The organism is Pseudomonas sp. PDM02 (genome assembly GCF_014852285.1).
Classification (GTDB): Bacteria; Pseudomonadota; Gammaproteobacteria; order Pseudomonadales; family Pseudomonadaceae; genus Aquipseudomonas; species Aquipseudomonas migulae.
Genome location: NZ_JACVBL010000002.1, coordinates 341485 through 399155 on the forward strand (window position 1 = coordinate 341485; position 57671 = coordinate 399155).

Consider the following 57671-nt stretch of genomic DNA (forward strand, 5'->3'; position numbering starts at 1 on the left):
CCGCCGAGCCGCAGCGTACGCGCGTCGCCGAGCTGGTGACGCTGGTCGAGCAGGTGATCGGCGCAAGCAATGTCGAGGTCCGGCGTATTGAGTTTCGTGCCGGCGATGGCTGGAAAATCCAGCTGAGCGCCAACAGCTTTGCCGAGCTGGAACAACTGCGCGAGCGCGGGCGACAACAAGGCGTGCCACTGCGGCTCGACAGTGCGAGCAAAGAGCGCGACCGCGTGCAGGCGACCCTTACAGTGGAGGACCGCGCATGAAAGCGGCCTGGCAACGGCTGTCCCTTCGCGAGCAACGACTGTTGCTGGCCATGGGCGCATTTTTATTGGCTGTCGTGGCGTTCAGCCTGATCTGGCAACCGACACGTCAACGCCTGGAAACCATGGAACGCCAGCACCAACAGCAACTGGCCGTGTCTGCGCAACTGCAACGGGCACAACCGCGAAGCACCCCGCCCGTCGTCAGCCATCAGTCGTTGTCGCTGCGTGTCAGCGAAAGCGCCACAGCGGCGGGGCTTGAGATCCATCAGATGGACACCGACAACGACGTGTTGCGCCTGACCCTCAGCGGCGATGCGCAGGCGTTGTTGCAATGGCTGGACCGCACCGAACGTGACGGCGTCGCCTTGCAATCGCTGACCCTGGAAAAGCGTGACGCGGTGCTTGAGGCGCGGGTGGTGCTCAGGTAGTCGAGCCATTCCCCGGCAGCAGCGGCAGGCGGGCCAGTTTCAACGCAACCAGCAACGCCACCACCAGCAGCGCACCGATGAACACACCAATCCCGTTCCACCCGCCGAGGTGCCAGAACACACCGCCTGCCGTACCGGCAATGCTCGACCCGGCGTAGTAACTGAACAAGTACAACGACGATGCCTGACCCTTGGCCTTTGTGGCGCGACGGCCGATCCAGCTGCTGGCCACCGAGTGCGCGCCGAAGAAACCGAAGGTGAAAATCAGCATGCCGATGATCACCACGGGCAGCGGCGTGAGCATGGTCAGGGCGAGACCGGCGAGCATCAGCACGATGGTCGACCAGAGCATTTTGCGGCGTCCGAGTTTGTCGGCCAGCGAACCGATTTTCGCCGAGCTGTAGATGCCCGACAGGTACACCACCGACAGCAGCCCGACAAAGGCCTGGTCCATGTGGTACGGCTCGGCCAGCAGGCGATAGCCGATGTAGTTGAAGAGCGTGACGAACGCGCCCATCAGCACAAACGCTTCTAGGAACAACAGCGGCAAACCGGCGTCGCGAAAGTGCATGGTGAAACCGTCGAGCAGGCTGCGCGGGTGCAGCGAACGGGCGCGGAAGTTGCGCGATTCGGGAAGAATTTTCCAGAACACCGCCGCCGCGATCAGCGCCAGGCCGCCGATCACCAGCATCGCCGTGTGCCAGCTGACGAAGTCGATCAACACCCCGGTAATCAAGCGCCCGCACATCCCGCCAATCGCGTTGCCACCGATGTACAGGCCCATCGCCAGGCCGATGTGTTGCGGGTGGATCTCTTCGCTCAGGTAGGTCATCGCGACCGCCGCCAGGCCGCTCAACGACAACCCGATCAACGCACGCATCACCAGCACGCCGTGCCAGCTCGGCATCATGGAACTGGCGATGGTGCACAGCGCCGCGGCAAACAGCGCCGCCACCATCACCGGTTTGCGCCCGACCCGGTCGGAGATCGGCCCGGTGATCAGCAGGCCGATAGCGAGCATGGCCGTGGCCACCGACAGAATCAGGCTGCTCTGCGCCGCGTTGATCGAATATTCGTGGGACAGCAGCGGCATCATCGGTTGCACGCAATACAGCAGCGCGAAGGTCGCAAAGCCGCCGGAGAACAGCGCCAGTACCGTGCGCATGAACATCGGCGTGCCCTTTTCGATGTAGATCTCCTTCAGTTCAGAGACGGCATCGTCCAGCGCGGCGGGCGGAACTTCATGGGCGAGTGGGGCGACAGCAGTTTTCACTTCAGACCTCGGGGGAGCGCAGCCGGTCAGGCAATGAAAAAAGCATATAGCTGCCTAATGATTCAATCCAATATATTGTTCGACCTGTTTGAGAGGTTTTACGACCTAATGGAGTTTTCATGGAATTGCGTCACCTGCGCTACTTCATTGCTGTCGCCGAAGAACTGCACTTCGGCCGCGCCGCTCAGGTGCTGGGCATCTCGCAACCGCCGCTGAGCCAGCAGATTCAGGCGCTGGAACAGGAAGTCGGTGCGCGATTGTTCGAGCGTACCAATCGTCGGGTCGAGCTCAGTGAGGCCGGGCGATTGTTTCTGGAAGAAGCTCGATTGGTGCTGGCGCAGGTCGACAAGGCGGCGGATGTGGCGCGGCGGGCGCAGCTCGGTGAGTTGGGCGAACTCAAAATCGGTTTCACCTCGTCGGCACCGTTCAACTCGACCATTCCCCAGGCGATTTTTTCATTCCGCCAGCGGTTCCCGGCGGTGCACCTGAACCTGCGGGAAATGAGCAGCACCCAGGTGGCCGAAGCGCTGGTGGACGAGTCGATCGAAGTCGGAATCATGCGGCCGTTGGGTTTGCCGGATTCGCTCAGCGTGGTGGAGTTGATGCGCGAGCCGCTGGTGGCCGTGCTCAGTTCCAAGCATCCGCTGGTGCAGGACAGTGAAGAGGGAATATTCCTGTCAGCTCTGGCCCTGGAACCGTTCGTATTTTTCCCACGCAGTTACGGCAGTGGTCTGTACGCACAATTGCTCAGCCTGGCGCGGGATGCCGGTTTCAGCCCGCACTTCGCGCAAGAGGCGGGTGAGGCGATGACCATTATCGGGTTGGTGGCGGCGGGGCTCGGCGTGTCGGTGCTGCCGGCGTCTTATCAGCGGATGCGGATTGATGGCGTTGTGTACCGACCTCTGCTCGACCCTGCAGCGGTTTCGGCGGTGTGGCTGGTGCAGCGCAAGGATCAGAAATCCCCCATGGCCAAGGCGTTTGTGGACCTGCTGACGCGCAAGGTCGAACCCCTCAAGTCATGAACGACACAAACCTGTAGGAGCCGGCTTGCTGGCGATCGCGGATTGTCAGTTGGCATTGATGTTGACTGATCCACCGCTATCGCCAGCAAGCCGGCTCCTACAGGTTTTGCATTTTTTCAGTTGCAGTTGTGGGACGTTTCCTAAGACATCTCTAACGAGCTGAATGACCCCACAACATCGTCACACCCGCAAACCTGTAGGAGCCGGCTTGCCGGCGATAGCGGACTATCAGGCGACATCGATGTTGAATGATCCACCGCTATCGCCAGCAAGCCGGCTCCTACAGGTTTTGCATTTTTTCAGTAGTAGTTGTGGGACGTTTCCTAAGACATCTCTAACGAGCTGAATGACCCCACAACGTCGTCAACCCGTAAACCTGTAGGAGCCGGCAAGCCGGCTCCTACAAGGGATTGCGTTACGACCAGCGCTTGAAGATCAACGAGGTGTTGACGCCGCCAAACGCGAAGTTGTTGTTCATCACATACTGATTGCTCATCTGCCGAAACTCGCCGCGCAGGTAATCGAGCTTGCCGCAGTGCGGATCGACCTCATCGAGGTTGAAGGTGTGCGCGTACAAATCGCGGTTCATCATTTCGATGCTGAACCACGACTCCAATGCACCGCAGGCGCCGAGGGTGTGGCCGAGGAAGCTCTTCTGTGAACTGATCGGCATGTGTTCGCCGAACAGGCTGCTGGTCGCCAGTGTTTCGGCGATGTCGCCCTGTTCGGTCGCGGTGCCGTGACCGTTGACGTAGCCGATGTCCGATGGCTGCAAACCGGCGTCTTCCAGGGCCAGTTCCATCGCGCGGCGCATGGTGGCCTGCTCTGGACGGGTGGTGTGCTGGCCGTCGGCGTTGCTGCCGAAGCCGACGAGTTCGGCGTGAATGTGTGCGCCGCGTGCCAGCGCGTGTTCGAGCTCTTCCAGCACCAGCATGCCGCCGCCTTCACCGATCACCAGGCCATCGCGAGCGCTGTCGTAAGGGCGTGGTGACGTCTGCGGCGCGTCGTTTTTCAGGCTGGTGGCGTAGAGCGCGTCGAAGACCATGGCTTCGGTGGGGCACAGCTCTTCGGCGCCGCCGGCGAGCATCAATGGCAAGCGGCCGAACTTGATCGATTCGTAGGCATAACCGATGCCCTGACTGCCGCTGGTGCAAGCACTGGAAGTCGGGATCAATCGGCCGGTGAGGCCGAAGAAGATGCTGATGTTCGCCGCCGTGGTGTGCGGCATCATGCGCACGTAGGAGTTGGCGTTCAGGCCTTCGGCCACCGAGTTGAGCAGCATGTTGCCGAATGCCTTGATTTCGTCGGTGCTGCCGGTGGATGAGCCGCACGCGACGCCCATGCGCCCGTCCTTGATCGAAGGGTCACCGAGCAAACCGGCATCGGCCAACGCCTGTTCCGCCGCGCCGACGGCCAGGCGCGAGACGCGGCCCATGCTGCGCAGTTGTTTGCGGGTCCAGTGGCTCGGCACTTTGAAATCATCAATGGGACCAGCCAGGCGCGTGTTGAGCTCGGTGAAACGGTCCCACTCGTCCATGCGGCGGATGCCGCTGCGGTTGGCTGCGAAGTTGCCGGCGATGGTTTCCCAGTCGCTGCCCAGTGAGGTGATGCCGGCCATGCCGGTGACGACGACGCGCTTCATCAGCACAGGCCTCCGTTGACGGCCAGAACCTGCCGGGTGATGTACGACGCTTCCGCCGACATCAGGAAATTCACCGCGCCGGCCACCTCTTGCGGGGTGCCCATGCGCTGTGCGGGAATCATTTTCATCAGTTCTTCCACTGGCACGTTTTCGTCGAGCATGGCGGTGTCGATCAGGCCGGGTGCGACGCAATTGACGGTGATTTTGCGCTTGCCCAGTTCAATCGCCAACGCTTTTGCCGCGCCGATCAAACCGGCCTTGGAGGCACTGTAATTGACCTGCCCGCGATTGCCGATCAAACCGGAAACCGAAGTGATGCAGACAATTCGCCCGGCGGCGCGACGACGGATCATCGGCATCATCACAGGGTGCAGCACGTTGTAGAAACCGTCGAGGTTGGTGCGCATCACCACATCCCAATCATCCTCGCTCAGCGCCGGAAAAGCACCGTCACGCGTCAGGCCGGCGTTGAGCACCACGCCGTAATAGGCGCCATGGCTTTCCACGTCGGCTTCGAGAATGGCTTTGCAACTGGCGCGGTCGGACACGTCGAATTGCAGGATGCGTGCGTTGCGGCCCAAGGCTTCGATTTCGGCCTTCACCCCTTCGGCGTCAGCCAGGCCGCTGCGGCAATGCAGCACGATGTCATGCCCGGCCTGAGCCAGACGCAACGCGATAGCGCGGCCGATGCCACGGCTGGAACCGGTGACCAGTACGGATTCAGTCATGCCTGCGTTCCTTGTGAAAAGCCTTGTGAAGAGCTTTGTGGGGTTTCATGAAGATATTGAGCGGCCTGAGGCGGGCGGAACACGTTCAGACGGGCGGTAGCGTGAATGCCGGGGGCGTTGATGTGGCATTCGAACACGCCCATGCCGTTGTCGTCTTCCAGCGAACGCAGACCATGGATAGTCAGCTCGGTGCCGGCGGGAAAGTGGTCGACATTGCATTCGAATTTGCGGGTGCCGAGCAGGAAACCCAGCTCCACCGCATCGCCTCGCTGGCGCGCATGGCAGCCGGCGAAGGCGGCGACGCTCTGGGCCATCAGTTCGATGCCGACCCACGCCGGCAGGCTGCCGTCGGGACGGTTGAACAGGCCATCGGGCTTGACGGTGAGGCGGGTGTGGATCTGCTCGTCATCGAACGCGAGGATCTGATCGATGAGGATCATGTCGCCAGCGTGCGGCAGCAGTTCGGCGAGCGGCCAGTCAATCATGGGGCGTCTCCGATAATCAGGCTGACGTTATTGCCACCGAAGGCAAAGGAATTGCTCATCAGGTAGCGAGGTGCAATGGACGCCAGGCGATCGGCCGGGGTCACCCAATTCAGGGCTGGCAGTTGCGGGTCAGGCTGGCCGTCCCAGACATGTGGCGGCAACGTATGTGTTTGATTGTCAGCGCTCAGGCTTAGCCAGCAGAACGCCGCTTCCAGCGCGCCGGCCGCGCCGAGGGTATGACCGGTCATCGGTTTGGTCGAAGAACACGGCACGCCGGTCGGGAACAAGGCCGACACCGCGAGGCTTTCCATGGCGTCATTGTGTTGCGTGGCGGTGCCGTGCAGGTTCAGGTAACCGATCTGTTCGGGTTGCAGGTTCGCGCGGCCCAGGGCCTTGCGCATCGCTTGCAGGGCGCCACGGCCGGTCGGTTCCGGCGCGGAAATGTGGTGCGCATCTGAGCTGGCGCCACTGCCGAGCAGTGCAATCGATGGTTTATCGCCAGCCACTTTGGTCATCAGGAACAGCACCGCCGCTTCACCGATGTTGATGCCGTTGCGGTTGACCGAGAACGGGTTGCAACGTTGTTCGGACACCGCCTCCAGCGCCGAGAAGCCGTTGAGGGTCAATTTGCACAAACTGTCGACGCCGCCGCACAACACTGCGTCGCACAGGCCCAGGTCCAACAGGCGCTGGGCACTCATCAGCGCACGGGCGCTGGAGGTGCAGGCGGTGGAAATCACATAGGCCGGGCCGCTGAGTTGCAGCCAGTCGGCAAGGAAATTCGCCGGCGCGCCGAGTTCCTGTTGCTGATAGTCGTAATAGTCCGGGAACTGATGTTCGCGGATGTAATGGGCCAGGCCGCGGCTGGCTTCATCGATGCCGGACGTGCTGGTGCCGAGGATCACGCCGATGCGGTCGCGGCCGTAGGTCTGGATCGCTTGATCAATGTCGTCGCGGATTTGCAGCGCCGCTTCCAGCAACAACTGATTGTTTCGGGTGCTTTGCTTCACCAGTTCCGCCGGGATCGGCGCCAGTGCACCGCGAACTGCGGCCACCGGCAACGAACGTTCCGGCACCCAGCCGGCCTCGCTGCGCATGCCGGAGCAATCGCCGGCAAACAGGTTGCGCGCGACTTCGTGCTTGTCGCGGCCCAGGGCGCAGATCACCCCGAGGGCGTTCAGGTAGGCGGTCATGGTGTCTCACCGGACAGGGGCGTGACTTGGTACGTCGGACCTTTGGGCAGGTTCAATTCAAAGCTCATCGGTTGTGAATAACGGACTTCCCAGTACTCGGGCAGGGAGCGTTGTGCGCCATGCTGCCAGGCCGTTGGGTAGTTGCCGCGCAATTCATCCTTGGGCGTCAGCGCAAACACCAACGCCGCGAACAGCTCACGGGCTTCCGGGTTGGGCGGCAACAGGCCGTCCGCTTGCCATTGACCGTCGATCAGTTTCTGACGTGCCTGTGGAATACCCAGCAGGTCCATCATCGACCAGCGAATGCCCGGGCCTTCACGCGCAATCACCAGCACCCAGTCCTGACGCTGGCCGTCCGCCAGACGCTGAATGTGCAATTGCTGCGGCAACGGCAGGCTCGGGGTTTGCTCGGGCAGCGGTGCCTTGCTGGCGCAGGCGCTGATCAGCAGGACCGCGCCAATGAGCAAAAATCTCAACACCGCCGCATACCCTGTGGGAGTGAGCCTGCTCGCGATGGCGGCCATACAGTCGACATTTATGCTGACTGACACACCGCTATCGCGAGCAGGCTCGCTCCCACAGGGTGCGCCGTTTAAGCCAATGACAGTGAACATCACACAGCACCTTCAAGCGGTTTGCGCGCCACCACATTGACCAGGGTTTCTTCCCGTTGGCCGAAGGGTTTTGGCTGGCGCAGACCCCAGCGTTCAAGCAGGCCGAAATCCTTGGCGCGACTCCACCACAAGTAGGGATACGACACGTTGTGCGGGGCAAATTCGAAACCCTGGCGACGAATCATTTCAAGGTACCCGGCGGCGCTCTTCTGCACGTGCATCGGATGGCGGAACAACCAGCGGATCACCCAGGTATCAATGTAAGCCTCGGTGGATTCGGCGAACAGCAGATAACCACCGGGCTTGAGCACACGGTAGAACTCGGCGAGCGCTTTGTCCTGTTCCACCAGATGATGGAAGGTCTGGTGGCAGAACAGCAGATCGACGCTGGCATCCGGCACGGCCAGCGTGGCGCAGTCGCTGCCGATCAACTCCACGTTCATGCCCTGACGGGTGGCTTCTGCGCCGCTCAGGTCGAGGCTGTGCGGGTCGGCGTCCACGCCGATCAGGCGCTGTGGCGCAAAGGTCTGGCGCAGGTACTGGAACGACTTGCCCTGGCCGCAACCGGCATCCAGCAACACTGGATGGACGGGCAACGGTTCGCTGAAGAGGCTGCGCAGGTCATTGATTGCCACACGCAGCACATGGTGCTGCCAGGTGTGGCTGCGCAGGAACCAGAACCCGAAGCGCGTCTCCTCGACGTAGTTGTCGCTCAAGTAGCTCATGTGGCATCCCTTGCACAGAGTTCCGACAGCATCCGCAGTCGGCGTTTCGGTTCGGCGACGAACGGATTGCGTTCATCCCAGGCATAACCGGCGAGGATCGAACTGATCATGCGGCGGATGTCCGGCGAGCTGTCCGGATGGAAAATCACGTCCTGGAACGTCCCGGCATACCAGCCTTCAACGTAGCAGCGGAAGGTGTCGACGCCGCGCTTGAGCGGTGTGGCGAACTCGGTTTGCCAGTCGACACGTTCACCTTGCAGCTGGCGATGCAAAACCCCGGCGGCCATGCTCGCCGAACGCATGGCGATGGTCACGCCGGAGGAGAACACCGGGTCGAGAAATTCTGCCGCGTTGCCCAGCAGCGCAAAGCCTGGTCCGTGCAAGGTTTTGACGTTGGCCGAGTAGCCGCCGATGGTGCGCGCCGGCGTATCCCACACCGCGTTGTTCAACACGCCGGAGAGGCTTGGCGTCTCGGCAATGAAACCGCGCAGGCAATCGTCCAGATTATCGGCACGACCGGCGAAATGCTCCGCCGCCGCGACCACGCCCACCGAGCAGCGGCCGTTGCTGAACGGGATGGTCCAGAACCAGACATCGCGTTTGGTTGGATGCGTGGTGACGAGGATTTTCGTGCGGTCGAAACCCGGGTGGTCAATGTGGTCTTCGACGTGGGTGAATACCGCCTGGCGCACCGGGAAATTCGAGGGTGCCTCAAGGTCGAGCAGGCGCGGCAGGACGCGGCCGTAGCCGCTGGCATCGAGCATGAAATCAGCCTCGACGCGGTACTCGCTGCCATCCTCGCGCTGCACGCCGAGCAGCGGTTTTTCCCGCTCGATATCGACGCTGACGATCGCTTCGCCATAGCGGATTTCCGCGCCTTGCAGCGCGGCCTGATCGGCCAGCAGTTTGTCGAAATCGGCGCGCTGGACTTGAAACGTGGTCGGCTTGCCGTTGCTGAAGGTGTCACCGAAATCGAAGGCGCTGTACTGCTCGCCCCAGGCGAACGCCGCACCGGTTTTCAGCTGGAAACCTGCAGCGTTAACCGCTTCGAGCATGCCGGCTTCTTCGACGAAATCCAGGCAGTGCGACAGCAGGCTTTCGCCGATGGAGAACCGTGGGAAATGCTGGCGTTCGATCACTAACACATCGTGGCCTTTGCGCTTGAGCAGCGCGGCGGCGATGGCGCCCGATGGACCGGCGCCGATGATCACTACCTGACGACGTTCCATTTCAACGATTGGCATGGGGGCTCCTTGCCGGGACGGCAGCTTTCAAAGGGATTCGGTGCATGCCGGCCAATGCCGGCAGCAATGTCGCGATAAGACCCATCAGCATCAGCGCAAAGTACAGCGGCGGGCTGATGAGCTGTTGTTGCAGCAGCAGGTTGAGAAAGACGATCTCGCTCAAGCCGCGAATATTGAGCAGCACACTTTCGCGCCAGCGGCTGGCGCCCGCAAACGAAGCGCCGGCCCAGCCAAGTCCCAGCCAGTTGCCCAGCAGTTTGCTGGCAATCGGGAACAGCAGCAGCGCAGCCAGTTGCGCCCAGCTCAGGCTGTCCATGGCGCTGTGGACGTTGATCTGCACGATGCCAAACGTCAGGATCAACGGGATCGCGATCCAGGTCTGCAGGCGATTCATCCACGCCGCCGGCATTGGCAGCACCAGCGGCACCTTCAGCGCGGCCATGCACAACAAATAACCGATGCCGACAATCAGCGCATTGAGCTTGTAGTGCTCGGCCACCACCAGCAACCCGAAGAAACAGCCGCTGTAGAGCCGTGGCTGGCGCAAGCCGAGCACCCGCAGCAGCAAGGGCACACATGCGCAGACCAAGGGCAGCAACAAACTGCTCAGGTGCAGGCTGCCTTGAGCGATGGCGAACACGGTCCAGCACGTGAGGTCGATGAGGATCGCGGTTTGTACCAGGCGCCGGGTCGCGGCGACCGGGTAGTCGATATGCCGAAGGTACAGGTACAACACCGGAATCGCGGTAATGGCGAACAGCAGCCCGACCGCCAAAGAGCTGATCCACGGCTGTGGCGGCAGCAGCCAGATCGCTGTCGCGAGCCCGCCGGCGAACGGAATGCAGAAACTCGGCAGGGCGATTTTCAGGCTCTGGCGGTCCAGGCGCAGGTCGATCACGTCGCTGAGGATGTAGCCCAGCAATAGCGCGAAACTCAGGCTGTAGAGGTTTTTCAGCCAGATCGGAGCGACCAGCGTTGCGCCGCTCAAGTGCCATTGAGGTTCGATCCAGAAGTACATCAGCAGCGGCAAACCGACGGTGGCCAGCAACAACTGGCTGACGATCGGGATCAAACCGAAGTGCTGCCCGACACGCGTGGCCACGGCGAACAGCGCCAGGGCCATTGCCCAGAACAACACGACCATCACGCTGCCGACTCCGCGACCGTGGCCGCTTGCACGTGCCGTCCGGCCCACGGCGCGAGGATGAAGCTGAACGCCAGGCCGAGGCTCACCGACAACCCGAAGTTGCTCACCGCCGGGGTGCTGGACACGGCCAGCAATCCGAACGACAGCCACGTGGTCAACGCCGCCAGCAGGGTGCCCAGCAGGCTGACGGCGGCACCGCCGACCTGTTCGCGCATGAGGATCGCGTAATCGACGCTGATTGCCGTCACCAGCAGCAGGCCGAACAGGCTGAACAACGTCAGCGGCTGTCCGAGCCAGCCGAGACTGGCGAGGCTGCACAGCGCCGCCAGCAACGGCAGGGCGACGATGCGCAACGCGCCGCCAAGGCCGAACGGCAGGATCAGCACCAGTACGATCAGCACGCAGGAGGCGAGTTTCAGTTCCGCAGCGCTGATCTGGGTTTTGGCGAACACGTTATTCAATTCGCCCAGACGATCCACCAGTTCCACCCCCGGCAAGTCCAGCGCTTGCACCCGCAGCAGTGCAGGGTTGTTCAGGCCTTGCAGGCTGACCATCGCCGCCACGCCGTCTTCGGTCGGGCCCAGCCATAGCGTGCGATAGGGTTCGGCCAGCGGACCAGTCAGTGCGCTGTCGATGTCTTCGACCGGCAGGGCCTGCAACTTCGCCAATTCGGTTTTCAGAGCTTCGACCGGCACGCCGACGTCGAGCAACGGTTGCCAGAACCCCGGCAACTTGTTCAGCGCTTCGCGCACTTGCCGTTGCTCGCTGGGCTGGCTGACCAGTTGATTCAGCGACAGATAGCCTTGAAGTTTGTTCAGATTGACCAGCTGATCCAGCCGCTCGCTCAACGCGGTTTGGCGTTCGAGCAATGCTTGTTGATTGGCCGCTCGCACCAGGAAGAACTGGCTGGTGGGTTGGTAGCCGGTGATGCGCGCAATGGTCTGGGCTTCGTCGGTCAATTGCTGCGGTGCGCCGACCCATTGGCGAATATCGTTTTTGGTATCGAGCTGCAACAGACCGCCCACGCAGAAGGCAATCAGCAGCACCAGCAGCACGGGCGTACGGGCGATTTTCAACAGCCTTTCGCGCAGCGCCAGCAAATACTCGGCGACGCGCAATGGCCATTGCGCCGGGCGCAAATCCGAACCCTTGAGCAGCGCAGGCAACAGGCACACCGCCGACAGGTAGGCGCCGAGCAGCCCGGCGGCGGAGAACACGGCGATCTGGGTCAGGGCCGGGAACGGGGTCCAGGCCAGCGCGAGGTAACCGATGCAACTGGTGATCAGGCTCAGCGTCAGCCCCGGCAAGGTCAGGCGCAACGCCGGCCAGCTGTGCCAGGGTTTCAGGCTCCAGCTCTTGGACAAATAGTGCAGCGGGTAATCGACTGCGACGCCGATCAGGCTGGAGCCGAGCACCAGCGTCATCACATGCATATGGCCGAACAGCGCCACGCACGCCACCGCGCCAAACAGCATGCCCACCAGCACCGGGACGAACGCCAGCAATACGCGCAAACGGCGGAAGGCCAGCAACAACAGCAACAGAATGCCGACAGTGGCACCGCCGCCGACCCAGGTTATCTCGCGTGAGGCTTGCCGCTGCCCGTTGGCCGCGTAGAGCAAGCCGCTGGCGGCCAGCAGTTGCACGTCAGCCTGGGCCGCTTCTTCACGGCTGTGCTTGAGCAGATCGGCCACTTGCAGCGGCAGGTTCATGTCGAAAGCGTTGCCGGTGGTGCGCGCCCGCAGCAACACCCAGCTCTTGCCGTCGGCATCGGCAACCAGTGCGCCGCTGCCGATGTCCAGTTGCACCGAACCGTGTTGCGGCTGGCTGTTCTGGATGCGCCCGGTCAGGCCCAGCCAGTCATCCTGGCTCGCCACCAGGCTGAAACCGGTGAATGGGTCGAACAATGCCTGCACCCGTTGCTGGATGAACGCGTCGGGATGCTCAATCAGTTGCTGGCGATCCGCTGCCGAGAGCATCGCCAACCGGCCTTGCAGCAGTTGCGTGCGCAGCGCCGGCAAGTCGGCTTGCAGGGTCCACTGGACCTTTTCGAACAAACCGCTGGCCTGCCATTGCTCGCCCAGTTTCTGCGCCATGGCGACGGCTTGCTGGCGATCTGTGTGACCGACCAGCACCAGCATTTCGCGGTTCAGCGGTTCTTGCATGCGTTGTTCGGCGCGCAGTTCCAGCGCGTCCGGCGCCGTGCCCGGCACCAGTTCCATCAGGTTGGCGGACAGCGGCGCGCCGTCCCGCCATTGCCAACCGGCGAGCGCGAGCACCGCCAGCAGCAGGATCAGAAACAGCCGTGGAAGCGTGCGTTCACTCGGCAAAGTCATGTTGCTCCGCGTCGCTCAACGGTTGGGTGCTGGTGCTGTCCTGCATCCGCAGCAAGGTGCTGTCACCCTGGGTTTCCAGCAGCTCGATGGTGTTCACCAATTCGCCGCCGGTGATGTTGATCTGATTGAACACCTGCTTGAGCAGCAGCGAACGCGGGGTCAGCGTCAGTTTCCAGTTCTGCGCCTCACCGCTCAGCGACAGTTCGAAGTCCCGTTGCAGTCCGCTGCTGTCGCCTTGCAGCACGGCGAGGAACAAGCGGTTCTGCTCGGCGCCGGCACTCTTGCCGGGCAGCATTTGCCAGCCGCTGGCGTCACGTCGCGCAATGCCTTTGCCGGTGATGCGGTAATCCTGTTGCAGCGGAGTTTTCAGCAACCACAGCAGGCCGTGGTTTTTCGCGAGGACGAACGTGCCTTTGCTGGTCAGCGGCTGGGGCAGGGCGCGCAGGTGTTTTTCCTGGATGAAGTGGCCGTGGATCACATCGGGTTTGGCCAGTTGATCGCTGAGCTGTTGCAGATCGAAGGCATGGGCCAGGCCTGGAATGCCCAGCAACAGGCACAACACTGTAGGAGCGAGCTTGCTCGCGAAAAACCTGAGAGCGCCGCGGAGTGTCACGTGTCCAGCGTCATCGTTAACGACCATCGCGAGCAGGCTCGCTCCCACAGGGGGAGGGCAGAAAATCATGGCAGGGCCCTCTCGACGGCGTCGGTGAAGATTTTGGGCGAGGCCAATTGCATCTCACGGCTGCTCATGTCGACTGCAACCTGCACGGAGACGGCGCGGGTCAAGCGTTCGCCGGTTTCCAGGTCGCTGATCAGGTAGTTGATCTTCAGCCGGTTCTCCCACTCCACCAGATTGGCGCGCACGTTCAGCTTTTGGCCGAACACGGCACCACGCACATAGCGCAATTGCAGGTCGATCACCGGCCAGGCGTAACCCGACTCGGACATGGCCGTGTAGTTGTGGCCGATTTTATCCAGCAGCGCACAACGGGCGATTTCCAGGTATTTGACGTAATGGCCGTGCCAGACCACGTTCATGCTGTCGACGTCAAAGAACGGCACGAGGATTTCCGTATCAGTGTGAAGCACTCCCTTGCTACGCATGCAGCCTCCAGTGTTGCTCGGCAATCCGTTTCAGGCACAGGCGCAATTCGCCTTCCAGCGCGCGGTCTTCGATGACCGGCGGGAAGTCCTTGGCCAGCTCTTCATGCATGGCAGCAAGGGCCGGCGGCAACGGGCGCGCGTCCTCGGCCTTGCTGCGCAGCCACACGCCTTGATTGGCGGCGAGCAGTGTGGCAGCGGCGACCTGTTCGGTCAGCTCCAGCACACGAATGGCATCGCGGGCAGCGATGGTGCCCATGCTCACCTTGTCCTGGTTGTGGCATTCGGTGGAGCGTGAAAACACGCTGGCCGGCATGGTGTTTTTCAGCGCCTCGGCGGTCCAGGCGCTGGTGCCGATCTGCACGGCTTTGAAGCCGTGGTTGAGCATCGCTCGATCTGCCGTGGCGCCGGACAAATTGCTCGGCAAGCCATGGTTGTAACGCTCGTCCACCAGCAACGCGAGTTGACGGTCGAGCAGGTCGGCCACGTTGGCCACCAGGTTTTTCAGGCTGTCCATGGCGAACGCGATGTGGCCGCCGTAGAAATGCCCGCCGTGCAGCACGCGCTCGGCTTCGGCGTCGATGATCGGGTTGTCGTTGGCGCTGTTGAGTTCGATCTCGATGAACGAACGCAGCCAGTTCAGGCTGTCGGCCAAGACGCCCAGTACGTGCGGCGCGCAGCGCAGGGAATAGCGGTCTTGCAGGCGATGCAGCGGTGCGGTCGGCGCGTCGATCGCCAGATCCTTGCGCAGCCACGCGGCGACTTGCATTTGCCCCGGATGCGGTTTGGTGGCGAACAGGTGCTCGTCGAAGTGCTCCGGATTGCCTTGCAACGCGACCACGTTCAGCGCGGTGATGCGCGTGGCAAGTTGCAGCAGGTAATCGGCGCGGGCATAGGCGAGGCAAGCGAGGCCGGTCATGACGGCGGTGCCGTTCATCAGCGCCAGCGCTTCTTTGGGGCGCAGCACCAGCGGCTCCCAACCGAGTTCGCGGTGCACATCGGCGGCCTGGCGGCGTTCGCCACGGAACATCACTTCGCGTTCGCCGGACAGGGTCGCCGCGACGTAGGACAGCGGCGTCAGATCACCGCTGGCGCCCACTGAACCTTCTTCCGGGATCAGCGGCAAGATGTCGTGTTCAAGGAATGCTTGCAGGCGTTCCAGCAGCTCGATGCGAACCCCCGACACGCCGTGGCACAGCGACTGCAAACGTGCAGCCAGCACCGCGCGGGTGGCTTGGGCGTCGAGCAGTTTGCCCAGGCCGCAACCGTGGAACGTGTACAGATGACGCGGCAACGCTTCGACGTGATGCAGCGGCACCGCGACCACGCAGGAATCGCCGTAACCGGTGGTCACGCCATAAATCACGCCTTCCTTGTCCAGCAGGGAATCGAGGAATCGTGCGCCCTTGGCGATGCGCTCGCGGTACGCAGGGTCAGCCTGCAACTGCGTCGGCACCTGACGGTTGGCCAGGGCCAGCACGTCTTCGATGCGCAAAGGGAGTTCGCCGAAGGTTACCGGCTCAAGCGTTGGCGTCGTCATCGGTCTTCCAGAAAGGGTAAAAGTTGAACCATTGTTGAGGTGCTTCGAGGCAATAGTGACCCAGGCGCTCGGCGTAGCGGGTCGCCCACTGATGAATGACCTGCTCGCGGTCGCTGCGCTTCCAGGTGATCGCATCGGCGAACGGTTCGAGGGTCAGTCGATAATCGCCGTCGGGTTTTTTCAGGCACAGCATCAGGTTGACCGGGCATTTCAACAGGCCGGCCAACAACCACGGGCCCTGCGGAAACTTTGCCGGATGGCCAAGGAAATCCACGGTCACGCTGCGACCGCCGTGCAACGGCACGCGATCACCGGCAATCGCCAGCCATTCGCCGCGCTCCAGGCGCTCGTGCAGTTGCAGCATGATCACCGGGTCCAGTTCGCTGACCTGGATCAGCCGCAGATTGGTGGCCCCGGCTTCGCCCAGCAGACGATTGAACTGCTCGGCGTGCTTGGTGTGCACCAGCACGTTCATCGTGACCTTTTCGCCGATCTCCGCCAGCGCGCGGCAGACTTCGAGATTGCCCAGGTGTGCGCCCACCAGCAGTTGCCCGCGGCTGCCACGCAACTGATTGCGCAGCAACGCCGGGTCGACGATTTCGATCTGCTCGATGCTCAGCTTGCCGTTCCACACGTCGAGTTTGTCGAGCATCGAATCTGCGAAGGCCATGAACTGACCGAATACCCGCCAATGGGTCGGGCGCAATTCAGTGCGGGCGCTCCAGTCTGCGAGGCGTTGCTGGTATTGCCAGGCACTGCGGCGGGCACTGCGACCGAACAGGAAAAAGTACAGAACGATGCCGTACAACAGCGGGCTCAACAGTCGGCGGCCAAGGACTTTGGCGCCGAACGCAGTGAGCTTCATCAGCCAGAAACTGCCGCGCTCCTCGCGGTCGGCCCAATGCTTTTTGTCGACGTTGCTGCTCATGCTCGCCACCGCCGCCAGAGAATCACCGGCGCCCGCAGCAACATGCCGAAGAACAACCGGGTATGCATGCTCGAAATCAGCACATTGTCGTGGAACATGCGGAAATGCGAGACGCCGTCCAGCGGGTAATGCACCTTGGTGGGCAACCACTGCATCGGCTGATTGCGCCAGGACAGGCGCACCAGAATGTCCGAGTCGAAGTCCATGCGCTTGCCGACTTTGGCCGATTCGATCACGGCGAGGGTCGGTGACAATGGATAGACGCGGAAACCGCACATGGAATCGCGAATCTGCAACGACAAGGTGTTGATCCACACCATCACGTGCGTCAGGTAACGAGCGTACAACCGACCTTTCGGCACACTGGCGTCGTATTGCGGATAGCCGCAGATCACTTCGCGCGGATGGGTGCGTGAGTGTTCGATGAACGTCGCGACGTCTTGCAGGTCGTGCTGGCCGTCGGCGTCCACCTGCAAGGCGTGGCTGAAGCCCAGGCGTGAGGCTTCGCGCAGACCGGTCATGACCGCGCCACCCTTGCCCTGGTTGGCGGCGAGGCGGATCAGGTAGACCATCTCGCGCTCCGCCAGGCGATCGAGCACCTTGGCGCAGGCCGGGCTGCTGGCATCGTCCACCAGAATGCACGGCAGGCCGCAGGTAATCAGGGCGTCGACCACCGTGGTGATGGCGGTTTCGTGGTTGTAGACGGGCACGACGGCGCAGGGGTTATGCATGTTGGCGTACACCTGGGAGACCGCGTTGATTCCATCGCGAGCAGGCTCGCTCCCACATTGGAATTGTGCAAAACGGCCCCTTGTGGGAGCGAGCCTGCTCGCGATTGAGTGCGTAGCACTCACCAAATTTATGCATCACTCGAAGCCTCCAGCAAAATCCGCCCGCTGGAACACGTGGCGGTCTCGTTGCGATAGGCGAAATACAACTTGCTGCGTACCGGATCGAAACGCAGGTGTAACTGGATTTCATCGCCGGGGCGCACCAGTTGCTGGAACTTCAGCACTTCCATGCCGGCGAATTTTTCTGGCAGGTTCATCAGTTGCTGGCCAAGGCTCAACGCCCAATCCACTTGCACCACGCCGGGCAATACCGGCGCCTGAGGGAAATGGCCGCTGAAGTAGGCGAGGTCCGGTGGCACCGCCAGTTGCAGGCTCCATTCGCCATCGGTTTCGACCTGCTCCAGCACTTGCGGCGCCTTTGGACGCGGCGCCAGCAACTGCGCCTCGACGTCGGCCTGAGGCAGTTTGCCCTGAGCGTTCAGCGGCAACTGCCGCAGTAAACGCCAACGTCGAGGCAAGGCAAGGGCTTCGCAATGCTGGCTCAGGTGTTGGCGCAATGCCTGAGTGAGGGTGCGTCGACCTTGATTGCGCAAGGCATGCAAACCTTGCTCGCTCAGCACCAGCAATGCACCCAGTGACGCGCGATTTTCCTGAACCACGCCCAGGCGCGCTTCGGCGACCCAGTCGTGGGCCATCAGCGCGTGTTCCAGCATCGGCAGGGAGATACGTTTTTCTTCCAGTTTGACGATCCGGTCCAGACGGCCCAGCAATTCGAAGCGGCCGTCGGCAGCGATTCGCGCGGCATCCGCGGTGTGTTCAATATGACCCGGTGGCAGGTACGGCGAGGCAATGAGCAGCGCGCCATCGCTGTCCTGGCTCAATTCGATGCCGGCAAACGGCTGCCACAAATCAAGTCCCTGGCGCCAGGCAATGCCGCCGGTTTCCGAGCTGCCGAAGATTTCCGTCGGCCACTGTTGCAGGCGTTGCTGCAGGCTTTGCGCCGCCTCGGCCGGCAATGCGCCGCCCGAGGAAAACACCCGACGAACTGCGCTCAAGGCCGGCCAGTCGAGGTTGTCGCCCATGCGCTTGAGCAGCGCCGGGCTGGCGACCCAGGCGAAGGCCGGGTGTTCGCGGCTGGCGCGCTGCAAATCTTCCGGAAAGGCCAGTTGCTTGCGCACGAACGAGCGCCCGGCACACAGCGGCCACAACACCCGAAACAGCAAACCGTAGATGTGTTGGGTGGCGACGCTGCCGATGATGCAGGCTTCAGCCAGATCGGCGCCCCAGAGTTGTTCCAGGGCTTCGACTTCATTGGCCAGTTGGCGCAGGTTTTTGTCGATGCGTTTGGGCGCGCCACTGGAGCCGGAGGTGCACAGGCTAAGCGTGCAGCGATCCAGGTCCAGCGCTGCTGCACTTAGCGGCGCATGGCGATAGTCGCTCAACTGAGCGTCATCGGCCTGATCCGTCAGCCACAGATCGACTTCGCTCGACCAGCGCTGGCGCGTCTGGGGTTGCAGGTCGGCAGGCAGCAACACGCTGACCCCGGCCCGCCAGGCGCCAAGCAGGGCAATCGCCAGGTCGGCGGCGTCTTCCAGATGCACGGCAATGCGCTGCACACCCTGCGCTTGCAGGCCGGCGGCCAGGCTCAGGGCCTGTTCGCACAATTGTGCGTGATTCAGCACCGGCCCGGCCGTTACGGCGCGTTCCGGCTGAGCCTTGAGCAACAGGTGCTCAAGTTTTATCCAATTCATGGGTGGCCTCGTACCCGTTGTCGTATAAGCCATTCAATGGCAAACATCAGGCCGATCAACCCATAGGAGATCAGGCCGGTGTACAACATCCACCAACTTAGCGGCGCCCAGAGGGTCAGGGCGGCGGCGCACAAACCGTTGCAAAGAAAAAACCAGCACCAGGCAATGGTGACCTGGCGGGTGTAACGAATGGCCTTGGCCGGCAAGCGTGGCTCACGCAGGCGGGCCAGGCGCTCGATCATCGGCGGGCCGAATTTCAGGCTCAACCCGAACAGCACCAGCATGAAGCCGCTGATCAGCACGGGGTACCAGCGCAGCATGGCGGGGCTGTCGAACAGTGCGAGCAACAGGCAAAACACGATGGCGACGATGGCCATCCACAGGCTCCCTGGTCGCCGCACGCCCGTCACCGCTCGCGCCAGCCACAGGCTGCCCAGCAGCAGGCCGAACTGCCACGGGGCGAAATGCTCCATGCCGAAATACACCGCGAAAGGGTACAGCAGCCCCGCGAGCAGCAGGCCGAGGCCGATCAGTCGACTCATGCGGCCGGCTGAACCAGACGGTAGACCGCCTCGACGACGTCGCTGACGGTACGCACCGATTTGAATTCTTCGGCGGCGATTTTCTTGCCGGTCTGGCGTTTGATGTGATCGATCAGGTCGACCGCGTCAATGCTGTCGATTTCCAGGTCCTGGTACAGGTTGGAGTCGAGGCTGACACGTTCTGGATCCAGCTCGAAGAGTTCGACCAAGGCATCGCGCAAGGTGTTGAAAATGTCGTCACGAGTTTGCATGGTCCGGTCTCAAGCTGCCTGTTTTGCAGTGACGAACGCCGCAAGGCTCGCCACGTTGCTGAAGTGATTGCGGGTGTCCTTGGCGTCGGCATCGATTTTGATGCCGTACTTTTTCTGGATCGCCAGGCCGAGTTCCAGGGCGTCGACGGAGTCCAGGCCCAGGCCTTCACCGAACAGCGTCTGGTCGTTGCCGATGTCTTCGACGCTGATGTCTTCGAGGCCAAGGGCGTCGATGATCAACAGTTTTATTTCACGGTGCAGATCGCTCATCTTCGGCGAGCTCCTTAATAAAGTAGTGATGCAGGTAATCATTGAGCTTGCGCGAGGCTTGAGGCGCCGGGCCTTGTGCAGCGAAGGCCTGTGGGTCTATATCGGCCCCGACACGGAAACTGAAGTGCACGCGACGTTTAGGGATCCGATACCAGGGTTCGGCCTTGGTCAAAGTGGTCGGGCTGACCTTGATGACCACCGGTGTGAGAATTTTCGCACCGCGCAGTGCGATCGACGCCGCACCCCGATGGAAGGCGGGTGCTTCGCCGGGTTGGGTGCGGGTGCCTTCGGGAAAAATGATCAGTGTCTGGCCGCTTTTCAGCGCGTCGGCCGCGGCGTCGAGCATGTCCATGCTGCCGTCGTTGCTGATGTATTCGGTGCAGCGTAACGGGCCACGGGTGAAAGGGTTTTCCCACAGGCTGCTTTTGACCACGCAGTTGGAATGGCGCACCAGGCCGATCAGGAACACCACGTCGATCAGCGATGGGTGATTGGCGATGATCATCTGCCCGGGGCGGCCGAGTTTTTCCGCGCCCTCGATGTCGTAGGTCAGCACGCCGGTGCGGGCCATGAACCGGACGAAAAACCAGAAACAGCGGCTGACGGTTTGCCGCGCGCGCAAGCGGTGCGTCTGGGCATCGCCGGGCAGACAGCTTAGCACCGGGAATACCACCAGGCGCAGGCAAAGCCCGCCCAATCCGAAGAGGGTGAAGCTTGCGGCGGTGGCCAGCAAACGCCAGTAATAGGCGTCGCGGTTTTTTTCGGTTACCGATTGCGTTGCCAGTTCCATACACGATTTTTCCAGGCATGTTGGCAGGTGGTCTGCTGGCCCAGCAGGGTACGCAAGAGATTCAGGGCATGGGGCCAGTGGGCTTTGGACAACTCATCCGAAGTGCTGTTCAAGGACAGTTGCCAGTCATTGCCCGGTGTGAGCAACAAAGCCACCGCGTAGGGAAACGGCACGTCGTCGATCCAGCTCGAATAGGCTTCGGGTGGCTGCTCTTCGGTGACCACCAGCAGGACGGCGGGCGCTCCTTCGCCAAGCAGCGCCGCAGCCTCTAGCATGCCGTGTTCAAGGCCATCGCCGGCCGCAGCCAGCGCGGTCATTTCGCTGGTTTCGCCGCGCATGATCGACCACAGGCCGATGACTGCGTTGTGCACAGACAGGCTGAACTGAGTCGGCGACAGGGGCTGATCGGCGGCCAGATCGCTGAGGATTTCGAAGGTGCGCGGGGTTTCGCCGTGGCGGGAAATAAAGACCAACGGTAGGTCAGGGCGACCATCGGCCAATGGCCAGCCGACACTGAACGCCATCCGCGCCAGGCGGCTGAGCCGCCGCCGTTGCATGGCCGGCAGAAACGAGACGTCGGGGGCGGCATCGCAGCTTGGCAGCACGACCGGTTGTCGGCTCCAGGCCTGCCAATCGTCCACGCTTTCGAGCCCAGGGGCCCACGCGCGCCATTGGGCGATGTTGAAGTTGATCACAGACATTCATCCCGCCCCTGCGGGCTTTCTTGACGCGGCAAGTCGCAAAATCGGCGATTCACCTGACGTGACGCTGAGCGTCGAGTGGCGCGCATTATCCCGTTGCGGCGAGCGCGTAGCAAATGCTGGTTACATTTTGCTCAACGAAATGTACCGATTGGTTCGTGAAAAGCTGTCGTTTGGCCATTATTCACATCGGTGGACGGATGTCTGTCGGCGCCGAGAGCATTTTTCCGGACGAGAAGGCGGCTTTTTCGGTGAGTGTTTGCACCTGACTGCGTAGTCCCTGTGCCGGCGAGGTAGCTAAGCGACGCCGTGGACTACTACACTCGGTCATTCTTTGATACACGGAGGTTTTGACATGCGGCGCGTGGTATTCAATCAGAAAGGCGGCGTAGGCAAATCCAGCATTGCCTGCAATCTGGCGGCGGTCAGTGCCAGCGAGGGCTATCGCACCCTGTTGGTGGATCTTGATGCTCAGGCCAATTCGACCCAGTACCTCACCGGGCTCACCGGTAATGACATTCCGATGGGGATTGCCGACTTCTTCAAGCAAACGCTGTCTTCAGGCCCGTTTTCGAAGAAAAACCAGGTCGATATCTACGAAACCCCGTTCGACAACCTCCACGTCATCACCGCCACCGCCGAACTGGCGGACTTGCAGCCCAAGCTTGAGGCGAAACACAAGATCAACAAGCTGCGCAAACTGCTCGACGAGTTGGCCGAAGATTACGACCGGATCTACCTCGATACGCCGCCAGCACTAAACTTTTATGCGGTTTCTGCCTTGATTGCCGCCGATCGTGTGCTGATCCCCTTCGACTGCGACAGTTTCTCGCGTCAGGCACTGTACGGTCTGCTGGCGGAAATCGAAGAATTGAAGGACGACCACAACGAAGGGCTGGAAGTGGAAGGCATCGTCGTCAACCAGTTCCAGGCCCGCGCCAGCCTGCCGCAGCAGATCCTCGACGAGCTGATTGCCGAAGGATTGCCCGTGCTGCCGGTGTACCTGGGCACTTCGGTGCGCATGCGCGAATCGCATCAGGCCAACACGCCGCTGATCCACCTCGACCCACGGCACAAGCTGACCCAGCAATTCGTCGAGCTGCATAGCCTGCTCGAAAACGCCTGATCTCGCGATGACACCGAACACCTGTGGGAGCGGGCTTGCTCGCGAATGCGGTGTGTCAGCCGACATCAACATTGGCTGACACTCCGCATTCGCGAGCAAGCCCGCTCCCACATTTGATTTGGGGTGGCTTCAGATCCCCTGGCTACGTAACCAGCTCATCAACTGCGGCAACGGAAACGCCCCGCTCTGGCGTGCCACTTCCCGGCCGTTCTTGAACAGAATCAGGCTCGGAATCGAGCGAATCCCCAACTGCGCCGACAACTGCTGATTCGCCTCGCTGTCCAGCTTGGCCAGCCTGCATTTGCCCGCCAACTGACTGGCTGCCTGCTCAAACACCGGCGCAAAAGACTTGCACGGCCCGCACCAGTCCGCCCACACGTCCACCAGCAACGGCAGATCGCCCTTGATCTGACTGGCGTAATCACCTTGTTTCAATTCGAAAGGCTTGCTCAGCAAGACCTCGGCTTTGCAGCGCCCGCATTTCGGCTGATCGCCGAGGCGCTCGGCGGGGATGCGGTTGAGGCCGTTGCAGTGGGGGCAGGGGATGAGGAGTGGTTCGGACATAATCGGGCTCTGAATAAATGGGCAATCCATGACGCTGATCTGGAGTCGAAGTCAGTGGTTATCAAGGTGGCATTCTGCAGACCACTCAAGACGAACAACTGATCTCCAAATGCTTCCCCCACTCCGGCGGCCGTTCGGCGTAACCCTCCATCCCCGGTTGCTCCTCGAACGGATTGCTCAGCACCGCATGCAGCCGGCGAACCTCTGAATAGTCGCCGCTTTCCGCCGCGTCGATGGCTTTCTGCGCCAGGTAGTTGCGCAGGATGTAGAGCGGATTGACCGCGTGCATCCGTTGGCGGCGTTTTTGCTGATCCACTTCACCTTCGCGGCCAACACGGGCGACATAGCGCTCGGCCCAGGCATCGAAGCCCTTGATGTCGACGAAGTCGTCGCGCAGGCGAGCAACGGCCTGTTCGGGTGATTCCTCGCCGAGGCGGCGGAAGAACAGGCTGTAATCGACGCCGCTGTTCTGCATCAGTTGCAGCAATTGCTCCAGCAGTTTCTGGTCATCGTCTTCGGCGGTGGTGAGGCCGAGGCGACGGCGCATCAGGTCCAGGTAATGGGCCTGGAACAGCGGCAGGTACAGCCCGAGGGTTTCGCGCAGGGCTTCGACGCTGATGAACGGCGTCAGTGCCTGGGCCAGGGCGCTGAGGTTCCACTGGCCGATCGGCACCTGGTTGCTGAAGGAATAACGGCCCTGATCATCGGAGTGGTTGCAGATGAAGTTGGCGTCGAAGTCATCGAGGAAGGCGAACGGGCCGAAGTCGAAGGTGATGCCGAGGATCGACATGTTGTCGGTGTTCATCACGCCGTGGCAGAAGCCATAAGCCTGCCATTTGGCGATCAGCTCGGCATTGCGCTCGACGACTTCGCGGAACATCGCCAGGTACGGTTCTGGCTGTTCGAGGCATTCCGGGAAATGCATGGCCAGCACGTGCTCGCCGAGCTCTTTCTGCTTTTCGGGGCGTTTGGTGTAGTAGAAATATTCGAAATGCCCGAAGCGCACATGGCTCGGTGACAGGCGCAGGATCATGGCTGCGCGTTCCTGTTTTTCGCGCCACACCGGCGTGTCGGAGCCGATCACGCACAACGCACGGGTGGTCGGGATGTTCAGGGCATGCAGCGCTTCGGACGCAAGAAACTCACGGATCGACGAACGCAGCACCGCACGGCCATCGCCCATGCGCGAAAAAGGCGTCTGACCGGCGCCCTTGAGGTGCAGGTCCCAATGCTCGCCGGCCTCGTTGTAGACCTCGCCCAGCAGCAGTCCGCGACCGTCGCCCAGTTGTGGGTTGTAGGAGCCGAACTGATGCCCGGAATAGACCGTCGCCCGCGGAATCGCATCGGCCCACAGCTTGTGGCCGCTGAATAGCTCGGCGAACTCCGGGGTTTCGGCCACGGCCGGATCAAGGTCGAGCAGCGCCATGGCGGCAGGGCTCGCGACGACCAGGCGCGGATTGTCGATGGGCTCGGGCAGTACGTGGGCAGAAAACGTATCGCCCAGGCGATCGAAGCGATTATCGAAGGTCAGTTCGTCGAGGGCTTTCACCGGCCATCTCCAGCAGAATGTCCGAGCATTCTGCTAGGGATAGGGCGGTTAGTCGAGTTTGGCGGGCGGTGGCTCTTGCAGCGGTTTGCCGTCGGCCATCGGCACGATGGTTTTGGCTTCCGGCTCGATGGGCACCATTTTGTATTCCTGGCCGTGCAGGTTCTTCAGGTAAACCTCCATCTGCCGGAACGAAATGTTGATGTGCTGCTTCTTGAACTCGCGGTTGATGAAGCGGTTGACCTCATCGAGTACCGGGTTGCGGTCGCCGAGGTCACGCACATGCATGCGCAGCTCGTGGTCGAGGGTGCTTTCGCCGAAGTTCAGGAAGTACACGTGCGGTTCCGGATCCTTCAGCACGCGCGGGTTGTCCCGGGCGGCTTTGAGCAGCAGTTCTTTCACCAGGTCCAGGTCCGAACCGTAATCGACGCCGAGCTTCAAGGTCACCCGGGTAATGGTGTCGGTCAGTGACCAGTTGATTAGTTGCCCGGTGATGAACGTCTTGTTCGGGACGATGATGTCCTTGCGGTCGAAGTCGGTGATGGTCGTGGCGCGGATGCGGATCTTGCTGACCGTGCCCGACAGGTTGCCGATGGTGATCGTGTCGCCGATCCGCACCGGGCGTTCGAACAGGATCATGATCCCGGAGATGAAGTTCGCGAAAATCTCCTGCATCCCGAAGCCAAGTCCCACCGAAAGCGCCGCCACCAGCCACTGCAACTTGTCCCAGCTCACGCCGAGCGTGGACAGGGTCGAGACGAAACCGATGCCGGCGATCACGTAAGACAGCAGCGTGGTCGTGGCGTAGGCGCTGCCCTGCGCCAGGTTCAGCTTCGACAATACGAACACTTCCAGCAGCCCTGGCAAGTTGCGCGCGAGGGCGAAGGTGATGCCGATGATGATCAGCGCCCCCAGCATGTCGCCGATGCTGATCGGCACCATGCTCATGTTGGCGCCGGTGCCGCTGGTGTATTCGTAGAGGGTGATGTTATCGAGGTACGAGAACACCGAAATCAGATCGGACCAGACCCAGTACAGCGCAGCGATGAAGCCGCCGAGCAGCGCCAGGCGAATCAGGCGCAACGACTGCTCGTTGACCTTCTCGATGTCCAGGGTCGGCTCTTCGATCACCGCTTCGCCATCGCCGGCCTCTTTCGCTGCCTGACGTTTGGCCAGGGCGCGCTGGTAGGCGAGACGGCGTGCCGCAACGCTCAGGCCGCGGACGAACGTGGCTTCGATCACCAGCCAGAACATCAGCAGGTAAAGCGTGTTGATCAAGCGGTCGCTGAGCTTCAGCGCGGTGTAGTAGTAGCCGAAGCACACCGCCACGAACAACGCGACAGGCAGGACGGTGAACATGACCCCGACCGCTTTGCGGAACAACGAGGCGTTTTCGTGCGTCGGGCTGCTGATCAGCAATCGACTGAGCAGCCAGGTCATCAAGGCGTAGCAGATCAGTACGACCGGCATGCCCAGCACGTCATCGGCCAGCCCCGCCGGTTGCAGCTCGGCAACGGCCACCACCGCGACCAACGCCATGACCACCAGCCCGAGACGGCGGACCCAGCCCTGGAGAAATTCGACCTGAGGCTTTTCCCAGCGGAAATGCAGTTCGGCGACGCCGCCCGGCGCGAGGATCCGGTAGGCGGTGTAGAACACCAGCCAGGCCTGAGCCATTTGCAGCAGCGCCGCGCCCATGTTGGCGTTCTGCCCCCGAGCGTCGATTTGCAGGGCCAGGCCACACAGGGCCAGGCCCAGCGCAACCGGCAATGCCAGCAGAATATTGACCAGAATCGCCTGCGGCGTGTGCAACTGGCTGTCACGTTTGAAGTGGCCGATGTCCTGGTGAACCTTGTTCAGTCGGGCATACAGGCTTTTGCGCCGCCACAGCAGGGCGCCGATCACCAGTACCAACGGGAGAAACAGCAGCGGTCGCTGAGTCAGGCCGTCAATCAATTCACTCACGCTCGACGCCAGCGGCAGGGTCGCCACCTGGCGTTGCAGACGTTCCGGCACGCCGCGCATCCATTCAAGATCGAGCGGCTTGTTGCTGGGAATCCAGAACATCTGTTCGTCGAGGGTCGCCCGCAGGCTTTGCGCGGTGCTGAGCAGTTGCTTCTGATTGAGTTGCAGCGTGATCGATTCGTTGAGCACCGCGCTCAGTTCGCGGTTCAGCCGTTCCAGCAGGTCGGCGCGGGTCGTGGCCAGTTCCAGCAGGCTCTTGCGTAGTTGCGGGGTGACTTGCTCGGGCGGCTGAGTCGACAGCAGGTTGTCGACATAGGTCGCCGGGTTGCTGAGCAATTCCCGTTGCTGGCTGACTTCGAACTGATACAGGCGAATGTCGGCGATCTGGTCGGCCAGGTCGCGGTCGACCTTGAGGCGCGGCAGGCCCTGTTTCTGTTTGTAGAGGATTTTCGACAGCAGCAGGCTGCCCTTGAGCACACTGATTTGCTCGTCGAGGGCCGAATCGCTCTGGGTTACGTTGTCGAGTTGCTGCTTGGTTTGCAGGTTCTGCTGGGTGACTTCGTTGAGACGGTCGGTGCTCTTGAGCAAGTAGTCCGAAAGCTTCAGGTTTGCCGCACTTTCGGTGGCCAGCAGGGCGCTGCCGCCGGACTTCTGCGCTTCGATAGACTGCTGCGTCACCGTCTCCTGGGACTGGGCCAGGCGTTTCTGGTTGATCAGGTTTTGCAGCTCCTGGATTTCGCGATCCAGGCGGTCGGATTTTTCCGAGAGCAGGTCATGCTGGCTGTTGCCCAGGTCCTGCAACTGGCTGTTGCCGGCCAGTTCCTGGCGACGCAGCGGGATCAGCGCATTCAGTGCCGCGAGTTCGGCATTGAGCAGGTCGCGTTGTTCGCTGCTCAAGGTCTTGCCGTTGTCTTTGCCGGCCTTGAGGATGTTATTGATCTGCTGGATGCGCGTCTGGCTGGTGGAAATTTCAGCCTGGGCGCGCTCAGGGCGGGTCTGGGCGGTAATGACCAGGCTGTTCGCATCAGCGAGGGCTTTCTGCATATCACTTTGCTGGGTCGCGCGCTCGGTCAGCATTTGCTCGAGCTGCTGCACGGATTCTTTGCCATAGCGTTGCGCCACGGGGATGGCGCTGCTGGCTTTGAGGCGCGTCAGTTCGCGCTGGTTCTCGATGTTCTGCTTGGGCGCGGTAGCGAGTTGCTGCTTGAGATCGGCCAGCTTGCGCTCGTAATCACGCTTGTTGTTGAGCTGGGTCAGCGTGCTTTGCAGCAGCGTTTGCAGGGCTTTCTGATCAGCTTCCGGCAGTTTGCGGTCGGCGATCTTGTCCAGGCTCGCCTGCACGGCTTCGCTGGACGGTGGTTCCGCCGCTTGCAACGTGCCGACAGACAGACTCAAGCCCAGCAGGGCCATGATGAAAAAGGTGCGCAGGGTTGACATAGAGACCGATCGAAAACGAGACGAAGAATGAAGTTTAGAGGAAGAGTCCCGGACCCGGGCGACTTCCTTCGGGGAATCTGACGCCCACTTTGCCGATCTTGTTCCCTTCCATGACCGCGACGGTCCAGATGGTGTTGTTCCATTCCACCTGGTCACCCACGACTGGCGCACCGCCCACTTTGTGAGCAATGAAGCTGGCCAGAGTCATATCTGGATCGATGCCTTCGACTTTCAACCCGTACAGGGCAGCAACCGCCGCCAGCTGGGCATCTCCTTCGAGTACGAAGTCGCCGAAGAAACGCAAATCGAGGCCTCGTTGAGGCGCCTGGCTAAACAGTTTTCCAAGGGCCGGCAGGTTGTGTTCGTGGCCGATGACGCAGAGCAAATCATCGACTTCGAGCACCGTACTACCCGACGGATGGAGCAGTTGCTGGCCACGAAACAGTGCGGCGATGCGTGTGCCTTCGGGCATTTTCAGTTCGCGAAGGGGCGAACCGATGCACCATTTTTCGGCACCGAGGCGATAAACGAACAGCTCCCACTCACTGGTGACATGCACTTCCAGGGCTGAGCGCGAGATCGGCGCAGGTTCCGGTGGCACCGTCACCTTTAACAGTTTGGCGATCCACGGCAGGCTCGTCCCTTGTACCAGCAGCGACACCAGCACAATAAAGAAGGCAAGGTTGAAGTAGAGCTGGGCGTTGGGCAGGCCGGCCATCAGCGGGAACACCGCCAGAATGATCGGGACCGCGCCGCGCAGGCCGACCCAGGAAATGAAGGCTTTCTCTCGACCGTGGAAGGCCTTGAAGGGCAGCAGGCCGACCAACACCGACAGTGGCCGTGCAAACAGAATCATCCACAGCGCCAGGCCCAGCGCAGGCAAGGCGATCGGCAGCAAGTCGTGCGGCGTGACCAGCAGGCCCAGCACCAGGAACATGCCGATCTGCGCCAGCCACGCCATGCCGTCGAGCATGTGCAGAATGCCGTGGCGGCTGCGTACCGGACGGTTGCCGATCACCAGGCCGCACAGGTAAACCGCGAGGAAACCGCTGCCGTGCAGGGCGTTGGTCAGGGCGAACACCACCAGGCCGCCGGCGATCACCAGAATCGGATAGAGGCCGGTGGCCAGATTGATCCGGTTGACCAGTTGCAGCATCAGCCAGCCGCCACCGAGCCCGATCACGCCGCCGATGCCGAACTCGCGCAGCAGGTGGGTCAGCAGGCTCCAGTGCAGGCCGGTCTGGCCGCTGGCGAGCATGTCGATCAGGGTGACGGTGAGGAACACCGCCATCGGGTCGTTGCTGCCGGATTCGATTTCGAGACTGGCGGTGACCCGTTCGTTCAAGCCTTTGCCGCCGAGCAGCGAGAACACCGCCGCAGCATCCGTGGAGCCGACGATGGCGCCGATCAGCAGGCCCTGAATCAGGTTCAGATCGAACAGCCAGGCCGCGGCCATGCCGGTCAGCCCGGTGGTGATCAACACCCCGACCGTGGCCAGCGACAGCGCCGGCCATAACGCCACACGAAAACTCGACACCCTGGTGCGCAAACCGCCGTCGAGCAGGATCACCGCCAGTGCAAGGTTGCCGACCAGATAGGCCGTTGGGTAGTTATCGAAAATAATCCCGCCGCCATCGACGCCGGCGGCCATGCCCACGGCCAGGATGATCACCAGAATCGGGATACCGAGGCGGGACGAAAGTGAGCTCACCAGAATGCTCGCACCTACCAGCAACGCGCCGATCAAGAACAGGCTGTTGATGGTCGTCGCATTCAAAGGCAATACTCCAGAAAGCTGAAAGGCGGGCACACACTGACCATGCAGTCTGCGTGCCAGCGATTCTAACCTGTTGAAATGTGATGCTGTCAAAAAGCTTTTGCAGATCAAAAGCCCTACGCATGTTCCGTCTACACGCGATCCCTTGTAGGAGCCGGCTTGCTGGCGATCGCGTCTGTGAAATCGCCATCGCCAGCAAGCCGGCTCCTACAGATCGGGGGATGTTCCGGATCGACGTATCACGAGCATCTGGTGTTAGCGGGTTAGAGGCTGAACCGTCCAACCATCGTGTTCAGGTCCACTGCCAATCGCGACAGTTCGTTGCTCGCTGCGCTGGTCTGATTGGCGCCGGTGGCCGATTGCACCGACAGATCACGAATGTTCACCAGGTTACGGTCCACTTCACGGGCCACTTGGGCCTGTTCTTCGGCCGCGCTGGCGATCACCAGGTTGCGTTCGTTGATTTCGACGATGGCGCTGTTGATCGTGTCCAGCGACATCCCTGCGCCGCGAGCGATGTTCAAGGTCGACTCGGCGCGCTCGGTGCTGTTGCGCATCGAATCCACCGCGTGCTCGGTGCCGGTCTGAATGCTGCCGATCATGCGTTCGATTTCGCTGGTCGATTGCTGAGTGCGGTGCGCCAGTGCACGCACTTCGTCCGCCACCACCGCAAAACCGCGCCCGGCTTCACCGGCACGGGCCGCTTCGATGGCGGCGTTCAAGGCCAGCAGGTTGGTCTGGTCCGCCAGGCCACGGATCACGTCCAGTACCTTGCCGATGTCGCGGGATTCATTGGCCAGATCGCCGATCAGTGTCGCCGTGCTCTGCACATCGGCGCTCATGCGTTCGATGGCGCTGACGGTTTCCTGCACCAGATCACGACCGTCACCGGCCGACGTGGTGGCGTTTTTCGACGCTTCCGAGGTGCTCACCGCGTTGCGCGCGACTTCTTCCACGGCGCTGGTCATTTCATTGACGGCGGTGGCGGCCTGTTCGATTTCATTGTTCTGTTGGGTCAGGCCACGGGCGCTTTCGTCGGTGACACTGTTGAGCTCTTCAGCGGCGGAGGCCAGTTGCGTGGCCGAGCCGGAAATCCGCTGCAGGGTGTCACGCAGCTTGTCTTGCATCTTCGACATGGCCAGCAGCAAACGGCCGGCTTCGTCTTCGCCATCAACGGTGATCGGGCGAGTCAGGTTGCCTTCGGCAATTTGTTCGGCAGCGCTCAAGGCATTGGCGATTGGCTTGGTGATGCTGTTGGTCAGCAGCCAGGCAAACAGCACGGTCAGGCCGGTGGCGATGACCAGCAAGGTGATCACCAGATTGAAGGCCGAATCATATTGATCGGCGGCGCGCTGATTGGTGTCGAGGGACTGCTGGGTGTTGATCTCCAGCAAGCGATTGAGCACTGCGTTGACAGCTTCGGAGTTGGTCAGCAGATCGGTGTTGAGCAAGGTGCGCAGTTCATCGACCTGATTGTTGCGCGACAGGGTTTTCATCCGGTCTTCGATCTGACGGTACTGCCCCAGCAACTGTACGTATTGATCGTAGGCTGCACGCTCCTGCGGGCTGCTGATCAGCTTTTCGTAGGTCGCCTGAGCCGCACGAATCTGTTGGTTGCGCGACTCCAGCAGCTCCATGGTTTTCTGCTGAACGTCGGGCTCGCGGTTCACCAGCAAACGGTAGGACAGCACTCGCAGGCGCAAGGTGAGTTGAGTGAACTCGTCGAGGCTTTTGATACTCGGCACGCTGCTCAAGGTGATTTCCTCGGCAGCACCGCGAATCTTGCTCATCTGGTTCAAGGCAAACACCCCCAGAACCAGCATCAGACCGCCAATCAGGGCGAAACCGAGGAACGCCCGCGGAGCGATATTCATATTACGAAGGGACATGGTGTTTACCGAAAAGAGCGCACCTGTGCGGCGCTGAGACTGACGTATGGATGACTTATCGGTCATACGACTAAAGTCTTGAGGGGCTGCGCGTATTTGTCGCAGTCAGACCGTTTCCTGTAGGAGCGAAGCTTGCTCGCGAAGGACGTTAACGGTAACGCGTGCAGTCTGGATGAACGCGTTGTCTGGACGTCCTTCGCGAGCAAGCATCGCTCCTACAGGAACTATGGCGACGAAGTGCAGGAACCAGATCCGCCAATCACAGTCTTTAAAGTTCGCGAGGAAGGTCGCCCGCCAGGAAAATCAAGGCCTTGCGCCCCATTAACCCTGGCATCCGTGGTGACTTTTCTTTATCGTACGCGCCCCTTGAAAATGCTTGGAAAATCAAAATGTTGGAAGCATCCCTAAGCCAATTGGAACAACTGGTCAGCGACCTTGTTCAACAGAACCAGACCCTGAGTGCAGAACTGGCCCAGGCCAAGGATGAAAACGAAAGCCTGCAACTGAGCCTGATGGAACAGGAAGAAAAACAAGGCGCTACCGCCGCTCGCATCCAGGCCCTGGTTGAACGCGTCAGCGCCGGCCCGGTCAGCGCATGAGTGTCGGCGCCGCAGGGGTAAAAGTCGTCTCGATCCTGGGGGAGGACTATTCGATCAAGGCGCCGGCCGGGGAAGAGCAAACCCTGCTGGACGCCGCATTGATGTTGAAGGCTGCTTTGGCTGATACCAAAAGAAAGTACCCGACCCTGATCGGTGACCGACTGCTGGTGCTGGCCGCGATGAATCTGTGTTCTCAGCAGATCGAAATGAAAAAGCAGCACAAGCTCGAACTCGACCGTTACCAAGAGCAAGTCAGCGCCACGGTTGAAGTGATCTCCAAGACGATCAATCAAGCCTGATCGGCTTTGCGCACAACCAAAGAATAAATTGTCGTTTGAGTTGTATACAATCGGCATGGCTGTTGCAGTGTTTCAGCCTCTTATTCTTTGGGGGTGCTCCATGCAGTTCTGGCGTCGCAGTATTCAATGGCAGTTGATCCTCAGTATGGGCACCGCCCTGCTGGTCAGTATTCTGATCGTGGTTGGCGTTTATACCCTCGTGGTCAACCGTCTCGCCCAGAGCTACCTGGTCGAACAAGCGCTGCCGTCGAGCATCGAAGCGATGCGCAACGACATCGAGCGCATCCTCGTTCAACCCCTCACCGCCGCCAAAGACATCGCCAGCAACAGCATGGTGCGCGACTGGCTCGCCGGGGGCGAAAACAGTGATCAGACCGCCGCGTTCGTGCAGTATCTGGAAGGCATCCGCGCCGAACACAAAGCCTTTACCGCGTTAATTGTCGGTACGGCTTCAAACCACTATTTCACTGAAAAAGGCCTGGACCGCAGCCTTAGCCGCTCCAATCCCAAAGACGCCTGGTTCTATTCGTTCCTCGACAGCAACCAGCCGCGCACCCTCAATATCGACAACGACACAGCCACCGGAGAATTGGCGCTGTTCATCGACCTCAAGGTCGAGCAGGCCGGAAAAGTCGTGGGCGTTGCCGGGCTTGGCCTGAGCATGAAAGAGCTGTCGGAGCTGATTCACAACTTCACCTTCGGTGAGCGCGGCAAGGTCTATCTCGTGCGTTCCGACGGTTTGATCCAGGTTCACCCCGAAGCGCAATTCAGTGGCAAACGCACCTTGGTCGAGCAAATCGGTGCGTCGGCCGCGCAGGCAGTCATGGGTCAAAAAGCTGCCAGCAGCAGCTTCGTGCGTGATGGCGAAGACTTCCTCGCGTTGAGCCTGCCGCTGAGGGACTTGGGCTGGACCCTGGTGGCCGAAGTGCCACAGTCGCAGATCTACGCCGAAGCCCGCCGCGCCATGTGGATGAGCAGCGGCATTGGCCTGGCGGTGGCGCTGGTGTGCCTGTTGCTGGTGGTGTTGCTGGCCCGTGGGTTGGTGCGGCCGATTCGTCAGGTAACAGCGGCGCTGGTAGCCATCGGTAGCGGTGGTGGAGATTTGACCCACCGGTTAGATTCCAGCCGCGCCGATGAACTGGGTGACCTGGCACGCGGCTTCAATCGATTCCTTGACAGCCAGCGCGAGATGATCGGCGAAGTGCTGACCACCAGTGAGCGTTTGCGCACCGCCGTCAGCCAGGTGGCGAAGGTTGTGGACAACACCGCCGAACGCTCCGGGCGTCAGCAGGAAATGACCGACATGGTCGCCACCGCCGTCCACGAAATGGGCCTGACCGTGCAGGAAATCGCGCAGAACGCCGGTAACGCGGCGGTTGCCTCGCAGGATGCTCGCGATGAGGCGATGCAGGCGCGGGAAGTGGTGGGTGGGTCGATCCGACATATTGAAAGCATGTCCGATGAAATCGGTGTCGCCGCCAGTGCGGTGGGCGAACTGGCTGATCAGGTGGCGTCGATTGATCAGGTGTTGGCGGTGATTCGCGGGATTTCCGAGCAGACCAACCTGTTGGCGTTGAATGCGGCTATTGAAGCAGCGCGGGCTGGAGACATGGGCCGTGGATTTGCCGTTGTGGCAGATGAAGTGCGGACGCTGGCGCGGCGGACTCAATCGTCCACCGATGAAATTCAGCAAATAATCGGCAGCCTCAAGCAAGGTGCGGAGAACGCGGTGTCGTCGATGCACACCGGTCAAGCGGCGACCGGCACCGGTGTCGAATCGAGCCAGCGCACCGGGACGTCGCTGACCGCGATTACCGGGCAGATCGAGCGTATCAGCGACATGAACCACCAGGTCGCGACCGCGACGGAAGAACAGTCGGCGGTGACCGAAGAGATCAACCGCAACGTGCAGGGGATTTCCGACCTGGCTCGGGCGACAGCGGGGGAGGTCAGGGCTTGCCGGGAGGATTGCCAGACGTTGCAGCGGTTGGCGGATGATTTGGCGCGGCAGATGGGTGGGTTTCGGTTGAGCTGAGGTTCGAGTCCAAGGCTGCACAGGCTGGCCGAGAGCGCGACAATAGTGTGTGCGCTCTCGGGGCGCTGATGATCAGTCAGAAACGAATGACGAGACCAAAAGCTCTTTCCCGTATACCTCTGCACCATTGACGGTATCGATATAAAAAACTCGTTTCTCTCTCACGACCCAGGAACGTTGTTGTTCATCGATATAGGTGTCGCCACTGGTCATTGATCTGAACATGTCATCGCGGTTGAACAACCGATTGCCAATTTGGGTATCACCTTCGGTTTTGACGGTTACGCGATAGCCGTTATCGATTTGCCAGCGATACTCTTTGCCTGTGACGGTGCTGTTGCGATTACCTCTTACCTTGTCACCCACTCTGGTCGCCAGAATGAATTGGTCGTGGGTGAGCCGTATATAAGGGTCTATTTTTGGTGTGCGTTCTGCGGCAGGGAAGCCATAGACAACGCTTAGCCACTCGTTGGCAGACATGGCCTCGTAGTCCTTGTACCCGACGAGGTAGTCCCACTCATATCGCTCGTCGGGCGAAACGATTTCCATCATACCGACAGCCGTTGTTTCAGCACTCTCAGAAGCTTGCTTCTCACCGGTTGCGCCAACGGAAACCATCTCAATAGTGATAAGGGACTTTTCGTTCGAAGGCCTGTGATGATTTTTGTCGAGAACGACGTGTTCAATCCCTTTGGAATCGGTCCAAATCGTTCCCGCTCTTCCAGGTCCAGCTGAAATGGATGCCAGGACGCAATAGTCATGATCGACAAGTCCTGGAATTTTGATTGTTTTGTCTGCAAGTGTGTTTGGCGTATTCATCATGCTCTCTCATATAGGAGGACCGACGGACAGGGTGATGTCCGTCGTTGCCGACAAATAGTGTGACGTCGGTAATCCAGCCTATCGGAGCTGCCTTGATTACACAGCTGTCAGAAATAACAGGTGTGTCGAGTGCAGAGTTGGCGTGTTTCAAAATGAACGCTCAATGTATTACCAATACTCTGCACTGAATCAGTTGCTTAGAACCACTCATCCTGCATGTTCAAACACACATCATCCCGCGCCTCAAGAATCGCCAATTCATGGTGGCAACCCGGCACTTCCCAGGTCAGGAAATACCGCGCCGCCTGCAGCTTGCCCTTATAGAAGCTCACATCCGCCGCATTCCCCTTGGCCAACCCTTCCTCGGCGCGAATCGCCTGTTCCAGCCAGCGCCAGCCAATCACTGTGTGCCCAAACACTTTCAAGTACAGCGCCGAGTTCGCCAGGCTGCTGTTGACCTTGCCTTGAGCCAGGTCGGTCAACAAACCGAGGGTTACGGTTTGCAGGCGGGCCACCAGTTTCTCCAGCGGTTCACGCAGCGCATTCAGCGATTCGTAGGCTTGCGCCCGTTCGGCAGTGTCGGCGATCAGGCGGATCAATTGCTTCAGTCCCGCACCACCGTTCTGCGCCAGTTTGCGGCCCAGCAAGTCCAGTGACTGAATGCCGTGGGTGCCTTCATGAATCGGGTTCAGACGGTTGTCGCGGTAATACTGCTCAACCGGGTATTCGCGGGTATAACCGTGACCGCCGAGAATCTGGATCGCCAGCTCGTTGGCCTTCAGGCAAAACTCCGACGGCCAGGATTTGACGATTGGCGTCAGCAAATCCAGCAGCTCATGGGCCTGTTTGCGCTCGGCTTCGGTCGCAAGCGTCGTGGTGTCATCGAACAGTCGCGCCGCATACAACCCAAGATCGAACGAGCCTTCGACGTAGGCTTTTTGCGTGAGCAACATGCGTTTGACGTCGGCGTGCTGAATGATCGCCACTGGTGCGGTGTTCGGGTCTTTGCTGTCCGGCACGCGGCCTTGCGGACGCTCGCGGGCGTACTCCAGCGAATACAGGTAGCCGGCGTAACCGAGCATCACCGCGCCCATGCCGACGCCGATTCGCGCTTCGTTCATCATCTGGAACATGTAGCTCAAACCGTGGTGCGGCTTGCCCACCAGATAACCGACGCACTCACCGTTATCACCGAAGTTCAGCGCGGTGGACGTCGTGCCGCGCCAGCCCATCTTGTGGAACAACCCGGCCAGCAACACGTCGTTGCGCTTGCCCAGGCTGCCGTCATCGTTGACCAGGAACTTGGGCACGATAAACAGCGAAATCCCCTTCACTCCGGCCGGTGCATCCGGCAACTTGGCCAGCACCATGTGCACGATGTTTTCCGACAGCGGGTGATCGCCGCCGGAGATGAAGATCTTGTTGCCCTTGAGTCGATAGGTGCCGTCAGAAGCAGGCTCGGCGCGTGTGCGAATATCTGACAACGACGAACCGGCATGGGGCTCGGTCAGGGCCATGGTGCCGAAGAAGCGGCCGTCGATCATCGGTTGCAGGAAGCGCTGCTTCTGTTCCTCGGTGCCGAAGCTTTCGATCAGGTTCGCCGCACCCATGGTCAGGAACGGGTACGAAGTCGAGGCCGCGTTGGCCGACTGGAAGTGCGCGAAACACGCCTGGGACAACAGCGTAGGAAGTTGCATGCCGCCGGCGTCGAAACTGCGCGCGGCGTTGAGGAAACCGGCTTCGAGGAAGGCATCCACCGCTGGTTTCACTTCCGGAATCAGAATCGCCTGACCGTCCTCGTAGCGAGGCTCGTTCTCGTCGCCCTTGCGGTTGTGCGGGGCGAAAAACTTCTCGGCAATGCTGCGAGCGGTGCCGATGGCAGCGTCGAAGGTCTCGCGATTGTGCTCGGCGAAACGCTCTCGCTGGGTCAGGCCTTCGGCGTCGAGGACTTCATACAGCTCGAAAGCCAGATTGCGGGAACTGAGCAACGTCTCGGACATGGCGGCCTACCTTTTTTTGGAATGGACCGAGTCTAGGCGTGGGAATAGAGGCTGAACAGGATGATTGATGAGCGTGATGGTAGGGCAGAGCGACGACTTAACAGGCACCACAAAACAAATGTGGGAGCGAGCCTGCTCGCGATAGCGGTGTTTCATCCAATACATGTGTCGGATGACACGCCGCTATCGCGAGCAGGCTCGCTCCCACAGGGGGTATTGCGTACCGGGCGGCTATTGCGGCAGCCCGGCTTATCGGTTTTAGCCGATGGTCATCAAGCTCGCATTACCACCCGCCGCAGCGGTGTTAACGCTCAACGCTCGCTCGATCACCAGACGCTCCAACGCAATGTTGGTCTCGCCCAGCGACAACCCATGAACCCCGACAATCGCCCCGGCACGCTTGGCCACTTGCTGGCACACCGCACGCAACTGATCGGAATGGCCGTGATGCAGAACCGCATCAAACACCACTTCGTCCTTGTTCCAGTCGGCAACCAGCTTGATACGCGCCTGAACTTCCTTCGGCAGGCGTGCGAACAAGGCTTTGGTCAGGTCAGCTTCCGGCCATACCGCTGAGCCGCCGACGGCCAATACCGCCGCCAGTTGCGTCAGTAGGTCGCCTTCAGCTTCGGCCAGGGACAGCACGTGCTCACGCGGCAGGATCGCGTAGCTGTTGCGCTCGCCGGTCGGGCCCGCCAGTACACGGGTGATGCCGCTTTGCGATTGCGCCGCGAACTGCACGCACAAGGCGCTCAGGTCGGCAAACTTGTTGCTGTCGGCCCAGGTTTGCAGGGCGGTCAGCGGTTTGCTCATGGCATCGCGCAGACGAACATCCGGTGCAGTGGCGGCGTCGCCACGAGCGAAGGATTGTTCGATTGCATCGGCAGGCCGCGTCGACAGCAGGCGGTACAGGTACAACGGACCACCGGCTTTCGGGCCGGTGCCCGACAGGCCTTCGCCACCGAACGGTTGCACGCCAACCACAGCACCGACGATGTTACGGTTCACGTAGACGTTACCGGCATTGACGTTGTCGATCACCTTGGCGATGGTCTCGTCGATGCGCGTATGCACGCCCAGCGTCAGGCCGTAGCCGGAAGCGTTGATCTGACCGATCAACTGGTCGATGTCTTTGCGCTTGTAGCGCACCACGTGCAGCACCGGGCCGAAGATTTCGCGTTGCAACTCATCGAAGCTTTCCAGCTCGATCAGCGTCGGCATCACGAAGGTGCCGCGTTTCACTTCTTCACTGTTGGCGATGGCCACCTGGTACACGTTGCGACCTTTGTCGCGCATGGCCTGGATGTGCTTCTCGATGCCCGCCTTGGCTTCGGCGTCGATCACCGGGCCGATGTCCACGGACAGGCGCTCAGGGTTGCCGAGACGGCATTCAGCCATGGCGCCCTTGAGCATTTCGATGACACGGTCAGCGGAATCTTCCTGCAAGCAAAGTACACGCAGAGCCGAACAACGTTGACCGGCGCTGTCGAAGGCCGACGACACCACGTCGATCACGACTTGTTCGGTCAGTGCCGAGGAGTCGACGATCATCGCGTTCTGGCCGCCAGTCTCGGCGATCAGCGGAATCGGGCGGCCCTGTGCATCCAGGCGGCCAGCGACGTTGCGTTGCAGCAAACGAGCGACTTCGGTGGAACCGGTGAACATCACGCCTTTGACCCGATCGTCACCGACCAGACGGGCGCCCACGGTTTCGCCACGGCCCGGCAGCAGTTGCAGCACGCCTTCCGGAATCCCGGCTTCGAGCATCAGGCGCACGGCCTGGGCAGCGACCAGCGGGGTTTGTTCCGCAGGCTTGGCCAGTACCGGGTTACCGGCGGCCAATGCAGCGGCAACCTGACCGCTGAAGATTGCCAGCGGGAAGTTCCACGGGCTGATGCACACCACCGGACCCAATGGGCGGTGGGCGTCGTTGGTGAAATCGTTGCGAGCCTGCACCGCGTAGTAACGCAGGAAGTCCACGGCCTCACGCACTTCGGCGATGGCGTTGGCGAAGGTCTTGCCGGCTTCGCGAGCCAACAGGCCCATCAGCGGCTGGATCTCGCCTTCCATCAAATCGGCGGCACGTTCCAGAATCGCAGCACGTTCGGCCGGCGGGGTGGCCTGCCAGATCGGTGCAGCGTTCAGGGCGCACTGGATCGCGTTGTCGACGTCTTCGACATTCGCTTCCTGTACGTGACCGACCACGTCACGCAAATCGGACGGGTTCAGAACAGGCGCAGGGGTTTCGGTGCTGGAGACGCAGCCGAGCATCGGCGCGGCTTTCCAGTGGTTGTGAGCAGTGGCCAGCAGAGCGCACGACAGCGAAGCCAGGCGATGTTCGTTGGCCATGTCGATGCCGCTGGAGTTGGCGCGCTCGGCACCATAAAGATCGCGCGGCAGCGGGATACGCGGGTGCGGCAGGCCGAAGCCGCCTTCCAGCGTCGCCATCTGCTCGATGCTGGCCACTGGATCGGCCACCAGCTCCTGAATCGAAATGGACTGGTCGGCGATACGGTTCACGAACGAGGTGTTCGCGCCGTTTTCCAGCAGACGACGTACCAGGTACGCCAGCAGCGTTTCGTGAGTCCCGACCGGTGCGTACACGCGGCATGGGCGGTTCAGCTTGCCTTCGGAAACTTTACCTACAACCTGTTCGTACAGCGGTTCGCCCATGCCGTGCAGGCACTGGAACTCGTACTGGCCCGGGTAATAGTTCTGACCGGCGATGTGGTAAATGGCCGACAGAGTGTGGGCGTTGTGCGTGGCGAATTGCGGGTAGATGACTTCCGGCACCGACAACAACTTGCGGGCGCAAGCGATGTAGGAAACGTCGGTGTACACCTTGCGGGTGTAGACCGGATAGCCTTCCAGACCTTCGACCTGGGCGCGCTTGATTTCGCTGTCCCAGTACGCGCCTTTCACCAGGCGGATCATCAGGCGATGACGGCTGCGGCGAGCCAGGTCGATCACGTAATCGATCACGTACGGGCAACGCTTCTGGTAAGCCTGGATCACGAAACCGATGCCGTTCCAGCCGGTCAGTTGCGGCTCGAAGCACAGGCGCTCCAGCAGATCCAGCGACAGCTCGAGGCGGTCGGCTTCTTCGGCGTCGATGTTCAGGCCGATGTCGTATTGCTTGGCCAGCAGGGTCAGCGACAACAGGCGCGGGTACAACTCGTCCATCACACGCTCGTACTGCGCACGGCTGTAACGCGGGTGCAGTGCCGACAGCTTGATGGAAATGCCCGGGCCTTCATAAATCCCGCGACCGTGGGACGCTTTGCCGATCGAGTGGATGGCTTGTTCGTACGACGCGAGGTACTTCTGCGCGTCGTGTTCGGTGAGGGCGGCTTCACCGAGCATGTCGTAGGAATAGCGGAAACCCTTGGCTTCGAACTTGCTCGCGTTGGCCAGGGCTTCGGCGATGGTTTCGCCGGTGACGAACTGCTCGCCCATCAGGCGCATGGCCATGTCGACGCCCTTGCGGATCATCGGCTCGCCGCTTTTGCCGATGATGCGGCTCAGCGACGAAGTCAAACCCGCTTCATTATGGGTGGCGACCAGTTTGCCGGTCAGCAGCAAGCCCCAGGTTGCGGCGTTGACGAACAGCGACGGGCTGTTGCCCAAGTGTGGCTGCCAGTTACCGGTGCTGATTTTGTCGCGGATCAGTGCGTCACGAGTGCCCTTGTCCGGGATGCGCAACAGCGCTTCGGCCAGGCACATCAGTGCCACGCCTTCCTGGGACGACAGGGAAAATTCCTGCAACAGGCCCTGAACAATTCCGGCACGGCCACCGGCGCTCTTCTGATTGCGCAGTTTCTCGGCAATCGAGGCAGCGAGCTTGTTGGTGGCGTCAGCCATGGCAACCGGCAGGCGCGCCTGTTCGATCAGCATCGGCACCACTTCCGGCTCAGGACGACGGTAAGCAGCGGTAATGGCGGCGCGCAGCACCGATTGCGGCAAGATGCTTTCGGCGAACTCAAGGAAGCACTGGTGCGCGTGGTCGACGTGGACGTCGCCACTGTCGTCGGCTTCTTTGGCCGTCAGGCCGTTGAGCTCGGTCAGGGTTGCACCACCCTCGAGTTTTTCCAGGTAATTGAAAATTGCCTGCTTGATCAGCCAGTGCGGCGTGCGATCAATCGAAGTCGCGGCGGCCTTGAGGCGCTCGCGGGTCGGGTCGTCAAGTTTGACCCCAAGGGTGGTGGTAGCCATATTTTTATCCTCATGTTTGCCACGACCGCGTGGCATCAGCTGGCGGCAAGATTAGCTGCGCGCTCTCTGAGGTGCAACCGGGTGCAACCCTTTTTTTGTCGGAATAATAGGCAGCTCGTCAGGAATTAAATTCCGGTACGAACGTACCGCTCCTGCTTGGTGCTTTTGCTTCTAGTAAACGCTCATGACTGCTCTAAAAGGGAGCAAAAACAGACCTTTTCAAGCTAAATCCGACTAGGTGCAACTTATTCTCAAAAAATGGGTTGCACCTTATTTGTGTTGTTGAATAGGATTCGCGCCCAAGGTGCAACCGGTTAAAAAGACAGGTGCACCGGCTGAAGGCTTTCCTGGGGAAACATCAGTCCTAAATGCGCGGACCCGCAAATCGTTTGATCAAACATTGTCGTTTGTCGGCGTTTTCACACTCTGCCGCTACATAAAAACAAAGCCAGGGCATCACTTAATGAGCGTTAGCAATCCAACCCTGATCACGTTCGTGATCTACATCGCAGCAATGGTGCTGATCGGCTTCATGGCCTATCGCTCCACCAACAACCTTTCTGACTACATTCTGGGCGGTCGCAGCCTGGGCAGCGTCGTGACTGCATTGTCCGCCGGTGCCTCCGACATGAGCGGCTGGTTGTTGATGGGTCTGCCGGGCGCCATCTACATGTCCGGTCTGTCCGAAAGCTGGATCGCCATCGGTCTGATCGTCGGTGCTTACCTGAACTGGCTGTTCGTCGCCGGCCGTCTGCGCGTGCAGACCGAGCACAACGGCGATGCGCTGACGCTGCCGGACTACTTCTCCAGCCGTTTCGAAGACAAAAGCGGCCTGCTGCGGATCATCTCGGCGGTTGTGATCCTGGTGTTCTTCACCATCTACTGCGCGTCCGGCATCGTCGCCGGCGCCCGTCTGTTCGAAAGCACCTTCGGCATGTCCTACGAGACCGCGCTGTGGGCCGGTGCTGCGGCGACGATTGCCTACACCTTCGTCGGTGGTTTCCTGGCAGTCAGCTGGACTGACACCGTACAAGCCACGCTGATGATCTTCGCCCTGATCCTGACACCGATCATCGTGTTGCTGGCGACCGGCGGCGTCGATACCGCGTTCCTGGCCATCGAAGCGCAAGATCCAGCCAACTTCGACATGCTGAAAAACACCACCTTCATCGGCATCATCTCGCTGATGGGCTGGGGCCTGGGCTACTTCGGCCAACCGCACATCCTGGCGCGTTTCATGGCGGCGGATTCGGTCAAGTCGATCGCCAATGCCCGTCGCATTTCCATGACCTGGATGATCCTGTGCCTGGGCGGCACCGTGGCTGTAGGCTTTTTCGGTATTGCCTACTTCTCGGCCAACCCTGCCGTGGCGATGCCCGTCAGCGAAAACCACGAGCGCGTGTTCATCGAACTGGCCAAAATCCTGTTCAACCCATGGATCGCTGGTATTTTGCTGTCGGCCATTCTGGCTGCGGTGATGAGCACCCTGAGCTGCCAGTTGCTGGTGTGCTCGAGCGCCCTGACCGAAGACTTCTACAAAACTTTCCTGCGTAAATCGGCTTCCCAGGTGGAACTGGTCTGGGTCGGCCGCGCCATGGTGCTGCTGGTTGCCCTGATCGCCATCGCGATGGCCGCCAACCCGGAAAACCGCGTACTGGGTCTGGTCAGCTACGCCTGGGCCGGTTTCGGTGCTGCGTTCGGTCCAGTGGTCCTGATCTCCGTGATCTGGAAAGACATGACCCGCAACGGCGCACTGGCCGGCATCCTGGTCGGCGCGATCACCGTGATCGTGTGGAAACACTTCGAACTGCTGGGCCTGTACGAAATCATCCCTGGTTTCATCTTCGCCAGCCTGGCGATCTACATCGTCAGCAAACTGGGCGCGCCGACTCACGGCATGCTGCAGCGTTTCGCTGCTGCCGAGGCTGATTTCCGCCTGAACAAGTGATCGGGATGAGCTGAGGCTCAAACCTTTCGCCGAACATGAAAACGGCCCGCTTCCTTTGGAGGCGGGCCGTTTTTATTGGGCGGGGAAAAATTTGGTGTTGCCGATGCCGCCTTCGCGGGCAAGTCGGATCGCCGCACCGCTCGCTCCTACAGGATTGCGTTGATTCAAAACTAATGGGCGCAACCAAAAAACCGTAGGAGCGAGGCTTGCCCGCGAAGGCGTAATTTGATTCAACCCCGACCTTCCTGAGGGAATGTCTGTAGTTCGCTGTCCTGATTTATGAAGGAAGAATCTTTAAAAAAGCACGACAAATCTGAGTTTCCTGTCCCTTCGTCAACACCCCTTGCCGCTCATGCAGAATCGCCCGCCTTCACTCTGCAGAGACACATCGGATGGACTACACGCCTGGCGGATTGATCCGACAGGAAACCGGATTCGACGGCCAGCGCACGGCGTACACCTATGACCTCAATGGAAACCTGCTGGAAAAAACCGAGTTCGGCGAAGACGGCTCGCAGCGGGTTACCGCTTATGAGCGAGATTCGGCAGGGCGGTTGCTGGTCAAAACGCTGCCCGACGACATCAAGGTCGAATACCGCTACGACAACCTCGGACGGCTGATCAGCGTCGACGACGGTCACGATCATCCGCTGGAATTCGAGTACGACCGACAAGACCGTTTGATCACCGAGCACCAAGGCTGGGGCACCTTGCGCTACGGCTACGACACCTGCGGCCAACTCAACCGCATGCGCCTGCCGGACGGCAGCAAGCTCGATTACCACTACGCCAAGGGTGGCGCGCTGACCGCCATCGACCTCAACGGCGCGCCGCTCACCGCCCACCAATTCACGTTTGGCCGCGAACAACAGCGCCAACAAGGCCAGCTCACCAGCCGCTACCACTACGACGAACAGGGCCGCCTGCAAGCGCACGCGATCAATCAACAAACCCGGCCGCTGTACCTGCGCCACTACACCTACGCGGTCAACGGCAACCTGGCGACCGTCGCCGACAGCCGTCACGGCCAGCGCAGCTATTACTACGACGCCCTCAACCGCCTGACCCGCGTGCGCCACACCCGCGACGACCCGCCGGAAAGCTTCGCCCACGACCCGGCCGGCAACCTGCTGATGCAAAACCGCCCCGGTGTGGCTGCCGTAAAAGGCAATCGCCTGCTCATGCAAGGCGACCGGCATTACGACTACGACGCCTTTGGCAACCTCATCCGCGAGCGTCGCGGCACCGGGCAAAAACTCGTCACCGAATATGCTTACGACTGCCAGCATCGCTTGGTCAGCGTCACGACCCCGGACGGACGTTGCGCGAGCTATCGCTACGACGCCTTCGGCCGCCGCATTGCCAAAACCGTTGAGGGGAAAACCACCGAATTCTTCTGGCAGGGCGACAACCTCGTCGCTGAAAGCAGTCGCGAACACTACCGCAACTATGTTTACGAACCGGGCACCTTCCGCCCATTGGCCATGCTCGACGGCAAAGGCCCGCGCAAGGCTTGCCCGTTTTACTACCAGCTCGATCACCTGGGTACGCCGCAGGAACTGACCGATTTTGGTGGCGAGATAGTCTGGTCGGCGAAGTACAACGCCTACGGAAAAGTTACGCGGTTAGCGTTCGGCGGGGGCGAGCAACTTGAGCAGCCGCTGCGGTTTCAGGGGCAGTATTTCGATGCCGAGAGCGGCCTGCATTACAACCGGCATCGGTACTATGATCCGGAGGTGGGGCGGTACCTGACGCCGGATCCGGTCAAGTTGGCGGGTGGGCTGAACGGGTATCGGTACGCGCTGAATCCGACGGGGTGGGTTGATCCGTTGGGGTTGGCTTGTACCGCTTGTCCTGGCGATTTGGATGTTGATGGGCCGTACAGCGAAATTGTTCCAGGTGGAGGTTTGGCTGCGCATGAAGCTCAAGGAGGGCACCTCATCAAGAAACATGTGGGGAGAACGGACAAGCAGTTAGCTAAAAGGTTAAAAGCTGAGCCAAATATTCCTGCTGCATCAACGTTTCCCGATCGAGCTACTGCTGAGTCGGCTTCTTCGAAAGCATTAGATGCAAATAAAGCAAAAATCGAAAAATTCCTTCAGGGGAAGAAGGCGAAGACGACAGTTACTCATACGTTCCCTTACCCAGTAGGGGTAAGTATGCCCAATGGACGTAACAACCATTTACCAGCTTCGAAGGTATTGTTGGTGCTGGTAAAGGATGCCCGACGGCCTGAGGGATATTTTTTGCTAACAGGATTTCCAGAGATATGAACAAAGAGCTTCCCGAGTTACACGATTTTTTTGGCGCGTACTTTCATCAGGATTGGACTGTCGAACACGGGACAGCTGAGCAAGTTATAGATGCTTTTTTAGCTGACGCTGACCCCGGGGATTTAATGTTGGTCCGGGAAGAGCTCAATTTTCTGCTTGATCAGCGGAAGGACGAAGTGGAGTTAAGGGAGTATCTATTGAAAGAGCTGAGCTGTTACTACTGCTACTGGAACGTGTGGGAATCCGGCGAATTATGGTTGCGTCATATTGCTAGCAAACTGGATAGCAAAACTGATGAAAATTAAAATTTGTCCCTTTTAGGTATCAGCCTTGAAGACCAATCAACCTGGTAAGGCTCGTTATCTCTGAGACAGATAGATTTTATGAGCGCTTCGCAGTCAATTCGCGGGCAAGCCTCGCTCCTACAGGATTGAGGTTGTTCCCATTTTTGGCGGTGTGCCTCAATTCTGTAGGAGCGAGGCTTGCCCGCGAAGGCGGTCTTACAGGCTGCGAAATTTCTGGGCAAGGTCGTCGGAAGTTTCCTTCAAGTTGTAGCGGTTTCCATGAACTGGTGCGCTTCGGGCCACATCGATAGTCTTCAGGCCGTCACTGCAAATTCAGTGACAGGGCGTGGAAGCCCTTCTATCGTTAGGCGCGTCAAGCGCCACCAGTTCGGCGTTTTTTATCGTCTGTGTTTTATGGTGGCTGTGCGCGGGGCGCTTTCGAGTGCGCCGAGTGCCTAACGTCTCGGTCTTCCACACCTGCGTACAGCCGCCACCCATTGCGTGGAAGTGATTGCTGGCGGTTCCAATCCATACGTTAGGAATCAGACTGATGACAACAATCAAACCCGACCCACCCTACGAAAAACCAACCCCGCCCCCCGAAAACCGCTTCATGGCGCTCACCAGCAACTGCGACGACATGCCCACGCTGTTCGTCGATACCCGCGCACCGCTCGATGTCTTGTACGACGCCGCCAGCTATCGAATCCGCGCAGTCACCCAAGTAATGGAAAACCTGTCGATGCGTGGCTCTATCGAGTGCCAGTCCTTCATCCTCAGTGACTTTGCCTTGCTCTGTGCCATTCCGTTGCGCGATGGGTGTGATGTGCTTGACGTGTTGGGGCGGCGGTTGAAGGCTCGGCCTTCTGCGTAGCGCCGCTGAATGATCGTTTCCACGTGCTGCGTGGGAACGATCACTGCCCGCTCAGCCGCGAAGCCCTGACGTTCGCCTCGGTACAAGGTAAACTTCCCGGCCTTCGCAGGAGCAATCATGAATTATCGTCACGCCTTCCATGCCGGCAATCACGCCGATGTGTTCAAACACCTGACCTTGACCCGCCTCATCGCCCTGATGTCGCGCAAGGAGCAGCCGTTTGCCTATCTCGACACTCACGCCGGCATTGGTCTGTATGACCTGCAAGGCGATCAGGCGAGCCGTACCGGTGAGTACCTGGAAGGCATCGCGCGGTTGTGGGATCAGCCGGATCTGCCGGAACTGACTGCCGATTACATGAAGGTGCTGCACGACATGAACCCGGATGGCCAGTTGCGCTATTACCCGGGGTCGCCAGAGCTGGCGCGCCGTCTGACGCGGCCGCAGGATCGGGTGATGCTCAACGAGAAGCACCCCGAAGACGGTGTGTTGCTCAAGGACAACATGGCTGGCGACCGTCGGGTGAAGGTTCACCTAGGCGAAGGCTGGCATGTGCCGCGTGCGATGTTACCGGTGCAGGAGAAGCGCGCGGTGATGTTGATTGATCCGCCGTTTGAACAGCTCGATGAGATGCAGCGTTGTGCGGCGTCGCTGAAAGAAGCGATTGGCCGGATGCGTCAAACCGTGGCGGCGATCTGGTACCCGGTGAAGGACCAGCGCATGTTGCGGCGTTTTTATCAGGATCTGGCCGGCACGGGCGCGCCGAAGTTGTTGCGGGTGGAGTTGCTGGTACATCCGCTGGACACGCCGAACAGTCTGAACGGTTCCGGGTTGGCGATCGCGAACCCGCCGTGGGGGCTGGAAGAGGAATTGCGTGAGCTGCTGCCGTGGTTGTCCAAGAAGTTGGGACAAACCCAAGGTGGGTGGCAGATGGATTGGTTGATCGCCGAATAACCACGGCAAACGAAAAACCCTGTAGGAGCCGGCTTGCCGGCGATGGCGGCCGGGAGATTTGCGCTGGATTTCCCGCCGCCATCGCCAGCAAGCCGGCTCCTACATTTTGATCTGCGTTGGGTCAGATCGGGCAGGTGACGCCGGTGCCGCCAATCCCGCAGTAGCCTTCAGGGTTCTTGGCCAGGTACTGCTGGTGATAGGCCTCGGCGAAGTAGAACGTCGGAGCTTCTTCGATTTCGGTGGTGATGGTGCCTTTACCCGCCTTGGTCAGTTCGGCCTGGAACACTTTTTCGCTGTTCTTGGCCGATTCCAGTTGCGTCGGGTTGGTGGCGTAGACCACCGAGCGGTACTGAGTGCCGATGTCATTGCCCTGGCGCATGCCCTGGGTTGGGTTGTGCAGTTCCCAGAACATTTTCAGCAGTTCTTCATAGCTGACTTTCGCCGGCTCGTAGACCACCAGTACCACTTCGCTGTGGCCGGTCAGGCCCGAGCAGACTTCTTCATACGTCGGGTTCGGCGTGAAGCCACCGGCGTAACCCACCGCCGTACTCACCACACCTTCGCGCTGCCAGAACTTGCGCTCCGCACCCCAGAAGCAACCCAGGCCGAAGATCGCAAAATCCACGTCCATGGCGAACGGGCCCAGCAGCGGCGCGTCGTGCACGAAGTGTTTTTCCGGCACGGTCATCGGGGATTCGCGGCCAGGCAGAGCTTGTTCTTTAGTCGGTAGCACGTTTTTGTTCACCAGAATTTCCGAGCGCAGAACCATGATCAGTCCTCTCAGTCAGGTTGAAATGTAGGTAGTCAGACCGCCAGTTTGCCCAATGCTGCCTGGTTACGCACTATCCAATGTAGGAGTGAGCCTGCTCGCGAAGAGGTCGGCAAATCCAACATCTACGTTGGATGACACACCGCCATCGCCGGCAAGCCGGTCTCGCTCCTACAGGGGGGGATTGCGGTGGGGCAGTCAGGCGATTGGGCCGCGTGGGTAGCGCTTGAGCTTTTCGATCAGCTCGGAGCCCGGAATCGGTCGGTCGAACAGGTAGCCCTGGCCGACGTCGCAGCGGTGGCGGCGCAGGAAAGCCAGCTGTTCGGCCGTCTCGATGCCTTCAGCCACGACCTTGAGTTTCAGGTTGTGGGCCATGGCGATCACCGCGGAGGTGATTTCCATGTCGTCCTGGTTGTCCGGGATTTCGTGAATGAAGCTTCGATCAATCTTAATGATGTCGATGGGGAATTTTTTCAAGTAACTAAGCGACGAGTAACCGGTGCCGAAGTCGTCCATGGCCAGGGTCAGGCCCAGGCGCTTGAGCTGGTCGAGCTGCAAGTGGGTGTCTTCGGTGGCTTCCAGCAGCAGGCCTTCGGTCAGTTCCAGCTCCAGCAGGCTTGGTGGCAGCGCTTCTTCCTTGAGGATGTTGGCAATCGACGACACCAGGTCCGGGTCGGAGAACTGCTTGGGCGACAGGTTGATCGCCACTTGCAGATTGCCCAGGCCGGCGGCCGTCAGGTCTTTGCTCATGCGGCAGGCCTGACGGGCGATCCATTTGCCGATCGGGATGATCAACCCGGTTTCTTCGGCGACGCTGATGAACTGGTCCGGGCGGATCATGCCTTTTTCCGGATGGTTCCAGCGCAGCAACGCTTCCATGCCCAGCAGGCGACCGCTGCGCAGGCACAGTTTCGGCTGGTAGAACACGTCCAGCTCGTTCTGCGTCAGGGCGCGGCGCAGGTTGTTCTCGACGAACAGCTTGTAGCTGGCCTCGGCGTTCAGCGCTTCGGTGAACACCTGAACCTGATGCTTGCCGTTGGCCTTGGCCTTGTGCAGCGCGAGCCCGGCGTTACGCATCAGGGTTTGCGGGTCGCGGCCGTGCAGCGGCGCGCAGGCCAGGCCCACGGAGCCGGTGACGCTGATCAGTTGGTTGTCGACGAACATCGGTTTGTCGAGGGTCGCCAGCAGTTGGTTGGCGACTTGCTGGCCCATCGCGAGGTCGGTGTTGTCCAGCAGCACGGCGAATTCGTTACTGGCGAAGCGCGCCAGGCTGCCGCTCGGGATCAGGCTGTTGCGCAGGCGTCGGGCCAGGCTGATCAGCAGTTTGTCGCCGGTCTGGTGGCCGAGGCTGTCGTTGATCCGCTTGAAGTTGTCGATGTCCACCAGCAGCAGACTGATCGGGGTATCGCTGTCTCGGGCGAAGCGCTCATCGAGATTACGGATGAACGCCGGGCGGTTTCCGAGGTTGGTCAGGTTGTCGGTGTAGGCCAGGCGCTCGATGCGCTGCTGGGCGAGTTTGGTCTGGGTGATGTCTTCGTAGATGCCGATGTAGTGCGTCAGCTCGCGGTTGTCGCCGTACACCTTGGAAATCGACAACTGGCCCCAGTAGGGTTCGAGGTTTTTGCGGCGGCTCTTGAATTCACCCTGCCAACTGTTGCTCTTGGCCAGCGCCGAGGGCGCGTCGAACAGCAGTTCGCTGAGGTTTTCCAGGGCCGGCAGTTCCGACAGCCGCTGGCCGTGGACTTCTTCGGTGGAGTACTGGGTGATCGCGGTGAAACTCGGGTTGACGTATTCCACCACGCCGTCGCAATTGACCAGCAAAAACGCGTTGGCACTTTGCTCGACCGCACGCTGGAACAGGTGCAGGGCGCTGGTGGCGGTGCGACGGTTGTGGTTGTTGATGACTTGGGCGAACTGGTCGGCCAGCTCGCCGGCGAAGGCGATTTCGTCGGACTGCCAGGCGCGGGTCGCACCGGTCTGCTCCAGACAGAGCACGCCGACCACTTGGCCATCGACACGAATGCTGGCGTCGAGCATCGCGTTCACATCACGCGGGCGCAGGCTTTCGGCCATTTCCCGGGTGCGCGGATCGCGAATCGCATTGTGGGCATCGATTGCACGGCTGCCGTGCAGCGCGTCCATGTAATCGGGGAAGCCACTGATGTCGATCGGCTCCGGCAGGGCGTATTCCTGGGTGACGCGGTGATACGCCGAGATCGGCACCAACATCGAACCGTCGAGGTTCCACAGGCTGGCGCAGTCGATTTCGTAGATGTCGCAGGCGCTGCGGGTGATCAGCTCGGCGGCTTCTTGCAGGGAATTGCCGGTGCTGTAGCGCTGGCGGGTCAGCAGCAGGATCAAGTCTTGCTGGGCGCGTACGCGGTCCAGGTGCAGGAGCTGCTCCTGTTGGGCGCGCTGATTGAGTTCCAGGGCGATCTGCAAGCGCGAGTTCTGGGTTTCGAGGTCCAGCGCCGGCAGCAGCGGATCGCCTTCGAACATGCCATCGACCACCAGCAGGTAGCCGCGCAGCAGGTGTCGATTGTGTTGTTTGTAGGCTTCGCCCAGTTCCAGCAGGCTCAGGGTGCCTGCGGCGGTGTGCAAGGTGTAGCGGATCAGGTAGTGCGGGCTGTCGGTGAGTTGTTGCTGGACCGCGTCATGCAGCTGATAGCGCGCTTCGGGCTCCATCAGGCTGGCATAGGGCGAACCGACCAGCGCACAGAGTTCCACCGCGGGCAGGCCGAACTGTCGCTCGCAGTTAGGATCGAGAAACAGCAGCGCCCAGCTGGGTTCATTCAGCCGTTCGAAACGCAGCATGCCGAGCCGCGAGGGCACCGGCAACTGCGTCACTACCTCGGCCACCATACGGCTGGCGGCATCGGGTTGGCTTTTCATGGAGGGTAACTCGCTTCGAATGTGCTGATCGCGCTGGGCTCTCGCCCTCTTTACTGTTGCCTGCGGCAAGGTTGCATCATTGCGACACCGACTGACAAGAGACATGAAGGCCAAGTGCTATAAGAATATGTCGGCCGGCGTGAACATTTCTTCAGTAATGGCTGAAAACTAACGTATTTCGCTGGAAAAAGCGTTGCGGCTGATCGCCAGCAAGCTGGCTCCTACAGGGGAGGTGGGGGAATTCTCGATCTGCGGGGCGACACCGGACCTGTAGGAGCCTGGCTTGCCAGCGATGGCGGCCTGAAGGGCGGCGCAGAGTTTGAGACCGCTATCGCCAGCAAGCCGGCTCCTACAGGGGAGGTGGGGGAATTCTCGATCTGCGGGGCGACACCGGACCTGTAGGAGCCTGGCTTGCCAGCGAAGGCGGCCTGAAGGGCGGCGCAAAATTTGAGGCCGCTATCGCCAGCAAGCTGGCTCCTACAGGGGAGGTGGGGTAATTCTCGATCTGCGGGGCGACACCGGACCTGTAGGAGCCTGGCTTGCCAGCGATGGCGGCCTGAAGGGCGGCGCAGAGTTTGAGGTCGCTATCGCCAGCAAGCCGGCTCCTACAGGGGAGGTGGGGGAATTCTCGATCTGCGGGGGCGACACCGGACCTGTAGGGGCCTGGCTTGCCAGCGATGGCGGCCTGAAGGGCGGCGCAGAGTTTGAGGTCGCTATCGCCAGCAAGCCGGCTCCTACAGGGGGGCGCGCAAGTTCTGTAGGAGCCGGCTTGCTGGCGATGCTCTTGGCATCACCGCAACGTTATGCTCGTCGACTGTAAAAGTTTGCCGTCGCGGTCGTGATAGCTGACGCGGATCTGTTCCGATTCAACGATCAGGTGCGCGAAATTGTCCTGGCTGATGACCTGGCTGGTCAGTTCATGCCGATAATCTCCGGCGGCAGTCCGCACCAATGGCTGATCAAGGATGAAGGTCGAGGCTTTGGCGTAGGGCAGCAATTTGCTGTTGCACAGCGGCGAGGAGACGATGGTGTGCACTTCGAAGTCCGGGTCTTCGCTGTGGGTCAATCGACTGGTCAGGGAGCCGTGCACATCACCGGACACGAAGAACACATTCTTGATGCGGCGTGTACGAATGGTCTCCAGCAGCCGTAGTCGTTGCTCCGGAAAGGCTTTCCAGGCGTCATCGCCCAGGCGTTTTCGGTCGGGGTAGAACATCACGCTGGTGACCACGAATTTGACCCGGGCCGGGCTGTGGATCAGCCATTCGCACAGGGCCTGCTCCTGCTCTTCGTCGAGAATGCGCCGGTCGCCGACCGACAGGTTGCGTCGGGTCCGGCTGTCGGTGACAAACCATTCGATATCCCCGTTGGTGAATTGATACCAATAGCGCTCCAAGTGCTGATGGATGTTCCCATCTTCAAGCAACTCATGGGCCGGGCTATGGCTGGCTTGATATAACTCATATGCGGCGATGGCATTGTTATAGAGAAGGTCATCGTTTTTGTTTTTGTTGGCGGGCCAGTTGTCTTCGATTTCATGGTCGTCAAGGATCATGTAAGTCGGCGTGCCGGACATCAACTTTGAAATGTGCGGCTGGGAAAAAGCCATGCGGTACTTACTGAGTATTTCTTTGTATTCCCGATCAGGGGCGATGATGTTCAAGTCATCGATATAGACTTGGTCGCCGGTCATCAACAGGGCGCTGATGGGCGTTTCGGCGCGCTGCGCCAGGTTCGTGATGGAGGCAAAGATCCGGTCGCCCAGGTGCGGGAACGAAGGTGCGCCGACCGTCATCCGCAGGTAACGGCATGACCCGACGATGTAAGCCCGTGACGCTGCGGGATTACTGGACTGGGTGCTGAAACGGTAGACGTGCCTGGGCCATTGCAGCGGCAGTTCCTGAACCGTCTCCACGGTGTGCACGGGGCTCATGGGGCTGAACCAGCCTGCCTGGTATTCGTACTCGGTATCGGTGGCGAGATCGTTGAGGGCAAAGACGTCGCACATGTCTCGCGCGCTTGTCAGTTGTTTGAATATTGCTTTGGACCACGGCGTATCACCGCTGCGTCGATAACGAATTCCACCAAACACCAAAGTGTCTTCTTGTAACTCGCCACGTAAAAAGATACGAGTGTGTTGAGTTGTAGTGTGGCCAATAATCGGGCCGACTGTAGGTTTAAACATATTCGAATCCATTCGAAGGGGTATTAACTAAATAAGTAAGCCGACTAAACCTTTAGTTAGTCATTTGTATAACCAAGCCTAGTGGGAGGCCGACGAAAAATATCGTGCCGAAGTGGATTCGAGTTGTGGGCTAACTCAACCACGAACGTAGGAAAGTGACTTTCTTCAAGTCAAAAAAAGCCCCGCCAAATTGGCGGGGTTGAGGTACGAGCGTGGCGCTCGGAAAACGTGAAACGCGAACGGCCCTCCGGTGAAGGAGGGCCGGCCGGTGTTACAGCAAGATGGTGCGGATGTCCGCCAGCAGGCTGCTCAGACGCTGGGTGAAGCGTGCAGCAGCGGCGCCGTTGATCACACGGTGATCGTAGGACAGCGACAGCGGCAGCATCAGTTTCGGCTGGAAGGCTTTGCCGTCCCAGACTGGCTGGATGGTTGCCTTGGAAACACCGAGGATCGCCACTTCCGGCGCGTTGACGATCGGCGTGAAGCCGGTGCCGCCAATGTGGCCGAGGCTGGAAATGGTGAAGCAGGCGCCTTGCATGTCGTCAGCGGTGAGCTTCTTGTCGCGGGCTTTGGCAGCCAGCGCAGCGGCTTCGGCTGCCAGTTGCAACAGGCTCTTCTGGTCGACGTTCTTGATGACCGGAACCAGCAGGCCTTCAGGGGTGTCGACGGCGAAGCCGATGTTTACGTACTTCTTGCGGATGATCGCCTTGCCGCTTGGTGCCAGCGAACTGTTGAAGTCCGGCAGTTCCTTGAGCATGTGCGCGCAGGATTTGAGCAGCAGCGGCAGGATGGTCAGCTTGACGCCGGCCTTCTCTGCAACGGCTTTCTGAGCGATACGGAACGCTTCCAGCTCGGTGATATCAGCCGAATCGAACTGAGTCACGTGCGGGATGTTCAACCAGCTGCGGTGCAGGCTCGACGCGCCGATTTGCATCAGGCGAGTCATCGGCACTTCTTCGGTTTCACCGAAGCGGCTGAAGTCCACGACCGGAATCGGCGGGATGCCCGCGCCGCCGGTTGCGCCGGCAGCAGCGGCCGGTGCTTCCTTGGCCTTCTGCATCATGGCTTTGACGTAAATCTGCACGTCTTCTTTCAGCACACGACCGTGCGGGCCGCTTGGGCTGACCGCGCTCAGCTCTACGCCGAATTCGCGAGCCAGTTGGCGTACCGCAGGGCCAGCGTGAACCTTGGCGCCTGGCTTGGCCGGAGCCGCCGCAGGTGCTGGAGCAGCAGGAGCAGCGGCGGCTGGCGCAGGAGCGCTCGGTGCCGCAGCGGCTGGAGCCGACGCTGCAGCCGGGGCAGCAGCAGGCGCAGCGCCTTTGACTTTCAGCTTCAGGATCAGGTCGCCGGTACCGACTTCGTCATCCAGCTTGATGGAAATGCTTTCCACCACGCCAGCGGCAGGCGATGGGATTTCCATGCTCGCCTTGTCGGATTCCAGGGTGATCAGCGACTGGTCGGCGGCGACGGTGTCACCGGCCTTGACCAATACTTCGATGATCTTGGCCTTGCCCGCCGAGCCGATGTCCGGGACGTGAATGTCCTGAACGCTGTCGGCAACCGGTGCGGCCGGGGCGGCAGCGGCTGGCGCAGGTGCAGCGGCAGGAGCAGCCGCCTGAGCTGGCGCGGCAGCAGCCGGTGCCGCGGCACCTGCCACTTCCAGGTCCAGAATCAGGTCGCCGGTGCCGACTTCGTCGTTGAGCTTGACGCTGATGGCTTTGATCACGCCAGCGGCAGGCGATGGGATTTCCATGCTCGCCTTGTCGGATTCCAGGGTGATCAGCGACTGATCAGCCTCGACGGTGTCGCCGACCTTGACCTGGATCTCGATGATCTGGGCCTTGCCCGCCGAACCGATGTCCGGCACGTGCACTTGCTGAACCGAAGCGGCAGCTGGCGCAGCAGCAGGAGCGGCCGGCGCTGGAGCAGCGGCCGGTTTCTCTGCGGCTTTGGCTGCAGGCGCGGCAGCCGCAGGAGCCGCAGCAGCGGCACCTTCGACTTCCAGCTCCAGCAGTTCGTCGCCTTCTTTCAGGCGGTCGCCCAGCTTCACTTTCAGGCTCTTGATGATACCGGCCTTCGGCGCAGGCACTTCCATGCTCGCCTTGTCCGACTCAAGTGTCAGGATGCTCTGGTCGGCTTCGATACGGTCGCCGACCTTCACAAACAGTTCAATTACTTCACCTTCACCGCTGCCGATGTCAGGTACGCGAATGAGTTCGCTCACAGAATCTCTCCTCAGCAGTCCAGTGGGTTGCGTTTTTCCGGGTTGATACCGAACTTGGCGATGGCTTCAGCCACCACTTTAGGTTCGATGTCACCACGGTCAGCCAGTGCTTCCAGGGCTGCCAACACCACGAAATGACGATCGACTTCGAAGAAGTGACGCAGCTTTTTGCGGCTGTCACTGCGGCCGAAACCGTCGGTGCCCAGGACTTTGAATTCCTTGGACGGGACCCACTGACGAATTTGCTCAGCGAACAGCTTCATGTAGTCGGTAGACGCGATGACCGGACCTTGACGGCCGTTCAGGCACTCTTCGACGTAGCTCAGTTTAGGCTTCTGGCCAGGGTGCAGACGGTTGGTGCGCTCGACGGCCAGGCCATCGCGACGCAGTTCGTTGAAGCTGGTAACGCTCCACACGTCGGCGCCAACGTTGAACTGCTCGCGCAGGATCTTCGCCGCTTCACGGACTTCACGCAGGATGGTGCCGGAGCCCATCAGCTGAACGTGGTGCGCCGCTTCGCGGGTGTCTTCTTCGAGCAGGTACATGCCCTTGATGATGCCTTCCTCGACACCGGCCGGCATGGCTGGCTGCTGGTAGGACTCGTTCATCACGGTGATGTAGTAGAAAACGTCCTGCTGCTCTTCGGTCATCTTCTTCATGCCGTCCTGAATGATCACCGCCAGCTCGTAGCCGTAGGTTGGATCATAGGTGCGGCAGTTCGGGATGGTGGCAGCCAGGATGTGGCTGTGACCGTCTTCGTGTTGCAGGCCTTCGCCGTTCAGCGTGGTCCGGCCGGCGGTGCCGCCGATCAGGAAGCCACGGGTACGGCTGTCGCCGGCAGCCCAGGCCAGGTCGCCGATACGCTGGAAGCCGAACATCGAGTAGAAGATGTAGAACGGCAGCATTGGCTGGTTGTGGCTGGAGTACGAAGTACCGGCAGCGATGAAGGAGCTCATGGCGCCCGCTTCGTTGATGCCTTCTTCGAGGATCTGGCCCTTTTTGTCTTCTTTGTAGAACATCACCTGGTCTTTATCGACTGGCTCGTAGAGCTGGCCGACGGACGAGTAGATGCCCAACTGACGGAACATGCCTTCCATACCGAAGGTACGGGCTTCGTCCGGGATGATCGGAACGATGCGCGGGCCGATTTCCTTGTCCTTGACCAGCTGCGCGAGGATCCGCACGAAGGCCATGGTGGTGGAAATTTCACGGTCGCCCGAGCCGTCGAGGATCGC

General features: G+C 60.6%; 45 protein-coding genes and 2 pseudogenes (2 of these 47 only partly in view). 12 read left to right on the forward strand and 35 right to left on the reverse strand.

Features of this window, described 5'->3' with window-relative positions; genetic code table 11:
* Together gspL and gspM are read left to right on the forward strand one after the other, a co-directional pair.
* Positions 1–260 carry the end of a type II secretion system protein GspL gene (gspL, locus tag IB245_RS05075; RefSeq protein ID WP_192226871.1) on the forward strand. Its footprint begins 847 nt before the window's first position, so only the last 260 of its 1107 coding nucleotides appear in the window; the start codon falls outside the window, past its left edge; the stop codon is at positions 258–260.
* A complete protein-coding gene (gene gspM, locus IB245_RS05080; protein ID WP_192226872.1) occupies positions 257–688 on the forward strand; it encodes a type II secretion system protein GspM in 432 nt (143 codons plus the stop codon). The genes gspL and gspM overlap by 4 nt, the downstream gene beginning before the upstream one ends.
* Here gspM and IB245_RS05085 read toward each other — a convergent pair.
* On the reverse strand, positions 681–1913 hold the full coding sequence (locus IB245_RS05085; protein WP_225609813.1) for an MFS transporter: 1233 nt from the start codon (positions 1911–1913) through the stop codon (positions 681–683). The two genes, gspM and IB245_RS05085, sit on opposite strands and share 8 nt — an antisense overlap.
* Before the next feature lie 167 nt (positions 1914–2080).
* On the opposite strand from IB245_RS05085, the gene IB245_RS05090 reads away from it, so the two are divergent.
* Positions 2081–2983 (forward strand): LysR family transcriptional regulator, encoded by a 903-nt coding sequence (locus tag IB245_RS05090; protein WP_008025158.1) that lies wholly within the window; start codon positions 2081–2083, stop codon positions 2981–2983.
* A 415-nt stretch (positions 2984–3398) separates the two neighbouring features.
* On the opposite strand, the gene IB245_RS05095 is transcribed toward IB245_RS05090, so the two are convergent.
* From IB245_RS05095 to IB245_RS05190, 20 genes are all read right to left on the reverse strand, one after another.
* Complete coding sequence (locus tag IB245_RS05095; RefSeq protein WP_008039910.1) at positions 3399–4625, reverse strand: beta-ketoacyl-ACP synthase; 1227 nt, start codon at positions 4623–4625, stop codon at positions 3399–3401.
* Entirely contained in the window at positions 4625–5353 is a 729-nt protein-coding gene (gene fabG, locus IB245_RS05100; RefSeq protein WP_192226873.1) for a 3-oxoacyl-ACP reductase FabG, read from the reverse strand. Before fabG ends, IB245_RS05095 begins: the two co-directional genes overlap by 1 nt.
* Complete coding sequence (locus tag IB245_RS05105; RefSeq protein ID WP_008039908.1) at positions 5350–5838, reverse strand: hotdog family protein; 489 nt, start codon at positions 5836–5838, stop codon at positions 5350–5352. The genes fabG and IB245_RS05105 overlap by 4 nt, the downstream gene beginning before the upstream one ends.
* A complete protein-coding gene (locus tag IB245_RS05110; RefSeq protein ID WP_192226874.1) occupies positions 5835–7031 on the reverse strand; it encodes a beta-ketoacyl-[acyl-carrier-protein] synthase family protein in 1197 nt (398 codons plus the stop codon). The genes IB245_RS05105 and IB245_RS05110 overlap by 4 nt, the downstream gene beginning before the upstream one ends.
* Positions 7028–7510 carry a hypothetical protein gene (locus IB245_RS05115; protein ID WP_032828583.1) on the reverse strand — a complete coding sequence of 161 codons (483 nt, stop codon included), beginning with the start codon at positions 7508–7510 and terminating at the stop codon, positions 7028–7030. The genes IB245_RS05110 and IB245_RS05115 overlap by 4 nt, the downstream gene beginning before the upstream one ends.
* A gap of 134 nt (positions 7511–7644) precedes the next feature.
* Positions 7645–8370 carry a class I SAM-dependent methyltransferase gene (locus tag IB245_RS05120; protein WP_192226875.1) on the reverse strand — a complete coding sequence of 242 codons (726 nt, stop codon included), beginning with the start codon at positions 8368–8370 and terminating at the stop codon, positions 7645–7647.
* Positions 8367–9614, reverse strand: coding sequence for an NAD(P)/FAD-dependent oxidoreductase (locus IB245_RS05125; protein ID WP_192226876.1), 1248 nt, complete (start codon positions 9612–9614; stop codon positions 8367–8369). The genes IB245_RS05120 and IB245_RS05125 overlap by 4 nt, the downstream gene beginning before the upstream one ends.
* Positions 9601–10758 (reverse strand): sodium:proton antiporter, encoded by a 1158-nt coding sequence (locus IB245_RS05130; RefSeq protein ID WP_192227012.1) that lies wholly within the window; start codon positions 10756–10758, stop codon positions 9601–9603. Before IB245_RS05130 ends, IB245_RS05125 begins: the two co-directional genes overlap by 14 nt.
* A complete protein-coding gene (locus IB245_RS05135; RefSeq protein ID WP_192226877.1) occupies positions 10758–13097 on the reverse strand; it encodes an MMPL family transporter in 2340 nt (779 codons plus the stop codon). The genes IB245_RS05130 and IB245_RS05135 overlap by 1 nt, the downstream gene beginning before the upstream one ends.
* A complete protein-coding gene (locus IB245_RS05140) occupies positions 13081–13779 on the reverse strand; it encodes an outer membrane lipoprotein carrier protein LolA (protein WP_192226878.1) in 699 nt (232 codons plus the stop codon). The genes IB245_RS05135 and IB245_RS05140 overlap by 17 nt, the downstream gene beginning before the upstream one ends.
* A complete protein-coding gene (locus tag IB245_RS05145; protein WP_192226879.1) occupies positions 13776–14201 on the reverse strand; it encodes an acyl-CoA thioesterase in 426 nt (141 codons plus the stop codon). The genes IB245_RS05140 and IB245_RS05145 overlap by 4 nt, the downstream gene beginning before the upstream one ends.
* Entirely contained in the window at positions 14194–15738 is a 1545-nt protein-coding gene (locus IB245_RS05150; RefSeq protein ID WP_192226880.1) for an HAL/PAL/TAL family ammonia-lyase, read from the reverse strand. Before IB245_RS05150 ends, IB245_RS05145 begins: the two co-directional genes overlap by 8 nt.
* The gene (locus IB245_RS05155; RefSeq protein ID WP_192226881.1) at positions 15719–16666 is read right to left on the reverse strand and encodes a glycosyl transferase; all 948 of its coding nucleotides are present in this window, start codon (positions 16664–16666) and stop codon (positions 15719–15721) included. Before IB245_RS05155 ends, IB245_RS05150 begins: the two co-directional genes overlap by 20 nt.
* Positions 16663–17397 (reverse strand): glycosyltransferase family 2 protein, encoded by a 735-nt coding sequence (locus tag IB245_RS05160; RefSeq protein WP_008025129.1) that lies wholly within the window; start codon positions 17395–17397, stop codon positions 16663–16665. The genes IB245_RS05155 and IB245_RS05160 overlap by 4 nt, the downstream gene beginning before the upstream one ends.
* Positions 17398–17525: 128 nt before the next feature.
* Positions 17526–19208, reverse strand: coding sequence for an acyl-CoA synthetase family protein (locus IB245_RS05165; RefSeq protein WP_192226882.1), 1683 nt, complete (start codon positions 19206–19208; stop codon positions 17526–17528).
* On the reverse strand, positions 19205–19750 hold the full coding sequence (locus tag IB245_RS05170; RefSeq protein ID WP_008025126.1) for a hypothetical protein: 546 nt from the start codon (positions 19748–19750) through the stop codon (positions 19205–19207). Before IB245_RS05170 ends, IB245_RS05165 begins: the two co-directional genes overlap by 4 nt.
* Positions 19747–20001: an acyl carrier protein gene (locus IB245_RS05175; RefSeq protein ID WP_008025124.1), complete on the reverse strand. Its 255-nt coding sequence runs from the start codon at positions 19999–20001 to the stop codon at positions 19747–19749. The genes IB245_RS05170 and IB245_RS05175 overlap by 4 nt, the downstream gene beginning before the upstream one ends.
* Positions 20002–20010: 9 nt before the next feature.
* A complete protein-coding gene (locus IB245_RS05180) occupies positions 20011–20271 on the reverse strand; it encodes a phosphopantetheine-binding protein (protein WP_008025122.1) in 261 nt (86 codons plus the stop codon).
* Positions 20252–21061, reverse strand: coding sequence for a lysophospholipid acyltransferase family protein (locus IB245_RS05185; RefSeq protein WP_192226883.1), 810 nt, complete (start codon positions 21059–21061; stop codon positions 20252–20254). Before IB245_RS05185 ends, IB245_RS05180 begins: the two co-directional genes overlap by 20 nt.
* Entirely contained in the window at positions 21037–21762 is a 726-nt protein-coding gene (locus IB245_RS05190; protein WP_192226884.1) for a beta-ketoacyl synthase chain length factor, read from the reverse strand. The genes IB245_RS05185 and IB245_RS05190 overlap by 25 nt, the downstream gene beginning before the upstream one ends.
* Before the next feature lie 355 nt (positions 21763–22117).
* Here IB245_RS05190 and IB245_RS05195 point away from each other — a divergent pair, with 355 nt between their 5' ends.
* Positions 22118–22888 carry a ParA family protein gene (locus IB245_RS05195; protein WP_008025116.1) on the forward strand — a complete coding sequence of 257 codons (771 nt, stop codon included), beginning with the start codon at positions 22118–22120 and terminating at the stop codon, positions 22886–22888.
* Positions 22889–23017: 129 nt separating this feature from the next.
* Here the strand turns inward: IB245_RS05195 and trxC are convergent, their stop codons facing one another.
* The 6 genes and pseudogenes from trxC to IB245_RS29315 form a co-directional block, all read right to left on the reverse strand.
* Positions 23018–23452: a thioredoxin TrxC gene (gene trxC / locus IB245_RS05200; protein WP_008042033.1), complete on the reverse strand. Its 435-nt coding sequence runs from the start codon at positions 23450–23452 to the stop codon at positions 23018–23020.
* A gap of 85 nt (positions 23453–23537) precedes the next feature.
* Entirely contained in the window at positions 23538–25001 is a 1464-nt protein-coding gene (selO, locus tag IB245_RS05205; RefSeq protein WP_192226885.1) for a protein adenylyltransferase SelO, read from the reverse strand.
* A 48-nt stretch (positions 25002–25049) separates the two neighbouring features.
* The gene (gene mscK, locus IB245_RS05210; RefSeq protein WP_192226886.1) at positions 25050–28400 is read right to left on the reverse strand and encodes a mechanosensitive channel MscK; all 3351 of its coding nucleotides are present in this window, start codon (positions 28398–28400) and stop codon (positions 25050–25052) included.
* 34 nt (positions 28401–28434) lie between these two features.
* Positions 28435–30177: a potassium/proton antiporter gene (locus IB245_RS05215; RefSeq protein ID WP_008025108.1), complete on the reverse strand. Its 1743-nt coding sequence runs from the start codon at positions 30175–30177 to the stop codon at positions 28435–28437.
* A 263-nt stretch (positions 30178–30440) separates the two neighbouring features.
* On the reverse strand, positions 30441–31313 hold the full coding sequence (locus IB245_RS29310) for a methyl-accepting chemotaxis protein (RefSeq protein ID WP_404943242.1): 873 nt from the start codon (positions 31311–31313) through the stop codon (positions 30441–30443).
* Positions 31296–32132: pseudogene (locus IB245_RS29315) on the reverse strand (MCP four helix bundle domain-containing protein); the annotation flags it as partial. The pseudogene IB245_RS29315 and the gene IB245_RS29310, both read right to left, overlap by 18 nt.
* Before the next feature lie 323 nt (positions 32133–32455).
* Here IB245_RS29315 and IB245_RS05225 point away from each other — a divergent pair.
* The 3 genes from IB245_RS05225 (at position 32456) to IB245_RS05235 (ending at position 34999) form a co-directional block, all read left to right on the forward strand.
* Entirely contained in the window at positions 32456–32665 is a 210-nt protein-coding gene (locus tag IB245_RS05225; RefSeq protein WP_008025106.1) for a hypothetical protein, read from the forward strand.
* Positions 32662–32964: a cell division protein ZapA gene (locus IB245_RS05230; protein ID WP_008025105.1), complete on the forward strand. Its 303-nt coding sequence runs from the start codon at positions 32662–32664 to the stop codon at positions 32962–32964. The genes IB245_RS05225 and IB245_RS05230 overlap by 4 nt, the downstream gene beginning before the upstream one ends.
* A gap of 100 nt (positions 32965–33064) precedes the next feature.
* Entirely contained in the window at positions 33065–34999 is a 1935-nt protein-coding gene (locus IB245_RS05235; protein WP_192226888.1) for a methyl-accepting chemotaxis protein, read from the forward strand.
* A 72-nt stretch (positions 35000–35071) separates the two neighbouring features.
* Here IB245_RS05235 and IB245_RS05240 read toward each other — a convergent pair whose 3' ends face one another.
* The 3 genes from IB245_RS05240 to putA all read right to left on the reverse strand — a co-directional run bounded on the left by IB245_RS05240 (position 35072) and on the right by putA (position 42033).
* Positions 35072–35818 (reverse strand): hypothetical protein, encoded by a 747-nt coding sequence (locus tag IB245_RS05240; RefSeq protein ID WP_192226889.1) that lies wholly within the window; start codon positions 35816–35818, stop codon positions 35072–35074.
* Between the two features lie 200 nt (positions 35819–36018).
* Positions 36019–37821: an acyl-CoA dehydrogenase gene (locus IB245_RS05245; RefSeq protein WP_192226890.1), complete on the reverse strand. Its 1803-nt coding sequence runs from the start codon at positions 37819–37821 to the stop codon at positions 36019–36021.
* Positions 37822–38079: 258 nt separating this feature from the next.
* Positions 38080–42033 (reverse strand): trifunctional transcriptional regulator/proline dehydrogenase/L-glutamate gamma-semialdehyde dehydrogenase, encoded by a 3954-nt coding sequence (gene putA, locus IB245_RS05250; protein ID WP_008025099.1) that lies wholly within the window; start codon positions 42031–42033, stop codon positions 38080–38082.
* A 463-nt stretch (positions 42034–42496) separates the two neighbouring features.
* On the opposite strand from putA, the gene putP reads away from it, so the two are divergent.
* The 5 genes and pseudogenes from putP (at position 42497) to IB245_RS05275 (ending at position 48366) form a co-directional block, all read left to right on the forward strand.
* Positions 42497–43981, forward strand: coding sequence for a sodium/proline symporter PutP (putP, locus tag IB245_RS05255; protein WP_192226891.1), 1485 nt, complete (start codon positions 42497–42499; stop codon positions 43979–43981).
* Between the two features lie 374 nt (positions 43982–44355).
* Positions 44356–46254: pseudogene (locus IB245_RS05260) on the forward strand (RNase A-like domain-containing protein); the annotation flags it as partial.
* Entirely contained in the window at positions 46251–46559 is a 309-nt protein-coding gene (locus IB245_RS05265; protein WP_192226892.1) for a contact-dependent growth inhibition system immunity protein, read from the forward strand. The pseudogene IB245_RS05260 and the gene IB245_RS05265, both read left to right, overlap by 4 nt.
* A gap of 529 nt (positions 46560–47088) precedes the next feature.
* Entirely contained in the window at positions 47089–47412 is a 324-nt protein-coding gene (locus tag IB245_RS05270) for a hypothetical protein (protein ID WP_192226893.1), read from the forward strand.
* Between the two features lie 117 nt (positions 47413–47529).
* Positions 47530–48366, forward strand: a complete 837-nt coding sequence (locus IB245_RS05275) for a 23S rRNA (adenine(2030)-N(6))-methyltransferase RlmJ (RefSeq protein ID WP_008025084.1) — start codon at positions 47530–47532, stop codon at positions 48364–48366.
* Between the two features lie 121 nt (positions 48367–48487).
* On the opposite strand, the gene msrA is transcribed toward IB245_RS05275, so the two are convergent.
* The 5 genes from msrA to aceE all read right to left on the reverse strand — a co-directional run.
* Positions 48488–49135, reverse strand: a complete 648-nt coding sequence (msrA, locus tag IB245_RS05280; protein WP_192226894.1) for a peptide-methionine (S)-S-oxide reductase MsrA — start codon at positions 49133–49135, stop codon at positions 48488–48490.
* 198 nt (positions 49136–49333) lie between these two features.
* Complete coding sequence (locus tag IB245_RS05285) at positions 49334–52027, reverse strand: GGDEF and EAL domain-containing protein (protein WP_192226895.1); 2694 nt, start codon at positions 52025–52027, stop codon at positions 49334–49336.
* 790 nt (positions 52028–52817) lie between these two features.
* Positions 52818–54212, reverse strand: coding sequence for an alkaline phosphatase D family protein (locus IB245_RS05290; RefSeq protein ID WP_192226896.1), 1395 nt, complete (start codon positions 54210–54212; stop codon positions 52818–52820).
* A 271-nt stretch (positions 54213–54483) separates the two neighbouring features.
* On the reverse strand, positions 54484–56436 hold the full coding sequence (gene aceF / locus IB245_RS05295; protein ID WP_192226897.1) for a dihydrolipoyllysine-residue acetyltransferase: 1953 nt from the start codon (positions 56434–56436) through the stop codon (positions 54484–54486).
* A gap of 11 nt (positions 56437–56447) precedes the next feature.
* Positions 56448–57671, reverse strand: the final stretch of a protein-coding gene (aceE, locus tag IB245_RS05300) for a pyruvate dehydrogenase (acetyl-transferring), homodimeric type (protein WP_008027850.1). The gene runs 1422 nt beyond the window's last position; 1224 of the gene's 2646 nt are visible here — the last part of the coding sequence; its start codon lies beyond the right edge, outside the window; it ends in the stop codon at positions 56448–56450.

Bases quoted from the DNA above. Each gene is read 5' to 3' on its own strand.
- fabG (WP_192226873.1), bottom strand. From the start codon at position 5,353: ATGACTGAATCCGTACTGGTCACCGGTTCCAGCCGTGGCATCGGCCGC.
- IB245_RS05285 (WP_192226895.1), bottom strand. From the start codon at position 52,027: ATGAAAAGCCAACCCGATGCCGCCAGCCGTATGGTGGCCGAGGTAGTG.
- IB245_RS05240 (WP_192226889.1), bottom strand. From the start codon at position 35,818: ATGAATACGCCAAACACACTTGCAGACAAAACAATCAAAATTCCAGGA.
- putP (WP_192226891.1), top strand. From the start codon at position 42,497: ATGAGCGTTAGCAATCCAACCCTGATCACGTTCGTGATCTACATCGCA.
- IB245_RS05165 (WP_192226882.1), bottom strand. From the start codon at position 19,208: ATGAATTGGATAAAACTTGAGCACCTGTTGCTCAAGGCTCAGCCGGAA.
- IB245_RS05125 (WP_192226876.1), bottom strand. From the start codon at position 9,614: ATGCCAATCGTTGAAATGGAACGTCGTCAGGTAGTGATCATCGGCGCC.
- IB245_RS05145 (WP_192226879.1), bottom strand. From the start codon at position 14,201: ATGCGTAGCAAGGGAGTGCTTCACACTGATACGGAAATCCTCGTGCCG.
- IB245_RS05170 (WP_008025126.1), bottom strand. From the start codon at position 19,750: ATGAGTCGACTGATCGGCCTCGGCCTGCTGCTCGCGGGGCTGCTGTAC.
- mscK (WP_192226886.1), bottom strand. From the start codon at position 28,400: ATGTCAACCCTGCGCACCTTTTTCATCATGGCCCTGCTGGGCTTGAGT.
- IB245_RS05235 (WP_192226888.1), top strand. From the start codon at position 33,065: ATGCAGTTCTGGCGTCGCAGTATTCAATGGCAGTTGATCCTCAGTATG.
- IB245_RS05175 (WP_008025124.1), bottom strand. From the start codon at position 20,001: ATGCAAACTCGTGACGACATTTTCAACACCTTGCGCGATGCCTTGGTC.
- IB245_RS05275 (WP_008025084.1), top strand. From the start codon at position 47,530: ATGAATTATCGTCACGCCTTCCATGCCGGCAATCACGCCGATGTGTTC.
- gspM (WP_192226872.1), top strand. From the start codon at position 257: ATGAAAGCGGCCTGGCAACGGCTGTCCCTTCGCGAGCAACGACTGTTG.
- trxC (WP_008042033.1), bottom strand. From the start codon at position 23,452: ATGTCCGAACCACTCCTCATCCCCTGCCCCCACTGCAACGGCCTCAAC.
- IB245_RS05095 (WP_008039910.1), bottom strand. From the start codon at position 4,625: ATGAAGCGCGTCGTCGTCACCGGCATGGCCGGCATCACCTCACTGGGC.
- IB245_RS05130 (WP_192227012.1), bottom strand. From the start codon at position 10,758: ATGGTCGTGTTGTTCTGGGCAATGGCCCTGGCGCTGTTCGCCGTGGCC.
- IB245_RS05180 (WP_008025122.1), bottom strand. From the start codon at position 20,271: ATGAGCGATCTGCACCGTGAAATAAAACTGTTGATCATCGACGCCCTT.
- IB245_RS05090 (WP_008025158.1), top strand. From the start codon at position 2,081: ATGGAATTGCGTCACCTGCGCTACTTCATTGCTGTCGCCGAAGAACTG.
- IB245_RS05155 (WP_192226881.1), bottom strand. From the start codon at position 16,666: ATGAGCAGCAACGTCGACAAAAAGCATTGGGCCGACCGCGAGGAGCGC.
- msrA (WP_192226894.1), bottom strand. From the start codon at position 49,135: ATGGTTCTGCGCTCGGAAATTCTGGTGAACAAAAACGTGCTACCGACT.
- IB245_RS05225 (WP_008025106.1), top strand. From the start codon at position 32,456: ATGTTGGAAGCATCCCTAAGCCAATTGGAACAACTGGTCAGCGACCTT.
- IB245_RS05150 (WP_192226880.1), bottom strand. From the start codon at position 15,738: ATGACGACGCCAACGCTTGAGCCGGTAACCTTCGGCGAACTCCCTTTG.
- IB245_RS05270 (WP_192226893.1), top strand. From the start codon at position 47,089: ATGACAACAATCAAACCCGACCCACCCTACGAAAAACCAACCCCGCCC.
- IB245_RS29310 (WP_404943242.1), bottom strand. From the start codon at position 31,313: ATGTCGAAGATGCAAGACAAGCTGCGTGACACCCTGCAGCGGATTTCC.
- IB245_RS05140 (WP_192226878.1), bottom strand. From the start codon at position 13,779: ATGATTTTCTGCCCTCCCCCTGTGGGAGCGAGCCTGCTCGCGATGGTC.
- putA (WP_008025099.1), bottom strand. From the start codon at position 42,033: ATGGCTACCACCACCCTTGGGGTCAAACTTGACGACCCGACCCGCGAG.
- IB245_RS05135 (WP_192226877.1), bottom strand. From the start codon at position 13,097: ATGACTTTGCCGAGTGAACGCACGCTTCCACGGCTGTTTCTGATCCTG.
- IB245_RS05110 (WP_192226874.1), bottom strand. From the start codon at position 7,031: ATGACCGCCTACCTGAACGCCCTCGGGGTGATCTGCGCCCTGGGCCGC.
- IB245_RS05195 (WP_008025116.1), top strand. From the start codon at position 22,118: ATGCGGCGCGTGGTATTCAATCAGAAAGGCGGCGTAGGCAAATCCAGC.
- IB245_RS05105 (WP_008039908.1), bottom strand. From the start codon at position 5,838: ATGATTGACTGGCCGCTCGCCGAACTGCTGCCGCACGCTGGCGACATG.
- IB245_RS05245 (WP_192226890.1), bottom strand. From the start codon at position 37,821: ATGTCCGAGACGTTGCTCAGTTCCCGCAATCTGGCTTTCGAGCTGTAT.
- IB245_RS05265 (WP_192226892.1), top strand. From the start codon at position 46,251: ATGAACAAAGAGCTTCCCGAGTTACACGATTTTTTTGGCGCGTACTTT.
- IB245_RS05290 (WP_192226896.1), bottom strand. From the start codon at position 54,212: ATGTTTAAACCTACAGTCGGCCCGATTATTGGCCACACTACAACTCAA.
- IB245_RS05190 (WP_192226884.1), bottom strand. From the start codon at position 21,762: ATGTCTGTGATCAACTTCAACATCGCCCAATGGCGCGCGTGGGCCCCT.
- IB245_RS05160 (WP_008025129.1), bottom strand. From the start codon at position 17,397: ATGCATAACCCCTGCGCCGTCGTGCCCGTCTACAACCACGAAACCGCC.
- IB245_RS05185 (WP_192226883.1), bottom strand. From the start codon at position 21,061: ATGGAACTGGCAACGCAATCGGTAACCGAAAAAAACCGCGACGCCTAT.
- IB245_RS05120 (WP_192226875.1), bottom strand. From the start codon at position 8,370: ATGAGCTACTTGAGCGACAACTACGTCGAGGAGACGCGCTTCGGGTTC.
- IB245_RS05230 (WP_008025105.1), top strand. From the start codon at position 32,662: ATGAGTGTCGGCGCCGCAGGGGTAAAAGTCGTCTCGATCCTGGGGGAG.